Source organism: Psychrobacter maritimus (assembly GCF_904846345.1).
GTDB classification, from domain to species: Bacteria; Pseudomonadota; Gammaproteobacteria; order Pseudomonadales; family Moraxellaceae; genus Psychrobacter; species Psychrobacter maritimus.
In genome coordinates, this window is record NZ_CAJHAJ010000006.1 from 57,672 (window position 1) to 115,342 (window position 57,671).

The following is a 57,671-nucleotide window of genomic DNA, read 5'->3' on the forward strand; positions in this document are numbered from 1 at the left end:
GCGTCACTCAGCATGTATTGCCAGCGCACGTTTTTTATAAATACGTGCCAGAACTACATCATGATGCCAAAACCGCATCCGGTACGCCGATTCATATTCAGCTACTCGGTAGCGAAGCGCAATTGATGGCAGAAAACGCCGCCTATGCGTGTGAGCTTGGTGCGCCGGCGATTGATATCAACTTTGGTTGTCCGGCTAAAACGGTCAACAGCCATCGCGGTGGTTCAGTGCTACTTGATGAGCCCGAAGTGATGTATGAGATTATCAGCGCCGTACGCCAAGCGGTTCCTGCTCATCTTCCCGTATCCGCAAAGATTCGCTTGGGCTATACCGATACCAGTCGCATGGATGATATCAAAGCTGCCATTGCTGCGAGCGGCGCCGATTGGCTAACCATTCACGCACGTACCAAAACCCAAGGTTATAAGCCGCCGGCTTATTGGGATAAAATTCAGAATTTTAATACCTTAGATATTCCAGTGATTGCCAATGGCGAGATTTGGAAGAGTGAGCATGCGCAAAACTGTATGGCGCAGTCTGGTACGACGCATCTGATGCTTGGTCGCGGAGCCGTTACCCGTCCCGACTTGGTTGCCCAGCTCAATACTGACAGTTCTAAAAACCTAGAAAATACGGCGACATTATTGTGGCAAGATTTAATTACCCATCAGATTAAGTTTTTAGAAGGTGCGGCGAAAAGCGATGTGGTTTTAGTCGGTCGTTATAAGCAGTGGTTAGCGATGCTGACCAAAGGCTATAGCGAGGCGAAAACAGTATGGGACGATATCAAACGAGAAAAAAATAAAGCAGTGATTATCAAGGCGCTACAAGCAAGCGTTGCTTAAGGAATCACTACCTTATTGATAACATACTCTATTGCTAAAACAGCGCATTTTAAAATAGCCCGTTTTACAACAGCGCGCTCAGGCTAATCGGCTTACATACTGACCCGAATCGCTAAATAAAATAACATCAATGAGCAGGCCATCGATAGTGTCCAAAGAATAGAGCGAAAGGTGGCCAAATTGGTAATATAGGCCACGCAAAAACCAATACGAATCAGCACATAAAGCCAAGCGATGGTATTAATAATTAATTGCGGTACAAAAAACAGCATCGCAATCAACACTGCCGCCAAAAATATAGGCAAGGTCTCATAGCTGTTTTGCTGGGCGGCATTAGCCCGCGCGGCAGCTCCCGTCGTCCCTTGTAAAAAATCACGCGGATGGGCATTATCAGCCAAATTAAAGCCACCAATTGCTTTTGCCGTCAGCGCCATCACTAGGGGCAGCAAACTTGCCACTACCATTGCCCAAATACCTGACGCTGCGCTATCGGGAATCAACCCAAAGAATAGACTCATTAGTATAATCTTCCCTATCCTGCAATGACTTCAAAATCATGAGTCACATTGACGCCGCCCTGTACTAGCATCCGACTGGCTGAGCAGTATTTTTCTGCAGACAGTTTGATTGCCTTTTCTACCTGGCTTTCTTTGACATCTTGTCCGGTCACCACAAAATGCATATGAATGTCAGTATAAACGGCTGGCACGGTTTCGGCACGCTGCGCAGTCAGCTCACAGCGTACGTCTGTCACTTCTTGGCGCGACTTTTGTAAAATTGCAACCACGTCATAGCTTGCACAGCCACCAAGCCCTAATAAAATCAGCTCCATTGGGCTGGCGCCTTTTTCTTTATCGGCATCGATTTGGACGTTATGCCCTGATGGTGACACACCCATAAAGGCTTTATTTTCTTGCCACGTAACGCTTGCTTTTGACTCTGACATTTTCAATATTCCTTGTTTTAATTGCTACGATTTTGAATGCGCATGCTTCTTAATTCACATGGTTTTTAATTTGAATAGTAACGGTTTCTTATTTTTTGAAGAACAATGTCTTTTGGAAAAATAATGTCTTTTAGAAAAATAATGTCTTTTGCTAGTGTAGCATAAGCCAAAACGAGATTTATAAAGCCATATCCTTGTTTACCTTTTATAAACCGTTTCAGCGCATGTCTTTTAGAAATCACCATTTCACCCTGAATCTGATTGTTAAGTATTTATCACGATAATATTATTCAAACTTATTACTCGTATAAGATCCATCATAAAAAACTTACAAAAGTCTAATTATAACCCACTGATTTTAAAGTATTAATCTTGTGAAACATTTTATAGCAAAATACTGTTACACATTTGGGTTGTTTCTTGGTTTAATAACGGTAATGAATCTTATTTTGCCATGGTATCGATAACAGTCACCCTATAATAATTATGATTGCTGTCACTGTACCTTGTTGAAATAAGCTATTTTTAAACAATTTAAAAGGGTTTAGTCATGATAGATGCAGACGGCTTTCGTGCCAATGTCGGCATCATCTTGGCAAATACACAAGGGCAAGTTCTGTGGGCAAAACGTATTGGTCACAACGCTTGGCAGTTCCCTCAAGGCGGCATCGACCGCGGGGAGACGCCGATGGATGCGATGTATCGCGAGCTCTGGGAGGAGGTCGGCTTACATCCGCGTCACGTGGATTTACTGGCGGTCACGCAAGATTGGTTGCGCTACCGCCTGCCGAAACGTTATGTGCGTCATGGGCAGTATCCTTTGTGTATTGGGCAAAAACAAAAATGGTTTTTGCTGCGCTTAGATGAGCCGAATACTCAACATATCCGCTTTGATGAGGGTAAACCAGAATTTGACCATTGGCAATGGGTCAGCTACTGGTATCCACTCGGACAAGTGATTCATTTTAAACGTGGGGTATATCGTCGCGCCTTGCAAGAATTGGTGCGCGAACTACCGCTTAAACAAGAACTGATTATTCCAGAACAAAACAACCATTTGTTGGTGGAATAAATAGTTAAATTTATTGTTTTAGTAGTAAATACGAAAAAGCCTGTATCACTCGATACAGGCTTTTTCGTATTTATAATTGCTAAAATTATGGTTTGATAGCAACTTTTAAGACCCCATCACGCTGATGCATAAATAAATCATATGCTTCTACAATATCGTCTAGCGCATAAGTATGTGTCACCATCTCTGATAAATCCACACGACCTGACTCAATGACATTCAGCAAACGACGCATGCGTTCCTTACCACCTGGACAAAGTGCCGTACGAATCGTGTGATCGCCAAGACCAGCAGCGAAATTCGCTATTGGAATGACTAAATCCTCAGAATAAACGCCAAGACTTGAAAAAGTTCCACCCGGTTTTAATATCTTGATGCATTGATTAAAGGTAGCTTGCAAACCTAATGCTTCGATACTACTATCGACACCACGCCCACCAGTGATTTTCATAATTTCATCAACCACATCAACTTCTGTGAAATTAAGCGTAATGTCCGCTCCTAATTTCTTCGCCATCGCTAGACGCTGATTGTTACCATCAACAGCGATAATCAGTGACGCACCTTTGAGCCTTGCCCCAGCAGTAGCACATAAGCCAATAGGCCCCTGTGCAAAGATAGCGACAACATCACCGATCTGAATATTAGCGTTTTCTGCCCCCTTGAAGCCTGTTGACATAATGTCAGGACACATCAGCACTTGCTCATCCGTCAATCCATCTGGCACTGGACATAGATTGGCCTGTGCATCAGGCACTAGCACATACTCTGCTTGCGTACCATCAATGTGATTACCAAAGCGCCAACCGCCGGTCGCTTTATAACCATGACAAGAGCATTTGCCATCGGCATCAAGATAGCCACCATCTTGTGAGGGGAAGCCATCTTGGCTAGCATAAGAGGTAAATGTTGGACAAATCGCGCCAGCGATGACTCGTTGCCCTTCTTTATAACCCATCACTGCACTACCTAGCTTTTCAATAATCCCTACCGGTTCATGCCCAATTGTCAATCCTTTTGCAACAGCATACTCACCTTTAAAAATATGAATATCGGTACCACAAATCGTCGTAGTGGTAATTTTTAATAAAGCATCGTTCGGGCCGACATCAGGAATTTTCTTATCAACAATTTCAATTTTACCTGGCTCAACGAATATTAATGATTTCATCATAGTCATATCGTACTCCTTGTTAAACTAACCTCTGATTAGAGGATAGTAGGCATTATTAATGGCGCTTAAATGACCTATATATCCAGTTTATGTCATCAGAGTCACTATTAACAGGTAAATCCCTAAATATATTGGGGATTTATAATTACCTCTGCAATAAGGCTTAAATAATAACTAGAAAAGCCTAGCCATCAGTCATAGTAAAATGACAATATATAAATTACTCATATTCTCGACTCTGTAGTTGAGCACGTAAGATAGGTTCGGCATCGATAGGACTTGGAGATTGATTTAAAGTCAGAATACTTTGGGTGCGAGTACCGTATGTCGGGACGGTAGCATCCATGCTAAACAAAGCAATGGGCTCAATATAAATAGAAGATAGTGCTTGCTCAATCTGCTTAGCAACACCCGTTTCGGGTAATTTATTTTCTGGCGCTGGCGTTTTATCGGACATCACTGCAAACGCCGCTTCTTGCCAATACTCAGGAGCGCTATTTTCAGCAATCAACGGTATGACTTCTTGGCGTAAGCGACCGCGGAGGCGTTCGGTTTTAAACCAAGCTTCTTCTGGTTGACCATTGGATAGCACATGCAATCCAGCGTATAGCGGCGTCGGTGCATGACCACGATTATTGACAATCACCGCTTGCGCCGCATCACCAATAATAAGGTTAAAGCCTGCGTAATCCTGCAGACTAATTTGCCGAGCAAAATCCATCGGGCTTAGCGTACTGGTCAAGAAATCGGTGACCAACTCACCGCGCGAGCGTTCGTCATTACTTGCTTGCACACCATCTCGAAAGTTTAATACCGCCGCCCAGCGACCATTTTGCTCGTAAAAATTGCCATATGGCTCTTGATGTATACCAAGCCATGTGCCGCCACTTTGCTTATCACGCCCTGCATAAACAGGCTTATCCGCCCACTGATGGAGCGGCTCTGTCGGACGCTGCAAAAACTCATCACGATTGGACAGTAAGACCAAAGGTAGCTCATCAAATAACTGCCAAGCAATGGCGACAATACACATAGTTTTCCTTTTATAAGATTATTAGGTGGTGTTTCAACATAAAAGAGGGTCGTTCAAAATAGCGTTCTGCTGGGATAAAATTTTCTCGCTTGCTGTGCGCTTCGCACTCCAGAGGCTTCACAAAATTTATCCCAGCAGCACTCCCATCAGCACTGTATTCTTTTTAAATTGAGTCAATTATATGGTTCTGGTTTAACATTAATTCGTGCTTAATTTTTTATCGGCAGGGTAGCTGATTTGATACGTCGATTGCACGACTTGCGCTTGTTTACTTGGTAAATCAAACTCCCAAGCGACCATGCCTTTATTATCATTCCAGTCTTTTTGGCTAATAGCTGGCGTGTGCGCCGCAGTGACTTTAATGCTGTCATCACTACTAACCGGCTCAGCGCTTAACACTTGCAAGCGCACGCTACGATTGTGCTGATTGGTAAACTGATAAGCTTGGGTGATGGTTTTGGTTTGCTGACGGTTAAACACGCCTTTATCGCCTTGTTTATTCTCATCGGTCAGCTGCTTCACCAGTAAACTTGGGTCAATACCAAAACCGATACCCTGCTCTTTTAGGTTTTGATAATTATAGCGCGACTGTCCAACATAGTTATCGTCGCGGTATAACTGCAATGAGCCATCAGCCCAAGCGGGCGTCAAAAACGGCGCGGATGCATACCAATAAGCGGCGGTCTCAGCACTTGGCGTGCTACGTAGCCAAAGCTTACTGGTGCCAGATTGCTCATCAATGACCGTGCGTACGCGTCTGCCGTCACTTGGAATACTCACACGCTGCGGCAGTCTATATTCGGTGATGCCATTTTTATTTTGACTGCTGACGCTAAAGCTCGGTAGCGGTGGCATCTCTGCAGCCCCTGCTCCACCATAATTGTCTCTTGCAGACACGACCACTGGCGCTGCTTCCATCATTGGTTGTGCATAACGGCTTAACTTAGCCTGCTCTTCCTCATATAACGACAAGCGCTCAACTCTTGGCAACTGGCTAGTGGTCGTTTGATTGGGATTAACGGTGCTTAAGATAACCGGCACGTTGTTCCAGTTCTCTCCCGTTTGTTGGGTGATGATGGCAGAAGCGGTGATATTCAGCTGCTTACTATCGGTATTTAAGCGCGCTTGATAAGTCGGCTCCCAACTGGCACCGCGCACTTGATAGTGCAGTTTAACGGTGCTTGGCGTGCGACTGGCAGTACGTACACTGACTTGGGTCACACTATTCTGTTTCGAGGTAGTATTGCCGGCTAGCAGCTGATTGAGCGCATCTTTCGCTTGCGCTTCTCGCTGTTGTAGCTCGACTATCCTTTTATTAATACTTGCCGCTTGCGTTTCTAAATCACGGGCATTATTCGCAAGAGTACCAGCCGTATTAATTTGCGTCACTTTAGTAAGGTTTTGCAAATAGGCTTTGGTTAAACGTGCCGCTTCTAATTCAGCGCTGATATCGGTGAGATTGTTTTTTTGGCTCTGTATTTTAGTATCGCCTTGATATTGGCCATATTGACATTGTGCCGCTTGCTCAGCGCTCAACGTTTCGATACTGAATTCGCCAACATTGACATTGCCCAATGCTTGAACGCTGATACTTTCCGGGTCAATAGTCGGCGATAAGCAAGAAAAAACCAGCGTTTGCTCGCCGCTACCATTAATGGGCAAGGAACGCGTTACGCTGGCTAAGCCTTGATAAATGGTAATGTTATCAATATTGCTCATCGCTGCTTGTGCATTTATAGGAACCCACAGCGCTAGGCCTGATGCTACTACGCCTAGCAAGGATAGTTTCGATAAATATGGCTGCATAAGGGTTCCTTAAAAATTGAGGCGCTTTTTTTCATCTTATCGGTTTTTGCAACGCTTTGCTATCCATTCAATTAACCATTCACTTATCACAGTATTCGCAACGGATGAATTTTGCTATTATGAGCTACATTCCATTATCAATAATATGATGCTCTTATGATGATTCACCCTCAGTATGATCCCGTAGCGCTATCTTTGGGACCAGTAGAAGTGCACTGGTATGGCTTAATGTATCTGTTGGCCTTTGCTGCCGCTTATGGTCTTGCTTGGTATCGCAGCACCAAACGCGACAATTGGACCACCGATATGGTCTCTGATTTGGTCTTTTATGGGGCGCTTGGCGTCATTTTAGGCGGTCGTATCGGCTATGTGCTGTTTTATCAATTCGGCGAGCTTTTACAAAACCCTGCGTATCTGTTACGAGTTTGGGAAGGCGGTATGTCTTTCCACGGTGGTTTTATCGGCGTCATGCTAGGCATGTGGTTCTTTGCTCGTAAGTATAAAAAGACTGCCTTTCAAGTGTTTGATTTTATCGTGCCTTGCGTGCCGACGGGCTTATTATTCGGTCGCATCGGTAACTATATCAATGGTGAGCTATGGGGGCGCGTCTCAGACGGTGGCTACAACTGGCTGACTTATTTCCCGCAAGCCGCTGCCTTTGATATGGAGCAATTACAGAGCAATCCTGAGCTACAAGAATTAATGCTTGAGGTAAATGGACAGTATTTACTACCGCGTCATCCATCGCAGCTATACGAAGCCTTTGCTGAGGGTCTGCTACTATTTATCTTTTTATGGTGGTATTCATCAAAACCGCGCCCACGGATGGCAGCATCCGCGGTCTTCTTATTGGGCTACGGTATCAGCCGCTTTATCATCGAGTTCTTCCGTCAGCCAGACGCTGACCAAGGCTTTATCTTATTAGGCTGGATGACCAAAGGGCAGCTCTTAAGCGCACCGATGATTATCGCAGGCTTAATCATGCTGATTTACGCTTATAAACGCGGTATTTATGATTGGGGTAAACAGTCAGCTTATTAAGCCCTATTTAGCAACAACTACCCTATTAAAGCTATATTAAGCATTATTTTAAAAACTATGTTTTTAAGAACTATATTCTTGAGAACTGAATTAAAGAGACGTTTTCACAGCGTAAAAGAGCAATTTTATGAGCAGTCATTACCATAACAGTAAAAATGAGCAAGCCTATTTAGACTTGCTACAACACGTCCTTACTCATGGCACTGAAAAAGGCGATCGTACTGGCACCGGTACGCTGAGTCACTTTGGTGCGCAGCTACGTTTTGACTTAGCCGATGGATTTCCCTTATTAACCACCAAAAAAGTCCATTTTAAATCCATCGTTTATGAGCTATTTTGGTTTTTAAGTGGCAGCACCCACGTCGATTATTTACAAGAAAATAACGTGCGCATCTGGAACGAATGGGCGACCGCTGAACAAACCGCGCGCTTTAACCGTCCAGCGGGCGACCTCGGCCCTATTTATGGTCATCAATGGCGCAATTATGGCGCGACCAAGCGTGAAGATGGCAGCTATGAGAACGATGGCGTCGATCAAATCACCCAAGTTATTGAGCAAATAAAGAACAACCCCAACTCGCGCCGCTTAATCGTTTCTGGTTGGAACCCCGCTGAAGCGGAGCAAGTTGCGTTGCCACCTTGTCATACTTTATTTCAGTTTTTTGTCGCGGACAATAAACTGTCATGCCAGCTTTATCAACGCTCAGCGGATTTATTCCTAGGTGTGCCATTTAATATCGCTAGCTACGCCTTGCTTACCCATATGGTGGCGCAAGTGTGTGGTTTAGAAGTTGGTGAATTTGTTTGGACGGGTGGCGATTGTCATATTTACCAAAACCATCGCGAGCAAGTTGAGCTGCAACTGACACGTGAGCTTTATAGCTTGCCAACTTTGACCCTGAATCCTGATGTGACCGATATTTTTGCCTTTAACTATGACGATATCAGCGTCGATGGATATGAGTCGCATCCTGCCATTAAAGCCAAAGTTGCCGTCTAAGTTTTTATCGCTTGAATGTTAAAAAACAATAAAAAGGATATGTTATGAGTTATGCCAATACCGAAGTTGCCCAGATTGCGGCTATCAGTAGCAATCGCTGTATCGGCAAAGGGAATGAGCTACCGTGGCATATCTCTGCAGACTTGCAGCATTTTAAAAGCATGACGACCAAGCAAAGCGATGGCGCGATACAAGGTATCGTCATCATGGGTCGTAAGACTTTTGAGTCAATGGGCAGCAGACCATTGCCAAAACGTATCAGCTTTATCATCACCAGCCAATTAGATTATGCCGAGAAAAGTGGCTTGGTCGGTAGTGAAAAAGCTTATGTGATGCATAATTTAGACGATGCACTCACCCAAGCAGCAAGTTTGGCTCATGGTGCGCACCTTGATACCATTTGGGTTATCGGCGGCGAGCGCGTGTTTAAAGAAGCGATGATGTATACCGACCGTGTCGAGCTAACGCATGTCGATACTGACATTACGGATGGCGATGCCTTTTATCCTGAGCTGCCAAATGAGTTTGTAGTCGCAGCAGAATCTGAGCAAATGAACGATGAGAAAAGTGGGCTAGATTTTAAGTTTGTGACTTATAAAAGAGAAGCTACTAAATAATAGCAGTTCATGTATTTGAAAGATTAAGAAAAAGAGGCTGTCCTAGATAATTCTAAGACAGCCTCTTTTTGTTATTGGATTTTATTAGCAGAAACTTAAATTTAGCCCATATCGCCTAAACTATTCATGCAGCACTTTATAAACAGTTTTCGCCAATATCGGACCAATTCCCTGCACGCCAGCCAGCTCTTGCTGTGACGCACCAAGTAATTGCTGCATACCACCAAAGTAATTAAGCAAGTCACGACGACGCTTTTCACCCAGCCCCGGTATGACCTCTAGCACTGATGACGAACGGCGCTTATCACGCTTCTTACGGTGCGCAGTAATGGCAAAACGATGCGCTTCATCGCGAATATGCATTAATAAATGCAGCGCCTTACTATCCATCGGCAAATCAAGCGGCTCGTGGTCAAGGAAATGCAATACCTCAAGCCCAGCCTTACGCCCCTCGCCCTTTGCCACACCGATAAGCAAGGTATCGCCTAAAATGCCCAACTCTACCAGCACCTCTTTTGCCATACTGAGCTGACCTTTACCACCATCAATCAGCAATAAATCAGGCAATGGCTGCTTTTTATAACGACGCGTTAGCACTTGCTTCATCGCCGCATAGTCATCACCGCCGACAATATCATGAATCGCATATTGGCGATAATCACGGCGGCGCGAGCCACCTTGGTCAAAGACCACACAGCTACCGATGGTCGCCTCACCCATGGTATGCGAGATATCAAAACACTCGATACGGTCGATGGTTCGATCAGTAACCTCTGCTAGCACCTCTTTAAGCGCGCCAAAGCGGGCATGCAATTCTAAATAGTCACCAAGTTTAGTTTTTAGCGCATTATTGGTATTAAGTTTTGCCAAATCTAACCACTCAGCGCGGTGCTCACGGACATTGGTTTTAATAACGACCTTGCTACCAAAATGCGTTGCCAGCGCTTCACTCACCGCTATCTGATCGGGTAGCTCATCACTTAAGATAATCTCTGCTGGCAAGTCATCGGTCACCTGAAAATAGAATGAAGTAATAAACGCAGATAAATTATCAGCAAGCGGCTCACTGCTATCAACATCAGGGAAATAGTTCTTACCGCCTAGCACGCGCCCGCCACGCACCGTCAATACATTGACACAGGTCATGCCTGCTTGACTGGCAATAGCTATTACGTCTGCCTCGCCTTGTACGGTATAAACGGCTTGCTTTGCTTGGACTTCGCGCAGCATAGACAGCTGATCGCGATAAAAGACCGCCTTTTCAAAATCTAACACTTCAGCCGCGCCTTCCATTTTTTCAATCAGCGTACTATGGATATCGCTAGAATCGCCTTTTAGGAAACGAATGGTATTATTGACGTCCTCGCTATACTCTTCTGGTGACACCAAACCAACACAGGGCGCACGGCAACGCTTAATCTGATACTCAAGGCATGGGCGCTTACGCTGTTTAAAAAAGGTATTGGTACATTGGCGCATCTGAAACATTTTTTGCATGAGCACCAACGTCTCTTTTGCCGCATGCGCAGAAGGGAAAGGACCAAAAAACCGGCCTTTTTGGTGATTACCTTTGCCGCGCCCATAAGCCAATCTGGGATAAGGTTTATCGGCTGAGATAAACACATAAAGGTAAGATTTATCATCACGCAATAGCACGTTATAAGGCGGACGGTGTTCTTTAATCAGATTTTGCTCGAGCAGCAGCGCTTCGGTTTCACTACGGGTAATAATGGTTTCGATATTATGAATCCGCGCGACTAACGCTCGCGTCTTTGGATGGTCAATAGTCTTAGCAAAGTAGCTGTTGACGCGACTTTTAAGCGACTTGGCTTTACCGACATATAAAATATCGCCATTTTTACCGAGCATTTTATATACCCCTGGCAAATTTGGCAGGCGCTGAATCAAATGCTTAAGACGGGCTTTTTTATCGTCGACGAGACTCGATGCTGAGACATTAACCATAGAATTTACTGCTCTCAAGATACTGATATATAGCTATTTATGGGGCGATAGTGAGTGTTTTACAAGAACCTTTATCAGCTTAGCAACAACCATAAAAAAAGCCAGCACCAAGGCTGACTTTTTGCAGAAAAATAACCCTACAGTGCGACTAGTGACGGAAATTTGGTAATAGTGCTGGGATACCTGGCAACATACCGACGATTGCCATAACCCCTGTTAATATCACAAACGTGACTACAGGAATAATCCAGCGGCTCATTTTAGTCAGATTAGCACTGCGCTCTTTCGAGCCAATTAAGCCTAAATTATCCAGTACTAGGGTAATGGACCAACCAAAGGCTGGATTTACCAAGGCTGAGGCAAAGACAACAATAGCAGCAGACTGAGTGGTTTTACCCTCGCGTGTCATCTCCATCCCTGCTTCAAGCAATGGGATAAAGACACCAACAATCAGCGCCACGCACATTACTGGTTCCCAAATCGCCAAATCCATTGGATAACCCCAAATACCGGCAATAAGACAAAATACGCCCGTTAATACCGCACCGGCTGGAATAGGACGCTTGGCAATTGCCGCAGGTACAATATACGTGCCCCATGACGACGCAAAGTTTGCACCGCCTAATAAAGAGCCTGCGACCTGACGAATAGAAGCACTGGTCATCGTATCATCGATATCCATAAGCACGCGCTCAGTGCGTTTTGGATAGCTGATTTTTTGAAAAACTTGATGACCTAAAAAGTCTGGCGACCACATGGCGACGGCCAACACCGCAAAGGGTAACACCACAACGAAGCTTTCAATGGTTGGCAATCCGAGCATCCAACCGGTATCTTCACCCCACCAATACATAGGGTTCATGTGCGGTAAACCCGGTGCCGTTTCAAAAACAAAGGGTGCGCCCATCGCAAAGGCAACCCCGCCACCTAACAGACAGCTTAACGGCACTGCAAGCCAGCGCTTTTGGAAGTTCTCTAAGACCGCATACAATATAATCGTCAGCAAAATCACTACAAAAGCAATATGCGCCATGCCAATGCCCTCTGCCCATGCAAACAAGTTTTTGACTTGCGAGATGGTACCAATAAAGCCCAGATACAGGAGCAAGCCACCGCACACGCCTTTACTGGTCAAGTTTGCCAGCAGACTGCCCCCTTTACTGATGGCAAGTAACAAGCCAAAAGCACCGATAAGCAGACCAAAGGCCATTGGGTGACCGCCAGCAGCAACGACGATAGGAATGAGCGGAATCAGTGGACCGTGCGTACCGGCAAGGTTAGCAGTTGGTAGTAGGAAACCTGAGAATAAAATGACAAAAAACGCCACGATGAGCAGCTCATAACGCACGTTTTCTAGGACAAAAGCATCGCTCAAACCGAGAGGACCGGCAAAGGTTGCCGCAATAGCACCTACCATCACCACTTTACCAATGGTCGCGGCCATCGCCGGAATCGTATCTTCATACTCAAAACGATAATCACGGAACGGCAGATTGGGCCGCCAGCGTTTCGGCTGCATGATTTGCAGTTCATGATTGAGATAGGCGTTACGATTTTTAAAACTAGAATTGGGCTTATGTAAGTCTACATAGCTGTCTTGCAAATCACTATCAGAAGGGGTTGGTTGCTGCGGGTTGGACCCTGAGGCGGGAAGCTGTGTACCACTCATCACATTTCCTTATGTCGACTGAGGTTTGAGCGGCGCTACTACCCTAAGAGCGGGTAAATATCACGCTGCCCAAAACAAAATTGCGGCTATTGTAAGGCATCGGCAAGGATAATGCGAGGCCTTATAGATGAAAAGATACCATACGTATCGTTATGAAAATTATTTATTATGGCTTAGCAGGTAACACCCATAAAAATGTAATGAATCCACGGAAACGATAAGCGGTATCATGGTCATTTTGCGCTTGTTACGCTTTAAAGCTGGTGAGCTTAGGTGTTTTTCACTATGATAAATATCTTTTTATCGCTCATTGCTTGGTAGCTCGTATTTAAAAGCAGCAAGCATGGCGGTCAAGGTTGACTGCATACAATAAAAATACTCCATACGATAAAAAAATTCATACGATAAGATTAGCAAAACCGGAAAAGCCAATAGGAAATATTGATGAGTTTACTGCCTAAAAATCTTGAAACGCTGAAACGTAATGCCAAAAAAAACATCATGCCATTACTCACCCCTTATTTGCTTAAATTGCGTATCAACACTTATGCGCCCTACATCGGTGCCGGTATCAAGATTGAGCATATCAACCTAGACCAAGGCCTATGCGTGGTCAACATGGGGCTAAATAGCTTAAATAAGAATATCGTTGGCACCCAGTTTGGTGGCAGTCTATATTCGATGGTTGATCCATTTTATATGCTGATGCTGATGCACCAACTCGGTAGCAGCTACGTGGTTTGGGATAAAAGCTCACACATTGAATTTATCGCCCCTGGCAATAGCAAAGTCACCGCGCGCATGAAAATCCCTAGCGCTGAGATTATTACTATTCAGGAATTGGCAAAAGAAGGTGAGCCGGTATTTCGTGAATATAAGGTCGATATCGTTGATGAACAACAGAAAGTCATCGCGACTGTGACTAAGACCCTTTATATTCGACTGCGTAAGTACAGCAAATCTAAAGACCAAACCAACCGTATAGACAACCTCGAAAGCTAACGTTAAGTTTAAAGCGTTCAATTAAAATAAAGCCCCACATACAAAAACCCCAATCTGGCATGCGCACAGATTGGGGTTTTGTCTTTTTTGGTATGGCCCGCTTATTTATAAATAAACCTATGAATAAGGGCTTGTATCTACTTTTACTTCATAATGCAGCCGCACAATAAACGGCCAAATCATATAAGTAATTTTAAGCGCGATGCTTAAAATCAGATACTCGGTACAGTCTAAGCGTCAGTTTTTTTCTGAGCCGCTTTAGGAGCACGAGCAACCAACTTTTCGCGGATACGTGCTGATTTACCAGAGCGCTCACGTAAGTAGTATAGTTTCGCACGGCGAACTGCGCCACGGCGTTTCACTTCAATGCTATCAATGATTGGTGAATGCAATTGGAATGCACGCTCAACACCAACACCGCTTGAAATTTTACGAACGGTAAATGCTGAGTTTAGACCGCGGTTACGCTTAGCAATTACAACGCCTTCAAAAGCCTGTAAACGCTCACGCTCACCTTCACGTACTTTTACTTGAACCACAACGGTATCGCCGGGTGCAAAGCTTGGGCGCTCAATCAATTGAGCATTTTCGATGACCTGAACCAATGGATGCTTGTTGCTCATGAGAGTTATCTCCTCACATTAGATAATAGAGGCTTGACGCATATCACCTGTTTGTAATAATTAATCATAGCTGTTATTAATATCTTGGACTAATAATAGCTACAACGTAAATGGGTTATGACAAACGGCCATTATGCTATGACTCGTTTTATTACTGCTCAAAATTTTATTGCTTAACTGTTTATGTTTTTAACCGCTATTAACGTGGCTTTTTATCTGCTTTAGCCAATGCTTTAAGCCACTTTGCTTGCTCTACCGTTGGGGTAAACGCTTGCCATAAATCGGGACGCCGCGCTTGCGTGCGGCTGACCTGTTGGCTAAAGCGCCACTTAGCGATATTGGCATGATGTCCTGAAAGCAATACTTCAGGAACCGCCATACCAGCAAACTCATGCGGCTTAGTATAATGTGGACAATCAAGCAAGCCATCGACGAACGAGTCTTGCTCAGCTGACTTATCATCACCCATAATATCAGGCAGACGACGTATCACACTATCCATCAGTACCATGGCTGGTAGCTCACCACCCGTTAAGACATAATCACCGAGCGATATCTCCATGTCGACATACTGCGACAGTAAGCGCTCATCAATACCTTCGTAACGACCGCATAATAAAATCATGCCATCGTACTCAGTCATACTGACCACACTACTCTCGCTGAGCGTTTTGCCTTGTGGTGACATATATATCACCGGACAATGCTCACTATCGACACGGCAGCCGTGCTGACTGGCTCGTAGGCGGGCATCCTCAATGGCTTGGGATAATGGCTCAGCCATCATCACCATGCCAGGACCGCCGCCATACGGGCGCTCATCAATACGGCGATAATTATCAGTGGTATAATCACGCGGGTTGATGCATTCAATCGTGACTTGCTCCTGAGTGACTGCCCGTCCCGTGATTCCAAACTCACGAATCGTGGCAAACATTTCAGGGAAAATACTAATCACGGCAAAATACATCTGATGTCTACTTGCACAATGGATAACAGTGGCTAAATAAATCGGTGTGACTATTAACAATTTTTAATGATAAAGCCGAAACTTATCTCACTACAGCTTGTCTTAATAAGACCTTATTAACCATTACTGATTAATAATTGCTTATTATTAATAATCACTTGGCCATGCCACAAGCACGGTTTTTTCAGTCATATTGACTTCAATCACTGTTTGCTTATGCCACGGTATCAGGCGCTCTTCTTTATCCAAACTGTCTGAATTTGCCGTTACGCGCATGATGTCATGGGCTCCGGTTTCAAACATTTCAGTGATATTGCCTAGATACTCATCTTGCTCATTTATCACGCGCAAGCTGACCAAATCCGACCAATAATATTCGTCTTCCGCTGTTTCTGGCAAAACGTTTTGTTCGACCCAAAGGGTTACCCCATTCATGGTCTCAGCAAGGTTACGGTCAGGGATTTGCTCAAATTGAGCGACAATGCCTGTCCCTTGCTCACGCCAAGCCTTTACGGTCAAAGGCTTCATGCCAGTAGCAGTTTTCATCCACCAAGGCTGCATGTCAAATATTGCCGTACGATCATCCGTATCGCTAAATACCCACAGCCAGCCTTTAATGCCATAAGGCTTTTTTAGCTGACCGATTTTCATAAGTGCACTAGCGTTTGGAACAGATGACATAACGGCTAACCTAACAATAATTAAAACAGCAATGCTGAATACAGTTCAATCAAAAGCGATAAACGCAATCAAAAGTAATAAACAGTTAATGGCGCACCCTGGTCAGACCAGTTACGCTATGTTTTCTAAAGTCGACTAATAAACGCAAACATCACGCTATCAGTACTTAGTAGCCAAAACTTAAGCAGTTGCTTCAGTTTGAGCTACAGACTTGTTATAAGCTTTTGCTAATGAAGCAACGCGATCTGAAGGTTGTGCACCTTTAGCGATCCACGCATTGTACGCTTCCATGTTTAGGCGTACTGCTTCTTCAGACTCTTTAGCGAGTGGGTTAAAAAAGCCGATGTTTTCAATGTAGCGACCGTCACGCGCGCGGCGTTGATCAGCAACAACTACTTGATAAAATGGGCGTTTCTTGGCACCGCCCCGTGCTAAACGAATAACAACCATGTGAATTCTCTCTTTCGCAGGTATACCAAAAAGGGCATAATTATATCACAGTCTTGTTTTATTGAAAACATAAACTGTGCTTATTTAATTATTTATTAACAATAGCTTAAATAGCAATGCATGTAAAACATAATTCATAGTTCGTGGTCTATTTATTGGGCTTGACCCTATTAAATTGGCTACTAATTCTATCGGTAAAGCCAACAACCGCATTATTTGATTATGCTATCCTACAAGCAAACGCTAAGACCAAACCCTACTATCAAACCGCACAACTTGGACTCTTATGACCACACCAAAATCGCAACCTCGGCGCAAAGGTCGGCTTGCCCGCTCCTACTCCAACACTTGGCTGACCACCTTAATGGTGGCGTTTATTGTCATCATCAGTGTCGGGGTATCGATTTCGTTTTTTTGGCGTAGTCTGTATTTACCCGAGCTTAAAAACCATGCGCGCTATCTGACCAGCGAATTACGCTTAATGAACAGCGTCAACCAAGACTGGAAACATAACCCTGCCGTGCGGCAATGGATTTATCAGCACTCGCACGTGGTGGTGGTCAATAATCCTAGCGACTTTCCAACGATAGAAGATAAAGCCTTTGTTGGCGTGTTTACCGATGTGCTACAACGCGAAATTGGCGCGCAGTTGGGGCGGCCAGTAGAAGTGTATTTTAAGTTTAAACCAACGCCGCAGCTGTGGGTACAAGACAGCCGTGATACCAGCTTTTGGATTCGCGAACCAGTGGTATATTACTCGCAATATAGCCCTGCGCTACTATGGTTATTCTTAGTAGGCCTGCCTATTTTGACCTTGCTGACTATTATTTTATTGGCACGGCAATTAAATCGTCCGTTACGGTATTTGCAACGCGCAGCAACCAATTATATTCGCTTGGGTCATGCCACTACGTTACCGACCCATAACGGACCGACTGAAATACGCCAAGTTAATATGGCATTTAACCGTTTATTTACCACTCTGAATCAAGCGCAAAAAGAGCGGACGATTATGCTAGCCGGTATCTCGCACGATTTGCGCACACCGCTAACCCGTATGCGCTTGACCGCTGAGATGCTGCCTGATGATTTTTTCCGTGAAGGTTTGATTTACGATATCGAGGATATGGATGCGATTTTAGAGCAGTTTATCTCCTTTATGAAAGATGGTTCCGATGAGCCGGTACGTTTGACCAATTTAGATACCATCTTTAATGAAATCATGGTGCAATTTGCGCCGCTGGAATTTATTTACCAGTCTGAATGTCACAAAGTGGTTCCTATACGGCCGATGTCAATTAAACGCTTGGTTATCAATCTGGTCAATAATGCCAAGCGTTACGGCAAAGCACCGATTTATTTATCAGCGACCGTCGTACCGACCTTTATAGAGACGGCTGAGATAGAAGACAGCGATGTGGTGACTGAAAACGAGGTCAATAAAGAAGCAAAAGAGCAATTGGTGATATGTGTGCGCGACTGTGGCGATGGGGTCGCAGAAGACCAGTTAGAGCGTGTCATGCAACCGTTTGAGCGTGGCGAATCAGCGCGTACCACGCAAGGTAGCGGGCTTGGTCTGGCGATTGTCGACCGTATTGCGCGCTTACATCATGGGACGGTTGAGGCGATTAATCATCCAGATGGCGGGCTACAAGTCTGTGTGCGCATCCCACTCATCTCTAAAGTGGCAGGTGAGCCGCCATTAGATGTTGAAAACGACAAATCATCTATCCCTGATGATAATATAAATAATCTGTAGATAAATGATCTGTAGATAAATGATCTGTAGATAAATGATCTGTAGATAAACAATAATGACATCACAGCCAAAGTTTGGTTAATAGTTATTCATTGTGAATTATTAGTTGTCAGCCAAACGAGCCGTACTACTCTCTAGTACCAATGATAGGCGGAATATACTCCGCACTATTGGTAAAGGCTAAAGGCTGGGTTATTTCATTCTGCGCAGCCTTTAGCGTCTCAGTGCTGGTTGGCTGTTGCAGGAATAAATAATAACCGAGCGCTGCTGCGTTCAATACCACTAAACCACCAAATAAATACGGCATCCTTTGCCCTCCTCTATTTTTAATCTGCTTTAAAAGCTGTCATAAACCATCAGTTGTTAATTAATCATTAAACACGGCTTTTTTAACCAATGATGTATCAGCTTCTACCAGTCACACTACCAAAACAAGTTTAAGCACTTTTAATGCCTAGTAATCATTGCCATTCAAATAGACTTAATTAAGCATCAAAATCGCGGTTGCTTTTTTCTTGGGTAAGCTCATCAGCAGCAAGCACTTGGGTCAATGGTTTGATAGGCCAGGTCATGACAAAGCGGGCGCCGCCAAGCTCACGGCTCTCGCCGACTTTCATATTGCCATTAAACCAAAAGGCGATACGCGACACAATAGACAGACCTAAACCATAGCCACCAGACGCTCGGGTACGGCTATCGTCCAGGCGTGAAAACGGAATAAAGACTTTTTCACGGTCTTCTTCTGGAATACCGTGACCGTCATCTTCCACACTGACAAAAGCATTGCCTTTTTTGACCCCAGCACTAATGATAATGGTCGTCTCTGCATAACGTAGCGCGTTACCGGCTAGATTCTGAATTACCCGATGTAGATAACGTCTATCGGCAACCGCCGTTACTTTAGCATTGGGCAGGTTGGTCACTATTTTGATAGGCTTACCTAAAGCATTGGTTTCACGCTCAATTTGCTCGAGCAACTCTCGCAAATTGACCGGCTCTAAATCTAGTTTCGGTGAGCCCTCTTCAAGCTTGGCGTAAGTTAAAATCTCATCAATCAAGCCGTTAAGCGCTTCGATATCCTCATCAATAAAATCACGCTGCATAAAGCGTGAATCTTCATCATCAGTATCTGCCAGCATATCGACGGCAAAACGAATACGAGCAACGGGTGTACGCAGTTCATGCGATACCGCACGCGTCAGCTCACGCTGCGATTCAATCAGACGCTTAATATGTGCTGTCATCGCATTAAAGGTCGCAGATAAGCGCGCAATCTCATCTTGGCCGATGACCTGCACTTTAATATCAAGATTGCCTTTACTAACCTCGTTGACACCGACTTGAATCAATTGCAATTTGCGTTCGAGCGGGAAAATAAGCGCATATACGCCCAAGCTGATTAAAAACATACTAATCAAAATCATACTAACAATCAGATTGAGCGGGAACCAGTTAAATAACGGCACCGGACCAATTAAAATCGCCATATCATTGATTTCAGACGGTACAACGACTTTGATTGAGGAGTTACTTTTACTGGTATTGGTATCTTGTAATAAAATGACCACCTCATCGCGGCGCAAACGTGCCATCTGATCCGGATCTAAATTGAGCGTAGTGACCGCTTTAAATTCTAAGGGAAAAGCAAACTTTTTCTCTAGCTCAGCCAAGCGCGCCCGCTTATCAGACAAGGTAGCATGGTACGATAAGTCATCGAGCAAAAATACAGCGATGGCACGTACTTGTTGTTCAGTCACTTGCGATATGCGCGCCGTTAAAACATTTAGATTGTCTGGCAAACGATAATAGACATCGGCATAAACAGGCTGGCTGACATAGCGAACGACAGTATTGCCTTTCTCAAAGCGCCGCAGCTCACTGGCATTAAAATCGACCTCATTAATCGGCACAATACTAAATTCTGCGCCAAATAAGCTACTCGCATCAGACAACCAATATTCGCGCTGAGAGTCACTCTCTTGATGCGCAATGCCTTCACTGACAATATGAAAGGCACCCGTCGCCATGTTTTCACGGTAAGACTGCACGCGCTCTTTATTGATGGTGTCCATCAATAATTGGGCGAACAATGCCACACACAAGCAGACTATCAATAGTCCGGCATAGATACGAACAAAAATACTATGTTTAAGAGAAGAAACTAATGACATACGTGCCGTGACCAACCTAATTTAGAAAAAATATTAATCGATAATAAATGATTATGGCATTTTTTACCTGATACTAGATATCTAGCATCGATAATTATCGCTCAATTAAAGCACATAACACAGCATTTAAGTTTAAAAATTAAAATTTAGGCCATAAAAAACCAGCATGACGCTGGTTTTTTATTAAAAGGTGATGCAGACTAAATACTTGTATCAAAGATAAAGTATTAATTGCCTTCTTTAACGAACAAATACCCTTTACTACGGACGGTTTTGATACGTTTAGGATTTTCTGGATCATCGCCGATTTTTGGACGGATACGCGAGATGCGTACGTCAATTGAGCGATCCTGACCGTCATATTCGATACCACGTAGGCGCTCAAAGATATCTTCACGTGACAAGATACGACCGGCATTAGAAGCCAATAACCATAATAGGTCATATTCTGCACTGGTGAAATCAACCAGCTCATCACCTAGATTCACTGAACGACCACCGTTATCGATGACCAATTCACCAAACTCTAAACGCTGTGGCACATCTTCTGATGGCGCGTTTTCTGAGCGACGTAATAATGCACGAATACGCGCGAGCAATACACGTGGCTGCGCAGGTTTGGCAACATAGTCGTCAGCGCCCATCTCAAGACCCAATACCTGATCCATATCTTCTGTGCGCGCGGTCAGCATCAAAATTGGATTCTGATAGTGTGGACGTACCTCACGGCATACGGTTAAACCATCACTACCAGGAAGCATGACATCAAGCACGACCAAATCTGGTTGTTCGTTGACAATACGACGAATGGCGCGATTACCATCAGTTTCAATTGCCACTTCTAAACCGTTTTTGACCAAATAATCTTGGGTCAACATGGCCAGACGCTCGTCATCCTCAACAATCAAGATTCGGGGGGTGTTGTCTTCTTCATTCGTTGTCATTGTTATATCCTCTAATACATCTAATTTAAAAGCAGTAAAAGTAAGAGCGGTAAATTAATAGCACCGTAACTTAATCGATCCGTAACCTGTTGCAATCGATGCCGTTATAACGGTTACAAACTTGGTAGCACAGTATACTATTAAACACACAGCTTCCTATACTATAGCTTATAGTTGTTAACAAAACCTATAAACTACACCCATTAAAACTTTAGTTTGCGTCCAAAAATTATACCCTTTATCCTGATAAAAAGGCATAGAGCATTATTTATATGAAATAAGCGTTTGCTGCTAATCAGCCAAACGTCCTGCCCTACTGAACCTCTCACTCATATAGATATAATTAGGACACTCTTTTAAGAATGCATTTTATAAGAATGCATTTTATAAGAATGCATGTAACGAAAATCTGTGTAAGAAACTTTTATCGTGACCAAATTTTTATCTAACCCCTAATATAACCATATATTGTCATTGTCGCTAGTGACTTCTCATTCATTTACTAAAAATTGGTTGGTTATTAAGAATTCTTGCGTGATATAGCAACCTTCTATGTATAGCCTTTGCACATTAAAATTGATATATAAATAAGCAAAAATACTAGCTATCAGAACAACAGGTATAAAAAAACAGCCCATGATGGACTGTTTTTTTATTATTGTAGAAAAGTTAAAGAAATACTCTAACCTTTGCTACAAAGTATAAAACTAAGCGCGGTTTTTGTATTTACGGATAGTCTGTAGCTGGGCGACTGACTCAGCCAATGAAGCCAAGGCAGCATTGGTCTGTACAGTATCAGTTTGGTTGACCAGCATTTGCTCAGCTTTCTTACGTGCTTCAACGATTTTACTTTCGTCAAGGTTATGTGCACGCATGGCAGTATCAGCAAGTACGGTGACCATTTTTGGCTGTACTTCTAACACGCCGCCTGAGACGTAAATCACTTCTTCTTCACCGTTAGGCGTTTGGACGCGCATTGCACCTGGCTTTAGCAAAGTAATAAGCGGAGTGTGACCTGGCAATATACCAATCTCGCCTTCGGTACCACTAGCTATTAACATGCTAATTTCGCCTGAATACAACTCTTCACGAGCACTTACGACGCGACATTGTAACGTTGCCATACTTAATTCCTTACCATCAAAGCGCGATCAAAAAACAGTAAAAACTGCGATGCGTTACTGAAGAGTAGATACAAGGTTTATATTATACCTAATCGTTAGTCAATACGAGTACAACTTACGCTGCAGAAGACTTCATTTTTTCAGCTTTAGCTACTACTTCGTCGATGCCGCCAGCCATATAGAAAGCTTGCTCTGGTAGGCTATCATACTCACCTGCGATGATTGCTTTAAAGCTTGCAATGGTATCGCGTAGTGGGACATATTTACCAGGTGCACCGGTAAATACTTCAGCGACGTGGAATGGTTGTGATAAGAAGCGCTGAATCTTACGAGCACGATAAACGACTAGTTTATCTTCTTCTGATAACTCATCCATACCCAAGATGGCGATGATGTCTTTAAGCTCTTTATAGCGCTGTAGAACTTCTTGAACACCACGAGCAACGTTGTAATGCTCTTCACCGATAACCAATGGATCAAGCTGACGTGACGTTGAATCTAGTGGATCAACCGCAGGATAGATACCTTGTGAAGCGATATCACGGCTTAGTACCACTGTCGCATCCAAGTGAGCAAACGTCGTTGCTGGTGATGGATCCGTCAAGTCATCCGCAGGTACATATACCGCTTGTACAGAAGTAATAGAACCTGATTGCGTTGAGGTAATACGCTCTTGTAGCATACCCATCTCTTCAGCTAGTGTTGGCTGATAACCAACCGCTGATGGCATACGACCTAGTAGTGCTGATACTTCAGTACCGGCTAGTGTATAACGATAGATGTTATCAACGAATAGCAATACGTCACGACCTTTGCCAGTGGCAGGATCTTTGGTATCACGGAAGTATTCAGCCATTGTCAAACCAGACAGTGCAACACGTAAACGGTTACCCGGTGGCTCATTCATCTGACCGTATACCATCGCAACTTTAGATTTGCTAAAGTCTTCGGTGTTTACAACGCCAGCTTCTTGCATTTCGTGATAGAAGTCATTACCTTCACGCGTACGTTCACCGACGCCTGCAAATACTGACAAACCTTCATGTTTTAGAGCGATGTTGTTGATCAGTTCCATCATGTTGACGGTTTTACCAACACCAGCACCACCAAACAAACCAACTTTACCACCTTTAGCAAACGGGCAAAGTAGATCGATAACTTTAATACCAGTCTCTAGTAGTTCAGTACTGTTTGACTGATCCGCATAGCTTGGCGCTTCACGGTGAATAGACCAACGCTCATCTGCTGCGACCGGACCTTCTTCATCGATAGGACGACCAAGAACATCCATGATGCGACCTAGGGTACCCATACCTACTGGTACAGAAATAGGTGCGCCAGTGTTGGTCACTGGTAGGTTACGCTTTAGGCCTTCGGTTGAACCCATCGCAATAGTACGTACGATACCATCACCTAGCTGTTGCTGTACTTCTAGGGTGGTTTCAGTGCCGTCTACTTGCAAGGCATCAAAAATCTGAGGAACTTCGTTACGGTTAAACTCAACGTCAAGAACCGCGCCAATAATCTGTACAATACGACCGCTACTCATTGCGTTCTCCTTGAACTTCTGTATATAGTTGGTTTTATAAAGGGTTTCAATTATGAAACAGCAGCAGCACCGCCAACGATTTCCGAGATTTCTCGGGTAATCGCCGCTTGACGCAGCTTGTTATAAACCAACTGTAAATCGTTAATTAGGTCACCAGCATTATCTGTCGCCGCTTTCATCGCAACCATACGTGAAGACTGCTCAGAGGCAATATTTTCCATTACCGCTTGATAGACAATCGACTCGATATAGCGACCAAGTAATTGGTCAATCAAGGTTTTGATGTCAGGCTCGTAGATATAATCCCAGCTCAATTCTGTTTGAATACCGCTTTCTTCGTCACCAAATGAGCCCTCTGGTAGAGGCACCAATTGATTGACAATCGGCTTTTGGGTCATGGCGTTTACAAACTGGTTATAGACCACGTAGATACGGTCGATTTTACCGTTACTATAGTCTTCTAACATTGCTTGGACCGGCGCGTTTAATTGCTCAAACGTGGGTTTATCACCATAATCAGTCACGGCTGAGGTGACTTTACCACCAAAGTTTTTGAAGAAGCTGACGCCTTTAGCGCCAATCACTGCAAACTCGGCTTGTACAGACTGGTCTTGATATTGCTGAATACTTTTAGATAGAGCTTTGAATAGGTTAATATTCAAACCACCCGCCAAACCACGGTCAGATGTGATGACAATATAGCCAACTTTATCAACTGGACGCGTTACCATGTACGGATGTTTGTAATCTGATGAGGCATGCACCAAATGCGAAATAACCCGGCGCATACTATCAGCATACGGGCGACCCACTTCCATGCGCTCTTGGGCACGGCGCATTTTACTGGCGGCTACCATTTGCATAGCGCGAGTAATTTTCTGGGTACTTTTAATACTGGTGACTTTGGCACGTATCTCTTTTAAGCTTGCCATAATGATTCCAATATAAGAGGGTTAAAAAGCATGGGCGTATGCAACAATCATTTAATATAAAACACTGAACTTATTGGATAATGTCTTTACATTTTGTGGCATGACGCAATCTTAGACCATTGCTGGTTAAAACAGTGGCGCTGCTATCTTAAAAGAGAACTCCTTAAAAGAAACCTTATCAGATAATGCGCCACTTTTTGCACCCTAAACTAGAGTGCTAACCAACTCAGGCTTAACCCGTTAAATTAATAACTGTGATTTTGTTTAAAGGTCTCTAAAGATGACTTTAAACGACCTGCGATATCATCATTATAATTCGCAGTGTCATCAATCTCACGCATCAATTCACTCTGCTCATCATGCATATAGCGTAAGTAAGCTTCTTCAAAAGAACCGATTTTTTCAACAGGAACGTCCGCTAAGAACCCTTCGTTCGACGCATAAATAACTGCGGCTTGCTCAGAGATAGACATTGGCTGATACTGTTTCTGTTTCATGAGTTCAGTCACGCGCTCACCATGATCAAGCTGTTCACGCGTTGCGTCATCAAGGTCTGATGCAAACTGAGCAAATGCAGCCAATTCACGATACTGAGCTAGAGCGGTACGGATACCACCAGACAGTTTCTTAATAATCTTAGTCTGAGCAGCACCACCAACACGTGATACCGAGATACCAGCGTTAACTGCTGGACGGATACCTGAGTTGAATAGGCTAGATTCTAAGAAGATCTGACCATCAGTGATTGAAATCACGTTGGTTGGTACGAATGCAGAGACGTCACCAGCTTGGGTTTCAATGATAGGTAGCGCGGTTAAAGAACCGGTTTTACCAACCACTTCACCGTTGGTGAATTTTTCTACGTACGCCGCGTTTACGCGTGATGCACGCTCAAGTAAACGTGAGTGTAAATAGAATACGTCACCAGGATAGGCTTCACGGCCTGGCGGACGACGTAGCAATAGTGAAATCTGACGATAAGCAACGGCTTGTTTTGATAAATCATCAAAAACAATCAGTGCATCTTCGCCGCGGTCACGGAAGTATTCGCCCATCGTACAACCTGAGTACGGTGCGATATACTGTAGTGCTGCTGGCTCTGACGCTGAAGCTACAACTACAGTCGTATATTCAAGGGCACCAGTTTGCTCAAGCTTACGTACCACGTTAGCGATGGTAGAACGTTTCTGACCGATTGCTACGTATACACACTTAATGCCAGATGATTTCTGAGCAATGATCGCATCGATAGCCATCGCGGTTTTACCCGTCTGACGGTCACCAATGATAAGCTCACGCTGACCACGACCGATTGGAATCATGGTATCAACAGCTTTATAACCAGTCATTACTGGTTGATCTACTGATTGACGGTCGATAACGCCTGGGGCGATTTTTTCGACTTTATCAGTCATCTTGGCATCGATAGGACCTTTGCCATCAATAGGGTTACCTAAAGCATCAACAACACGGCCTAGCAACTCAGGACCTACGGGTACTTCCAAAATGCGACCAGTACAATAGGCTTTTTGACCTTCTTGTAGTTTTAGGAAGTCGCCTAATACTACCGCACCAACAGAATCACGCTCTAAGTTAAGCGCCATTCCGTAGATTTCACCTTCAAACTCAATCATTTCGCCGTACATGGCATCTTCAAGACCATGAATCTGCACGATACCGTCAGATACTTTGACAATCGTGCCTTCATTCTTTGCAGTTGCACCCGCATCAAGGTCTTGAATACGCTGCTTAATCAGATTACTGATTTCCGCTGGATTCAATTGTTGCATTGCCTTGTTTCCTTTAATTTATGATAACCCGCCACTGACTTAAATGCTCTTATATCACGCAAGCTTTATTAAGCTGCACTGATGATTGGCATTAGGCAGTTAGCTGTGTTTTTAACTGTTGTAACTTGCCACGCATCGAATCATCGATGATTTTGTCACCGACTTTAATCGTAGCGCCCGCCAAAAGACTAGGATCAACCGACTCATGAATCACCACGCTCGCATTGAGCGAAGCAGCAAGACGCGTTTGCAGCGTATCACGCTGGGCATCGGTTAATGGATAAGCAGAGGTCACATAAGCGTCAAGCTGCTTTAAGCTTATTGCCTTGTGACGGCGATAATGCTCATAAACTTCAGGAAGCAGCGCCAGACGCTCTTGTTCTGATAACTGTTTAACGAAGTTACTAAGTGCTACTGATACTTTTGGATAGCTGGCGTTGCTGTCATGACGAGCCCCTTGGGTCTCGACTAATAACTGCTTAAAAGCAGAATCATTCGCGCTAGCTACTTCTGTATCATAAAGATCGACCAAAGCAGCTGACTTATGCTCAGCAGAAACAGCTGGATTGTCTAGCCAAGTACTGAACGACTTGTCATTGACAACGGTGCTGGCAATAAATAAGAAGTTTTCCCACTCATTTACTACCCCGTTTTCATTGGCATAGTCAAACGCGGCTTTAGCGTACGGTCGTGCTAAGGTTGATAAGTCAGCCATGATATCCTCACAATTACAGCTTCGCCGCCAGTTGGTCTAACATACTGGCATGTTTTTGCACATCGACTTTGTCTTGCAAAATCTTCTCTGCACCAAGTACAGCCAGTTCAGCAACTTGGGCACGCAATGATTCGCGCGCTTGATTGATTTCTTGGTCGATAGAGGCTTGCGCTTGTTGACGAATGCGCTCGCCTTCCGCTTGGGCTTGCGATTTTGCATCTTCAACAAGCTGATTGGCGCTCTTGTTCGCTTGCTCAATTAGAGCAGCAGCTTTGGTCTTTGCAAGATTAAGCTCCTGCTGTACATCTTGCTCCGCGGTCGCTAAATCTGCTTTTGCTTTTTCTGCGGCGTTTAAGCCTTCAGCAATTTTACGCTGACGCTCATTAATGGCACCGATAAGTGGTGGCCACACGAATTTCATGCAAAAAATCACAAATATTGCAAAAGCAATGGCTTGACCGATGAGGGTAGAATTGATATTCACGTGATCACCTCTTTGTTAATGAAAAATCAGTTTCATTGATCATATTTGATAGCCAAACTTTGGCTATGTTTAATATACAAACTTTGACCACCAAACATTTACAACTGAGCTTTCTGATTAACCTGCTAGAGGGTTAGCGAACAACAATAGCATAGCAATACCAACACCAATCATCGGTACGGCATCAAGTAGACCTGCCACGATGAACATACGAGTTTGCAGCTGTGAACCAAGTTCTGGTTGACGTGCAACACCTTCTAAGAACTTGCCGCCTAGAATAGCAAAACCAATGCCTGTGCCAAGTGCGCCAAGACCGATAAGCAGTGCTACTGCGATAACTGTGTAACCACCTAATACTGGATCCATTGATGTATCCTCATTTACCTATTGAATGTATAATTAATGTTCAGTTGATGATGCAAGCGACATATAAACTATCGTCAACATCATGAATACGAACGCTTGAAGGGTAATAATTAAGATGTGGAAAATTGCCCACGGTACAGATAACGCCCATTGAATCCAAAACGGCATCAGGGCAATCAATACGAAGATCAGCTCCCCAGCATACATGTTACCGAATAGACGCAAACCTAATGAGATTGGTTTGGCAATCAGAGTAACAAACTCTAAGATAAAGTTGATGGGGATTAAAATAATTTGCATGATTGGGTTTTTGGCGCTAAACGGATGCAGTGTTAACTCACCAACAAAGCCGCCCAACCCTTTTTCTTTAATACTATAGTAGATAATCAACGCAAAGACAGAGAACGACATGCCAAGGGTGATATTAGGATCAGTCGTTGGAACAATCTTGAAGAACACATGATGTGGATCATGACCCATCGCAGCGCCAACTAGGCCTGCAAGACTTGGAATAAAGTCAATAGGTAATAGATCCATCAAGTTCATCAAGAAAATCCACACAAAAATGGTTAACGCCAAAGGCGCAATCAATTTTGAGGTACCACTGTAAGAATCACGAACGTTGTTATCAACAAACTCAACGATCATCTCAACCGCTGCTTGAGTCTTACTTGGTACGCCTGAAGTAACTTTTTTGGCAACCATCCAAAAGATGGCACAAAATAAAATACCCAGACCGATTGACCATAACATAGAGTCAAGGTGGATAGCTTTAAAACCCATTAAACCTGCTTCTTCAGCAGTATAGGCAACTTTCCAACCTTCGCCCGGCAGATAGCCGTACGTCCAATTCGTTAAGTGGTGAGAGATATATTCTGATGATGTTTGCTCGGATGCCATAATGTAAGCTTCTTATTAATCAACGATTTAATCAACTACCAAAAAATATGGTTGTCATCTGATGAGGTGTTAGCGGTTTTAGTGAATCTACTACTCAGTAAATCAATAAATCCTGCGACAGCACTCATGTAACCAATAACATCCAACCCATAACTATCTAATTAATCTGCTATTACTCATTAACCAAACTGAATAACCAATGTACGACTACTGCTCAATTCGATAGCGCCCGATAAATTTTAGCTATCAAAAAAGGGCTTATGATGATTCAGTAATAGCCCTTGCATGTGTACGAAAAAATGTCATATATGTGTCTGCTTATATCGTTTTATCACGATAAACGCTCAATACAGCGCTTGTCAGCAAGATATTTAGCTGCCTATATTAATGCAGCGTGGTATTCGTGTAAAGTCAATTATGACTTTTTTATTTACTGTATGAATACGTTAATCGCTGTTAACGTTAGCTTACATACCTTTGCGTCTATAATAAAATATTGATATTTTAATTATATCTGATAACCCTGTTTAGATAAGGGGTTAGTAATCGCAATTATTTGACGCTTTATGCTGAGATAAGCGCTATATTCATATTCTTATTGTAAAAACGGTTCTGAGTCATTTTCTGATATATCAATGACGTTATAACAGTAATCGTAGAGAAGTTGGACCGCAGGATGACAAACTAACGTTATTTATAATATTGACCATTAAAATGATAATCGTCTATAAATACTAGCGTATATGCCACAACATCCAACTGTGACTAATCTGCATTACCATAAAACCGATGAATAGCGCAGGCGCTGATAGAGGTTGTATGGTAATAAAAATTAGTGCGAAACCGAACACGGTCAGTAGCCATTTGACCATCTGACCACGATATAGCTGGCTGACAATGTGTCTGCGCGCGCGATATCCGGTATACCAAAAGATAAATCCAGCAAACACGGCTTGGGTGGCAAAACTAAGTAGCGCACCAATGGCGTTACTCTTTGCAATAACCAGCGTGTGGTTATCACTACCTAGCCAGGCGACATCTACTATCCAGCCAAGCACAATAAGGATAAATAAAATCCATGCTTGGCGTTTTAGGTAAATACCAATCTTATCTTTTTGGGTGCGTTTGGCAGGCTTGGTCATCGATATTTCTATAGCTCTATAACGTGGGGATAATGTAGCACAGTTGCGACAAAGTTATCCGTGAATGGCTCACTCTACAGACGTTATCTTTTAACCAAATTAAAACGCCACTTATTATAGGGAGCAAGGCAATTTTAAGCAAGTAAAATATGCCTTTTATCAAGCATTTACTTATCCGGCAATAAAGAACGCTCTACAGAGTGAATAAAGTCTCGCGAATACATTAATAACAAGGTGTTTATATCGGCGCATTTGCTAATGATGATTAAGCAAATGCGCCTTATGCCATTTTTACTTACTTGTTTAACGAGTTTCTTAAATCGTTTTTAAATAGCTTATTCACGCTTTAGCTTGCAAGCCATTTATAGAAAAGTATTTATGCGATACATTGGCGAATTTGCTGCGCCATCGTCTGCCAACCGCTGACAAAGTCTTTACTGTTGCTCATATCTTCTGCTTGTACCGTATTTTTAACCGGTTGGAGCTTGGCAAGCAAGCCTTTGGCAGGGCTGCTTGGACTGACCAAACACATTTGCTTGGCTGGGCGCTGCTCATGTAGCCAGCGTAGTTGACTGGCCTTTGGTGCTAAATGATGATCGGTACTTAAGCTGCCAATCAGCTGTAATTTGGCGCTGTCTTCCATATATTGATAAGCATCGTGATAGGCCCAATACGGCAAAGGTTTTTGCGCGTGGTTTGCATTGGCTGCGGCCACTGCCCTATTCATACGCTGGGCAAATTTTTGCGCATTGGCATGATAAAGCGCTTTATATTGCGGATTGGCATGACTGTGAATGACGGCAAGCGCACGGGTAATGGCTTTTGCATTTTCAGGATCGAGCCAAATATGCGGGTCAAGCGTGCCAGCGAGTGGTTTACCTTTAATATCACGGAGCGGATGACGTTTAAAAGCATCAAACTTAAATAAAGCAATCGAGTTGGGCGCGCTATTTAGAGTGCTGGCCAAGTTATTCTCTAAGGGTTCACCAAACCAGACCACAAACTTACTGTCCTGAATCGCTTTGATATCGCCCGGGCTGATACTACCATGATGTCCCACCTCTCCTGCTTGCAATAATTGCTTGGCAGATGGCGCACCTTCTGTGACCGCTTGGCTTAATAAAAACAGAGGATAATTACTCACACTGACCGTTGCTGCTTGCGCGCTCATCATTAACGAGCCAAATATAATGACGCCTGTCGCTAATAAGCGATGTAAGCCCATCGGTAAACGTATAAAACTTTTAAAAAATGAAATCATAATGGCTGCTTTTAAAGGTCAATAAATAATAATAGTGCGAATAATCGTTTTGAGACATTATTTTGATTAAAATAGGCGTATGTACCGATAGGTTCAAACGCGATATCCGCCTTTGCATATTATTATGTTATACTATAACAATATAAAAAACCATCATAAATTGTGCCTTATACTAAAGTGCCTTGTAGATATAAAGGTGATGATTATAAAAGCGCTGGGTCATTTTTAGGAGCTTGCTTCATGTCTAGTCACTCACCCGTTTGCGATCATGTACACGATGTGCAAGATTTTACGCCGTCCGATGTGAATGAGCGCCTTATGGCCGCAAAAGAGCAATGTCGCGCAAGCGGTGCGCGCTTTACGCCGTTGCGCCAACAAATCTATCAGTTGGTGTTAGAAGCCAATAAGCCTGTGGGTGCGTATGATTTGATCACGCAGCTGCAGCAAATGCGCCTGACCGAACCTGAAGCCAAAACTCCTGCTTCAACTAAGCAGAAAAACAGTCAGACGCCAAAAAACGTCGCACCGCCAACTGTTTATCGCAGCTTGGAGTTCTTATTAAGCGAAGGTTTGATTCATCAGCTAACCTCTATCAATGCTTATGTGCCTTGCTGTCATCCACGCGCCCAGCATACGGCAGCATTTTTAATCTGTGCGCAGTGCCAGCGTGTGCAAGAATGCAGCAGTTTACCGGTGCAAGAAATCATGAGCTTTGCGCAACAAGATGTCGGTTTTATGGTGGAGCGCAGTGTCATTGAGCTCAGTGGTCGTTGCCAAGCGTGTCAATAAAATAGTTGATTGCCAATATTTTAGGTTGACGCTTTTGCCCTTAGCGATGCTTTTATCCTAATTATTGTGGTTCCATTACTCACTTATCACCAACATATCAGTACTGCCCTATGAGCCTAGCGACTTCCCCAACCAAGCCATCCTCTGCCATTAATATGAGTGATAAGACGATGAATAATGCCACCAAACTGCTGAGCTTAAGCGATATTAGCTACCATATCGGGCAGCAACGCATCCTCTCGCATATCGACATTGATATTGCCGTCAATGAAACGGTCAGCCTTATCGGTCCTAATGGCGCGGGTAAATCAACCTTGGTTAAGCTGGTTTTGGGCTTAATAGAGCCAACGAGTGGACAGATAACACCGCACCAAAAGTTACAGCTCGGTTATGTGCCGCAGCGCTTTACGGTCGCGCCCATTTTACCGTTACGCGTTTGCGATTTATTGGCTCAAGCAGACAAAAAGCGCCTAACACCTGAGCAGCGTCAATTTATATTTGAAAAATTATCTTTAACGCATCTGCTATCACGGCAAATGCTGCACCTGTCAGGCGGTGAAACCCAGCGCGTATTGCTGGCGCGTGCTTTGTTGGATAAACCCAATTTATTAATTTTAGATGAGCCAATGCAAGGGCTTGACCCTGATACGGAAGTTTGGCTGTATCAGTTTATTGATGAGCTGCCGGAGTTTTTACGCTGCGCCATGTTAGTCGTTTCGCATGATTTGCATTGGGTGATGAAAGGTAGCAGGCGTGTCATTTGTCTTAATAAGCATATCTGCTGTGAGGGGCAACCAAGCGAGCTTGCTATTAGTTCAGAATTTCAAAAGCTCTTTGGACATCATTATGAGCAGCCGTATGTCCATCAGCCACACGCTTGCGAGCATCATGCCCCAAGCGAGATATAATTAACAACCAAGCTTATTTAGGCAACAACCGCCTTATTCCTTTTTATAAAAACGTTACGGATATCTATTATGACCGCTTGGTTAGCCATCATTGCCCCTGCCTGGATTGCTGGCAGCATTTTAGCCTTACTTTCTGCGCCCTTAGGTTGCTTGGTATTATGGCGGCGCATGGCGTTTTTTGCCGATGCACTGGCGCATGGGACATTATTAGGGGTAGCGTTGGCAGTATTATGGCAATTACCCATGGGCATTGGTATTGGCATTGTCAGTGTGATGGTGGTGCTGGGACTGGTGTTAATTGATGACGAGCGTTTGCCTGTCGATGCGGTGTTGGCTGTGGTTGCCGTGTCGCTGCTGTGTTTAGGGTTATTGACGTTAACCCAGCTGACCGATCAGCAAGCCAATGTCTTAGGCTTTTTGTTTGGCAATTTACTTGAGCTTGATTGGGCGGATTTACCCTTAATTGCAACCAGTGTCTTAGTTGGTTTAGGCTTACTTATTTATATATGGCCGGCACAAATCAAACTAGCTACTCATGAGGCTTTGGCACGGATTCAAGGTATTAACCCGACTCGTCAGCGGCTGTTTTTTATGGGCGTATTGGCGGGGTTTTGTGCCATTGCCTTGCAAGCGGTTGGTAGCTTATTAATCAGTGGTTTATTGGTATTGCCCGCGCTGACCGCCCGTCTCTGGTCAGCCTCGCCAAAACAAATGGTCATTATCGCTTTAATCATTGCCCAGCTCGGCGTCACGCTTGGCGTCTGGGGCAGTATCTGGTTTGATATCCAGACCGGACTTGCTATTGTTTTAGTCCTCGCTATTTTATTTTTTATTGCGCTGATTATCTCAAAGCTAATAGGCATAAAATCAGGCACAAAATCCCTGATGGCAAAATTCTGGTCGCCACGCCACTAGTCGCCACGCCCCTAAATATCCAAATATTTGGCAGCGCTTATGGCGGTCGCAGCAATTATTATTACCGTCATAGGACAGCTATTTACTTCGCCTTTATCGAACTTTATTTCATCAATATTGCTAGAGCTTTACTCGTCATGATGTTATAAACTTTCTCTAATATTATCAAGAATATAGTTAACGACTTTTATAATAAAATAAATGCTTTCTACGGTGTTTTGATTTAACGCGATTTTGATTGATAAGGGACTAAATCCAATGCTTAGCTATCCTGCCAGCGCCATCAGCACGCCAGACGGACAGGTAAATATTCTGCAAATCACTGATTTGCACTTATCATCCCATGTGCCTGCGGCGGTTGACGAAACCAGTAGTGAAGTGGCGATTTGCCAGTACAGCTTTGAGGCAATTATCAAACAAGCGTTAAGCGAAGATCGGCGCTGTGACTTAATCATTGTCACAGGCGATTTGGTCAATAAAGTAAAAACTGAGATTTATGACCATATTTTTAAGGTGTTACAGGCGACGGGCATTCCTTTTGCTTGTATTGCGGGCAACCATGATGTCACCGATGAAAATGACAGTGAGCTGCCATTTTTTCAGCGTGAACTGATTGCTAGACCTACCGATGAGCGCCTGCTAAGCCGACATATGATTGAGACGGAGCATTGGCAGCTGCTGTTATTAGACTCATCTATCACTGGCAAGGTAGCAGGAGAGGTGACAGCGACCGACATTGATTGGTTATGTCAGCAGCTAGAGACTTGCACGAAGCCTGCGCTCATCGCCTTACACCATCACGTGATACCGGTCGACTCTGATTGGATTGATCAGCATATGGTAAAAAATGCCGATACTTTTTGGCAACGGATGGCGGCATTTGAGCATCTAAAAGTGATTATCAGCGGGCATACCCATCAGGAGCAAGTCCGTCAGCGCCAAGGAGTGACGGTGTATAGCACGCCGTCTACTTGCTATCAATTTAAGCCTTTTGAAGACGATTTTGCTTATGATAAAAACGCCCTACCCGGATATCGTTGGTTGCAATTAGCCAACAATGGAGAGGTTGCAAGCTGGGTCGAAAGACTAGATACTTGACGACCAGTTTTATTGGCTAAAATTTGGCTAGAATAATATCGCCAGAGCCTGTATCTTATACTGTTAGACAATGTAAGAAAAATAAGCATGGTCTAAGCTTTATTTAGACAAAATTATAATAGCTAGGATGGCTAACTTGACCACAAGCTAAGTTTTCACAGTCAGGGATTTGTCTATTTATTTAGCCGTAAGCATTTAAATAAATAAATTCATGACAATATACCTGACCATTGGTAGGTCGCCCGCGTCCTATCGAGATAACCGTATTATTAGATCAGCTGTGTTACTTGTGTTACTAAGTGGTAAAACGTTTTATAAAGGGACAATTTATAGCGTTTGATAAATTTATAACGTCTTGTCTTTTGATATGTCGTTTTATTGAATTAATTTGAAAAAGTAGGATACCCATATGAGCACCCTGACCACGAATCCGAGTGATGTAAAGTTCACCCCTTATGAACCTGCCAAAGACGAAGAGTATATGTCTGATGAGCAATTGGCGCATTTTAAGGCAATGTTATTAGATTGGAAGCACCAACTGATTGGCGAAGCAGATCGTACCAAGACTTATATTCAAGATGAGTCTAGCGCCATGCCAGATATCAATGACCGCGCCACGCAAGAAGAAGAGTTTGCTTTGACCTTGCGTACGCGTGACCGTGAACGTAAGCTGATTCGCAAAATCGATAAATCTCTCGCCGAAATTGAAAACGATGATTACGGTTTTTGTGAAACTTGTGGCGTAGAGATTGGTCTGCGTCGCCTCGAAGCCCGTCCAACAGCAACTCAGTGCATTGACTGCAAGACTTTATCTGAGATTAAAGAGCGTCAAAACCAAGGTGCTTAAATAAGCTGCTTAAATCCAGATAGTTTAACAGTCATTAATACTCTAATATAAAAACGAGCGACCATTTATTGGTCGCTCGTTGCGTTTTAGGTTCTTGTTTTTTATTTTCCTGCGTTTTATACATTGCCATTTATAGATGGACTTGATGCTTATTGACACGCCACCAACAAAATAGGCATATTTGATAAATATCTTTTTGGCGCTATATTTATTATTCTATGTTTTTATTCTACTGATACTCCCTACTTTGAAAACCATCCATACTCCTATGCCAATTCAAATTTCAACTCCAGCCGCAGCCGCATCGTCATCACAGCCTATCGGGCGTTTTGCCCCATCACCCACTGGTGAGCTGCATCTTGGTTCATTAACGACGGCACTTGCCAGCTTTTGTCATATCAAATCTATCGGTGGCAAGTGGCTCTTACGTATCGAAGACACTGATACTGAACGCTGCGATAGCCAATTTACTGAGCAGATTTTGATTGATTTGGAGGTGCTCGGGCTACACTGGGATGGCGATGTCATCTACCAATCTGAGCGCATTGATATTTATAATGAGTACTTATCTTCAAGTCTCTATGCGCTGACTTACGGCTGTCAGTGCTCACGCAAAAGTCTTGAGCGTTACTGGGAGCGAAAAGCGATAGGAGAAAGTATTGACCCGCAGCAGGCAAACCAGAAACTTCTAAACAGACAACGTTATCCGCGCTGCTGTCTAGATGCAGGTTTTGATAAAGCGCAAAATAAGCTACGGATACAGTTGCCAAATTATCGCATGGGCTTTAAAGATGGCATTCAAGGCATGCAATGGGATAACCCGCAGTACACCTTAGGAGATATGGTGGTACGTCGCCAAGATGGCATGATTAACTATATTTTAGCCGCCAGTCTTGACGATGGCTTGCAAGGTGTCACGCATATCATGCGCGGCTTAGATATTTTACCGATGACCACCGCCCAAATCAGCATTATGCATGCCGCACGCTTGCCGGCTATCGATCATTGGTATCATTTACCGTTGATATGCAGTCTTGACGGTCAAAAGCTGTCGAAACAAAACCTTGCCCAGCCGATTGATACTCGCGACCCAAGCAAGCTCATCGCTGAGGCTTTACAACTATTGCAGCAGCCTGCCGTTGATAGCGATACCCCAACAAATATGCTGAAGCAAGCGATTGCACAATGGGATAATTTGCCGCTACAAAATATGCAGTCTTTAAATATGCCTAGCATTTAATAACATAGTCCTAAGCCCTAATAGAAAAAGCGCCGCTATTAGCGACGCTTTTTTATAGTTAATGATTAGAATGAAAATGTCTTAAACAATCTAAAGATATTTATCACTTTATCATTAAATGACTTAATAATAACGACACTGGCTTTTCTCAATCTCAGGGCTTTCTTTATAAATCTTTAGCAGCACTGCCACCATTACCAAGCTAATCAGCATCGATGAACCGCCATAACTAAAGAATGGCATGGTCAAACCTTTGGTCGGAATCGCCCCCATATTCATCGCCGCATTAATAATCGTCTGGGCAATAAACACCACGGCGATACCAAAGGCGGTATAACTCATGCGCATTTGGCGACGTTTAAGGGCATTATAACTGATGCGCATGGCACTACCGATAATCAGCGCTTCAAGTATCAAGATCATCGTGACGCCAACAAAGCCCAATTCTTCACCGGTAATCGCTAACAGAAAATCCGTATGCGCCTCTGGTAAATGCGACAGTTTTTGTACACTTTCGCCATAACCGACACCGGTAAACTGACCACGACCAAAGGCGATTAAGCTGCGTGCCAACTGATAATCGGTATCTTGCACATCATCAAAAGGATCCAAAAACGACATCACGCGTACGAGTCGATATTGTACAGTCGCCACCATTAATACGGCGCCACCAACGGCGACAGCACCGAGCGCGATAAACTGTTTATAAGGCGCGCCAGCAATATAAAATATCGCAAAGACAGTACCGATAATAACCACAAACGAGCCAAAATCTGGCTGCGCTAGTAACAGAACGGTAATTAGCCCGACCACTATCGCAATGCGCAAAAAGCCATCCCAGCCATTACGTACCTCAAATGAGCGCCGTACCACAAAGTCTGAGACAAATATAATCATCACCAGCTTTGCAAGCTCTGCGACCTGAAAGTTAAAGCCGCCGAGGGTTAGCCAACGCTTCGAGCCGTTAATAGGCGTACTAAATAAGGTGGCAAATAACAAGAGCCCGGTAATCGCTAATAGCATAAACTGGGTTTCAGTTCTATAGAGCCTTTTTAGCGATACCAGTTTATAAGAAAAACCGGCGATAAACAGACCAATACCCATGTAGAGAAGCTGATTATAGAAAAAGTTCAGCTCGCTCATGCCGCGACTGAGCGCAAAAGGAATAGAAGCAGAAGCCACCATCAATAAGCTAAGCACCAACATACAGCCGACGCTCGATAATAAAATTGCGCGCGCTGATGGCATAGACAGAATACCATCTGAGCCGGTAGCTTGTGGCGACTGAGAGTTCGAACGAAAAAGAGAAGAGAGCGCCATAATTTTATATACACTAGCAAACGAAAAAACACGGCGTTTATAAAACGCCACCGTTTAAAAAATATGAAATAGATTTTATTTAAAAAGATAATAGCAGACAGCTAGTTAGTGACAAACCACACTTTTTGGCAGTTTACCATGTCAATACTAAGTACTGACATGGCAAGGTGGCTGGGTTACTGCTTGGTTCGTCACCTGATTCATCACTGAGTTTTCGCAAGCCTTACTGCTTATATTTGACAGTAGCAGCAATTTATAAGCAAAACAATCATTTATCAAAAAACGCCTGCCATTTTTACAACGATAAACGAAACAGTATAAAAGCTGATGGTCATGCTATCTAGCGACAAGCTCTTTTATGGCAACTTATCTGACGACCAACTATCGACACACTATCTTATGAAACATTATCTTAATAAACCCTGCCTTAAGAAATACTGCCTTGTGAGACAGTGTCTAACTGCTTAACAAGCTGACTAAAGTGCTCGCCACGGGCAGCAAAACCACTAAACTGATCAAAGCTGGCGCAAGCTGGTGACAAGAGCACCGCTTGTACTTGCGATAGGCTGCTTTCTGTGACCTGTTTAATCATCGCAAAAGCGCCTTCTAACGTCTGGCACTGATGTAATGAGACATCGTCAGCACGGATGCCTGCTGCTCGTAAATGCTGCTCAATCTGTTGGCTGTCTTCGCCAATAAACAGCACTTGGCTGACATACTGATTGATAAACGGCGTTAATTCACCAAATTGCTGCCCTTTGCCCTGCCCGCCTAAGATTAATAACAGCTTACCGTCTTTAGGTGCGTATACCGCCCCCAAGCCCTCGACAGCTGCCATGGTTGAACCAATATTGGTGCCTTTAGAATCATTAAAATAATCAATCCCATCGACTGTAGCGACATATTCACAGCGATGCTCAAGCCCTGTAAATGCCTGCAAGGTGTTAAGCATACTATCAAGTGGTAAACCTGCAAGCTCGCCCAATGCCAAAGCTGCTTGGGCGTTGAGTAAATTATGACGGCCTTTAATGCGCAGTTTATCCGCCGAGAGCAAACGCTCTGTCCCGCGGGCTAGATACGTCTGCCCTTCTGAGTCGGTAATAAGCCCATACTGACCTTTATCAGGGGCGTGAATGCCCGTGCTCAAACGTGGCAAATTATCTGCCACCAGCGGGCGCGTCAAGGCATCTTCACGGTTGATAACCACCGATTTGGCACCTTGAAAGATACGATGCTTAGCTTGATGATAACCGAGCATATCGCCATGACGGTCTAAGTGGTCAGGTGACATATTAAGTACCGTTGCCACTTGTGCGCCTAAATTGGTTACGGTCTCTAACTGGAAACTCGATAGCTCAAGAACTGCCAGCTCCATCTCGCTATTAGACAGCAGAGTCAGCGCTGGCACGCCAATATTGCCGCCCACGCCAACATTCACCCCTGCATCCGCCGCCATTTGGCCAACCAATGTCGTTACGGTACTTTTAGCGTTAGAGCCAGTAATGGCAATAATCGGTACGCGGCACGCTTCACAAAATAACTGAATGTCGCTGACGACCGGAATATTCGCCTCTTTCGCCGCGGCAACTGCTGCTGTTTTTAATGAGATGCCAGGGCTGATGATAATTCGAGCGGCTTGTTGCAATAACTCTGCATCTATCGCCCCAAATTGGCGAATCTCAACAGCAGCAGGTAATTGGTCTGCTAAAGTGGGGCTCACTTGATTATCAGTCACAGCGACTTGGTAGCCTTGCGCGGTCAAATAATGCGCCACCGACAGTCCCGACTGCCCCAAACCGACCACGACTTGTAAACCACTGCCTTTATGAAGTAAGGCGTCTTTTGCGGTGCTGGCGGTCATATCTATTCCTTCTATCTATTGGACGAACAAAATTGTGTCAAGCATACGGGTTTCATAAGCAGCTTTATAAACAGCTTTTATAAGTAGATTCTATAAACAAACTGCCTATAAGCTTAGCCCTATAAATAGGCGCTATATATAGCCTGCGTAAGGCGCTTTAGATGAACAGCATCATAAAGGTATCACTCGGATTTCGGTACTGGTTTTTTGAGACTTTGTGTTATTATGCGCCTGTTTTTATATTGAGTCGCTAATGCTATAATAGCTGCCCTAATAGGAAGCGCTAGGTTAAATAGCTATTTTGACCAAGTATGCAATCTAGCATTTTAGTTTAGCATGTTGTCACACGTATCGCGCTATTGTCACATCTCTTCAGCAACGATTCATATGGTGATAATGGTATGACAGGCAAGCACTGCCCTATATTGTGGCGTTTTCGTCTGACAGATTATTTATCTTCTTCTACCGCAACAGACCATCGCGGACACTTATTCATCATTTTAAAGACTGTCATCATATTGATTATGGGTGATGGCATTTGCGATACCGTTATAAAGGTCGATAGCTAAGTAGTTAGCTAATACTCAAGCAGATAATTACTCAAGCAGGCAATTACTCAAGCAGGCAATTACTCAAACAAATAATAGTGCCACAGCCATATGGCTGCATGAGTACCTGTTTACAGAACGATTATCAGCATCTATCACGATGACTGATTTTTATAACGTAATTATGGTCGATATCATCTCGACATAGTTAATCACGATGCAATCATTTTATCGCTAAGCGTTAACGCTCAATGATGAACGATTGCTTTTTTTGCCTCTAACCCTATGCAGTTTACTTATGACATCTTTTTTTGGCAGTTTACGTGAAGAATGGTTTTCCAATATTCGCGGTGATACGTTATCAGGTTTGGTCGTCGCACTGGCCTTGATTCCAGAAGCGATTGCCTTTTCCATTATCGCCGGTGTCGACCCAAAAGTCGGTCTGTATGCGTCGTTTTGTATCGCCGTGGTGATCAGTTTCGTCGGTGGTCGTCCCGGTATGATTTCAGCGGCGACCGGTGCCATGGCGCTAGTCATGGTTGATTTAGTTGCCGAGCACGGCTTGCAGTATTTGCTAGCGGCAACCTTATTTTGCGGCGTTATCCAGATAATCATGGGTATCTTTAAGCTTGGTAACTTAATGCGCTTTGTATCGCGCTCGGTGGTCATTGGTTTTGTCAATGCGCTAGCGATTTTGATCTTTGCCGCTCAGTTGCCCGAGCTGAACCCGATGACTGAGCGCGTCGGCATGACGGTTTATATCATGACCGCAGCCGGTTTGGCCATTATCTACTTGTTTCCGCTGATTCCTAAAATCGGACGCGTGATTCCATCGCCGCTGATTTGTATCGTTGGCCTGACCGCGGTCGCCATGTATATGAATCTTGATATCCGTAACGTCGGTAGCATGGGCGATTTGCCAGATTCTTTACCGGTATTTTTATTACCTGACATTCCGCTCAATTTGAATACCTTATTGATTATCGCACCTTATTCTATCGCGCTTGCCGTCGTAGGTTTATTAGAATCTATGATGACCGCAACCATTGTCGATGAATTAACTGACACGCCAAGTGATAAAAACAAAGAATGCCGCGGTCAAGGTATCGCCAACGTAGTGTCGGGATTCTTTGGTGGGATGGCAGGTTGTGCAATGATTGGACAGTCGATGATTAACGTCAAATCTGGCGGTCGTACGCGCTTATCAACGCTCATCGCTGGCGTGGTACTGCTTATTATGGTGGTATTCTTAAGTGATTGGGTCAGCCTGATACCGATGGCCGCACTGGTGGCGGTGATGATTATGGTCTCTATCGGCACCTTTAACTGGCAATCTATCCGTGAATTTAAAACCCATCCGATGTCTTTTAATATCGTTATGCTAGCGACGGTTTTGACCACCGTCTTTACTCATAATCTAGCGTATGGTGTCGGCGTCGGAGTGCTGTTATCTGCCTTAGCATTTGCCAATAAAATCGGGCAATTCCTAACCGTCTTTAGTGAATATGACGACAGCAGCAATACCCGCTATTACTACGTGCAAGGGCAGGTTTTCTTTGCTTCAACGACGCAGTTTTTGCAGAGTTTTGATACCAAAGAAGCCTTAGATAGCGTACATATTGACGTCAGCCAAGCTCACTTTTGGGATGTCAGTGCCGTTGATACCTTGGACAAGCTGGTCATGCGCTTGCAACGTGAAGGCATTGATGTCAAAGTGGTTGGACTCAATAGCGCCAGCCGCACCCTTATCGATCGTTTTTCGATTCATGATCGCCGAGATATTGGGCTCTTGGATTAAGCAAAACTGCATGGGTGTTATCAAGCTGAGATAGACATTTGGTTTATTCATCAGCAATTATATTGGTATATAAAATCAGGCTCGTTGGTTAAAGGATGACTTTAACCAACGGGCCTGTGTTTTCATTATTGAGATATGTGGTGCCTTTATGAGTAATTTGAAGCCAGATAGCGTGATTGCTTGCTTGGATTGTCCTGATCATGTGCAGGCTGTGTTGGATGCCAGTATGTGGGCGTCTATTCGTCTGCAAGCGCCTATTGGCCTGCTGCATTCCGTACCAAGTTTACAACAAAAAGCCGCCGTTGATTATTCCGGCTGCCTAAATATTGATGATGAAAATGTCTTGCTCGACCAATTTACGGCAAAAGAACACTTCAGTAATAGTGAGCTAAAAGCCCAAGGTAAGCTGCTGCTACACCAAGCGACCACTTACTGCGAGCAGCAACCTCATAAGTTTAAAACCTATACCTTGCATCGGCATGAAAACCTGAGTGATAGCATTGATTATGTCGATGACAAGGCACAATTAATCGTCATCGGTCATCATGTCACCTGCAAATCAACCTTAAGCCAGCTTATCCGCTTAAGCCACTGCCCCATTTTGGTGACTCATGCACCATTTTTGCCCCCAACCACGGCATTATTTGCTTTTGACAATAGCCCTACTTCGCATAAATTGCTCAATTGGCTGTGTAAAACGGCTCTTGTACGGGCGCTGACCGTGCATATCGTTATGGTTGCCAAAGAAAACTCAGAAAACTGCGATGCACTGCGGGAAGCGTATGCGCGCCTCAAACAAGCGGGCATCAAATGTAAAAAGGCCTTGCTTGACTGCCGCGATGTGACTGCTGCCTTAAACTATTATCAAAGTAAAAATGATATTGGTCTGCTAATGACCGGTGCTTTTGGGCAACCACGTTTGCTTGAATTGCTAAAAGGTAGCGAGACCAAAAAACTGCTTGGTAGCACCAAGACCCCGTATTTACTATTCCCCAAGGCTTAAGGCCGCTCGTTTATTTGAATACAGAGGCTGAATGTTAAGCGTGATTCATCGCGCTTTACTATCGTATTTAGCTTAAGCCTCTGTAATTTATTCCTATGGCGCCTCCTCGTTTCTTTGCCCTTACCTTTTATCAAATCATCACATGAAATAAAGTGATAGCCTCCCCAAGTGCTTAAAAAGTTGGTTATAATAAAGTTTTCGTTCATGCAACGTTAAAGGTTGATTTCTCTAACTTATACCAATAACTGTGCTATTTATTGTTATGGTATAAGCGCTATTTTTTGTCATACTGATGAGTGTTTTTAAGCCTATGTGTGCAAACCTACCTACCCCCTTGAGTAGGTTTGGCACAGTTCTTGAAGCGCTAACCATAAGCATGACAATAATATGCGGCAGCAAACTGCCTCTATTAACCTGCGACATCACCCATATAAGGATTTTTTTATGAAGCTAATCACTGCGATCTTAAAACCGTTTAAGCTCGATGATGTGCGTGAAGCGCTTTCTGACATCGGTGTGAAAGGTGTCACCGTCACCGAGGTTAAAGGTTTCGGTCGTCAAAAAGGTCATACCGAGCTCTATCGCGGCGCCGAGTACGTGGTGGACTTTTTACCAAAAGTAAAAGTCGAAGTGGCGGTGATGGATGAGATGGTCGAACCTGCTATCGAAGCCATTACGCGTATCGCCAGTACTGGCAAAATCGGTGACGGTAAGATATTCGTGACCAATCTTGAGCAAGTCATTCGTATTCGTACGGGTGAGACAGGTCCTGACGCTATTTAATCATTAAGCGCCAGACCACCTATAAACACTGATTTATAGGTCATCTCGATTTCTATATTGCATATATTCAAGGGGGAATTAACATGCAAAACCAAATCTTTGAGCTCCAGTACGCGCTAGATACGTTTTATTTCTTAATGTGTGGGGCGCTGGTCATGTGGATGGCAGCTGGCTTCACCATGTTAGAAGCAGGATTGATACGCTCAAAAAATACCGTCGAAATCCTCACCAAAAATATCGCCCTCTTTGCCACCGCCTGTACCATGTATATGATATGCGGTTATGCCATTATGTATGATGGCAATCTGTTTTTGAGTGGTATTGCTGGCACTGAAACTTTAGTAGCAGATGCATTAGCGACCTCAGCTGAAAATGGCTTTGCTGGCGATGCCGTATATTCGGCCGCCTCTGATTTTTTCTTCCAAGTGGTTTTTGTCGCCACCTGTATGTCAATCGTTTCAGGTGCTGTAGCTGAACGCATGAAGTTATGGTCTTTTTTGCTGTTTGCCGTTGTCATGACCGGAGTTATTTATCCATTAGAAGGTAGCTGGACTTGGGGCGGTAAAGCCGTGTTTGGCCTATTTAGCCTTGGCGATTTGGGATTTTCTGATTTTGCGGGCTCAGGTATCGTCCATATGGCAGGAGCTGCTGCTGCGCTATCAGGCGTATTACTGTTAGGGGCGCGTAGAGGTAAATACGGTCCCAATGGTGAGATACGTGCTATCCCTGGGGCCAATTTACCCTTGGCTGCACTTGGCACCCTTATTTTATGGATGGGCTGGTTTGGTTTTAACGGCGGCTCAGTGCTCAAGCTTGGCGATATCGCCAGCGCCAATGCGGTTGCGGTGGTGTTTTTAAATACCAATGCCGCTGCTGCGGGTGGAGCCATCGGCGCCCTTATTATCGCGCGCATTATCTTTGGTAAGGCAGATTTAACCATGCTCTTAAATGGTGCATTAGCCGGTCTTGTCGCTATCACTGCCGAACCCTCTACGCCATCGGCGCTTCAGGCCACGCTATTTGGAATGGTGGCAGGCGTCATCGTTGTACTATCCATCTTAGTATTAGATAAAATAAAAATTGATGATCCAGTTGGGGCTATTTCGGTGCATGGCGTGGCAGGCTTATTCGGTCTACTAATTGTCCCTCTGACCAATCCAGCCGCTACTTTGCTCGGTCAAATTGCCGGTGCTGCGACCATCTTTACTTGGGTTTTTATCAGTAGTCTGATGGTATGGAGCATCATTAAATTTGTCATAGGTCTGCGTATCTCTGAAGAAGAAGAATATCAAGGAGCAGATATTGCTGAATGTGGTATGGAAGCCTATCCAGAGTTTATAAGGTAAGCCTACTATCTACGATGGTTTTATTGAGGACTATTTTATCCACAGTAAGACCATCATTAATAAAATTGGCAGTGATAAAATCGGTATTAATAAATTTCACATTAAAAAAAACATCATTGATAAAAGCGCCACCATTAAAAATCCCGCATAACCTTTCGGTCATGCGGGATTGTTTATGCTTTAAAATTTTAACACTTTATCTTTCTATGAAGTCTAGTTTACGTTAACAACCAAACTTCATAAAGCAGAATTATAGCAGTTTATTTCTTTTTCCACGTTTGGCTACGTGAGAATGGACCGATATAACCTTTTAGTTTTAAAGTGCTGCCACTTAGATTAGCAGTCATGCGATAGTCTTTATTTTTTTCAGGGTCAGTAATCGTACCGCCACTGTATTTACCACCACCGTCAGCTTTCAGACCAGAGATAATCGTCATGCCAACATGCTTTTTACCTTTTTCTGAAGTCGTGCTGATAAGCTTACCCGTTAGGACGCCGTTAGACTCAGTGATTTTAACCACGCCTTTTGGCTGGCCTTCATCAAAAGTCTGCCAAGTAGTGTTGTGTAATGGGTCAGCGGCGAATGCCATGCTTGCTAAACTGATACCAGCAACTGCTAAAGTAGTTTTTGCGAATAATTTCATAAATTGACTCCCTTCATTCAATGATTACTAGAAACGTTGTGTTTCTGATGTCCTACGCTTATCCTTTTATCAACAATCTTTTATTGCAAGCTTGCAGCTCTATCCTAAGTTTCAGTTAAAAGCCGATATTAATATCTTATTAATGCTTAGCTTTGCAAAAAAGGTTTGATCGACATAAGCGATGTCTTGACCCATTATAAGCAATTTTTAGATTTTGCCTAGTAATTTTTTTATAGTTTATTATTACTATAAAATCAAAAGCATATCAAACAGTTACAGGAACGGATTGTCTATAATTTTATCCGCTTGGTCATCTTTTTCTTTTGACTTATCATCGTAATTACTATATTGACTGCGGTTTTCAAATGCCAGCATAATTTTACTAGTGAGCTCGTGTAGCTGCTGTGCTTGCTCATATCCCGCCTCATTAAAGACCAGATTAATGTCGCCATAAATAATGATTTTATCTTCTTGATTTTCAATAACCAAATCACCAATCTGCATACTCTGGTGATTATTTGCAAATGGATCAATCATCTCGTCCTCCTTTACCTTAACAGCGCATTACCCAATCTTTCAATGCTGTGGGGATTTAGTTACATTTAAACCACTTATGCCTGTAATTGTGCCATGAGCCAGTCAATGATTGCTAGGACAAATAGCATCCAAACCGGTTCCTCTTGGGGAGTTTCGGGCAAATCGGAGCTGTCACCTGCCTTTAAAGGCAAATCAAACGCTTGGGCTTTGGTTTGGGTATCCAGTACCGGTAACACATCAATGCCAATCTTGGCGGTTAATTCATCGAGACTAATCACCTCTATACGCTCTGATTCATCATTGGGCGCATAATAGACGCCTGCTTGGTTGCTTGCAGGTATGTAAACCGCTTTAAAAAAATGACTGGGTACCAGTACACGATCCGCCAGTTGTTTGGTTTTTTTACTGGTAAAAGCCACTCCCGTAATGGTGTAAACCTCGCCGTATTGCTGGGTTAGATAGCGCGTAGCAGATTCAATATTACGCCAAATATAGCGATTATTACGCGGTGATTGCGGCGCGATGTTAGCAAGGCTAAAACTATCATACTGCTGGCTGCGATTGGCCATATTGCCATTGGGCGCTAAATGCCCGCGATCATAACCGGAGCCTGAATAATCAGACAGTTTGGCGCGCATGGATTTTGGCAGGCGGCTTTCTTCATGAAAGCTGTCTTCACGATCAATCTCTTTGGCTTGCTGCAAGCGCTTGCGGTCAAGATATTCTGCTGACCACAGCGGGGTACGTGATACGCCCGAGTACATAACGGCAAAACCGTCCATACATAGCGCTTGGGTGTTATTACTGAGCTTAGGATTGGTAAATTCAGGATAGACGCCACCATAAAAAGACTGGCTACATTGGCTGAGGTCATCCGCGTGTGCAGACGACATCCCTATTAAGACAGTGAATACTGCCATTATGAGGTTATTTTTAACCCGTGCTTTATCTTTAAAAAAACTTATCATGCCACTTTCAACCATCTATGCCTGCCATTACGTATGCGCTATCCTAGCAGGCAGTTACCAATAAAGAAAGATGCGGCGTAAGTGGTGACATTTTAAATGCTATCCGCTATACTTAGGCAGCCAAAAATCTTGGTCTTGCAAAAAATGGTGAAGTGGGTGAGTGGCTGAAACCGCACGCCTGGAAAGTGTGTATACGTTCATAGCGTATCGAGGGTTCGAATCCCTCCTTCACCGCCAACCTTATAAATTCCTAGTTTTCCCACCTTGCCCCAACTCTACCCATATACCAATCAAACCCTTTATAAATAACGCGCCTAGCGTTTTTTTTATGCCTGCTATTTTCCCAATTCGACCCAATGTGACCCACCTATCCTATGGCTTGTGTTGGTCTATCTGTTGGTCTATGATTTCATTAGACCTCAAAAAGACCAACATTTAAGCTTTATGATTCAGCTTTAGACCAACGTTTTTGTTGTATCGCTTGATTCATATAGCTTGTAGCTATAAGGAATAGACCAACATGTTAAGCGATAGTAAGATCCGCAAGCTCAAACCTAGTGAGAAATGCACGCCTTCCCGTCCTGATAAATACAGTGACCAGCAAGGACTACAGATTTTGGTACGCAGTACAGACACAAAGACATGGATAAGCGCCTATCGCTTTGATGGTAAGCAGACACGCCTCACACTTGGTACTTATCCAATCATGTCGCTCGCGGAAGCCAGACAAGCCAATACTGAGATTAAAACGCTACTAGCAGATGGTATCGATCCAAAAAATAAAAAGCGTCAAGACAAGCTTGCCAATATCCACGCGCAAAAATTCAACGACTACGCATTAGACTGGCTCGCTGAACGTCAGCGTAACGTCAAGCCGCGTACCTATCAGCAAGACTATAATCGTATGCATAAAGACGTGTTGCCACACTTTGATGGCATTGCACTAAAAGATGTGAGCTTTGAGGATTGCCGAGCAATGGCAGATGAGATCGAAAAGCGTGTGAACAAAAACGGTGAGCCGCCGCGTGAGGTTACCAGACGCACTATCGATCTGGTTGCTAATGTTTTAAGGCGTGCCAAACGCGAACGTATCATTGAGCAAAACCCAATCGATGATTTAAAGGCGCTCTATCCTAAAGCCAAAAGCCAGCATATGAAGCATGTAGATATTCATGATCTACCTGCCCTACTCCAAGCTATCGAAGGCTATCATGGTCACGACCAAACCCGATTAGGTATGAAATTCTTAGCCTATTCATTCTGTCGTACCATTGAGCTACGTATGATGAAATGGTCACACATCGATTTTGCTAACCGTTTATGGCGTGTTGATATCGATAATCTTAAAATAGCGCGTAAGCATGTGGTTCCGCTGTCAGATCAAATGCTAGCAATACTAGAAGAAATGAAAGCTATCACGGGTCAATATGAATACGTGTTCTATCATACGGGCATGCATCAGCCGTATAGCGAAGAGTTTATTAATAATGCGCTTGATATCTTAGGATATGCTGGTAAACAGACAGGTCATGGCTTTCGTCACATCGCCTCAACTAACCTAAACGAGCTTGGCTATATGGGCGATGCGATTGAAAAGCAGATGGCACATGACAAAAAAAACGATATCCGAGCGGTCTATAATCATGCTCAGCACTTAGATGAGCGCCGCAAGATCATGCAAGTCTGGGCAGACTTTTTAGACTTGCTCAGAGACACAGGCGAAGTTGTTGACTTTCAGATAGCACGGCAGCAAATTGAGAAGTCGTTAGAAAGCAAACGTCCTGACTCATTACAAAATGCTGATAAGCAAGATCTCATTAAAGCACTGTTAGATCAAGGTATCACAGCAGATGAGCTACAAATATATATTAACGAGCGTTAGTATAAATCCTTACCATTAATATCAACATAATCGAGCTCATAAAATCTATTTATCAATATATCAAGCATGGCTGTCTCTGACAGCCCTTGTACTTGAGACATTTTCGCTAATCTAGCCTTTGTTTTCTTTGTCAGGGGCAAATGGTATGGCTTTTTTGTTTTACCAGCATCTCGGTATTTTTGCTGGCTCCAGGCTCGCTTCATATTCTCTATGAGTTTTTCTTTTCGAGCAGAAGGTATATGATTGTTGTAAATATTGCTTTCTTTATTAGAAACAGGATAATCAATGATATCTAAAGAAGCGAGAACAAAGATTCTCATTTCTTCAATTGATTCTTTATCACTAAATAATAATTTAGCTCTGCTACCTCTCTTTAAATAATCTTGACTCCATTCTATCTGATTTCCATCATCAACCTTTAACCATTTCGAATAGTTGTCTTTTCTATAAACTGCTTGCCACCTCTGATATATATCATTTATCAAAGAAGATTTAAAACCTACACTTTCATCAAAATCCTTTCTGTCAAAAAACAAGTAAATCTCATCCATTAATTTACTACTATTATTTTCTAAGAAATTATAATTATATTCTAATGATAATACGTTCACTATGAATATTTGGCATCTCAAATTATTTACAAGCCATCCAAAATTACTCTCAGGTACTAAACGGTACAGCATCACTTTATAAGACATACTTACAAGTTCTTTAAAATTTTCACGCTTTGCTAGCTGCCTTATAAACTCTTCATGCCTATTGGTTGATCCAGCATGAGTAAATTCCACCCTATTAGAAGATAAATACTCTTGCATCCATCGAACCTGCCTTTGAGACAAAGATCTTATATTTGCATCAAAGTATTTCTTATTATCGTAAATATTTTGACTAATAGGATCTGGAAATACAACACTCATTATAATGCTCTCCATGCGTGGATCACGCGTGATATTTTACTATTCTTTAGATAATAATATTATCATGTTTACGTGGTATTTCGATAGTATTTCCATATTAAAAATATTGACTACACTTATGTATATCAATAACCTATCTATCTGTAAGTAGTATTAACTAGTGAAATTGTAGTATCTCAGGTAACTATCCTATTATGAATTTCTATTTGACTCAGAATATACGGTTTTATTCTTAAGTAAGTCTTACTATTATTTTGAAGATGTAGGGCTCCATCAACAAACTAATAGTTGGTATTACAGTATCAATAGGACAACTACATCAGTATGATAACTACTAAGCTAAGAGCTACCCTCTTAGCGACTGATATTATAAAAATACAGATGAACATAACTCTATGAACCAATAAATTCATAGGAGAATATTATGTCCCATCTAACCTACAACCAATCCAAAATCACCAACGATGTTGATAAGCTCGTTAAAAATGTATTATTCAAAAACCTCAAAGGTAAACGCCTTCAAGATCAGCTGAACGAATTATATCGACCGTTCATGCTGATGTATTATTTACAAGATTCTTTAAATTACTCTCAAGCTATTAACGCATTTATGAACAGCACCATTACTCTAATTGGTGCTGAATATCCTTGCGATATGATTTGGGATTACGAGAGAAGTCAAAAACTTATTACGAAATTATCAGATTATAGAAACAGTATTATAAGAGAGCTTTATGACTGGCGTTATCAGGAATCACAAAATCAAAAAGGCTTAGAATGTTACTTTAAAAAATTGATTGAAAATAAATCAAGGGTACTAGTTGTTTTTATTGAGCTAAAATATTTAAAAGATCAACGTCATCATGTGACTATTTCTGATTTTTATTATCATATCGAAAAGATAAGAAAACTTATTCGTAAGAGAAGATCTTGTTTTAAACACCTCACGGGTTATGCATGGGCACTAGAGCAAGGTTATAAAAACGGAGGTTTTCACTGCCACCTAGTATTAACTTACGATAATTCAAAAAGGTACTCAGACTGGCATATAGCTAAAACGATAGGTGAGAAATGGCAAGAGGCCACAGAAGGTGTCGGTACTTATCATAGCTCTCATGATGCTGAGAATAAACGTCGTCTTGAAAAAGACGGAAAGCTAGGTATCGGTAGAATACATCGCAATAATCCTCAGGAGGTTAAGAACGCTTTTACTGTGGCAACGTATTTAACAAAGTCCGGTAAGTACGATCAAAAACTCAAAGTGTGGTTGCCTAAAATGCAAACATTTGGACATGGTGAATTTAAGGAAAAGTAGAACATAAACACTTGTACTTGCTTAAATATCAAAATAATTACAGATATATAGCATCCCCATGAGATGAGCACCGATGTCATCGTTGCCTCATCAATCTACCCCAAAACGTGTCATCAAGGCCTGCTATAAAGCAGGCCTTTTTATGCGCTACTATCAAGGAGATCCTATGAAACCTATTTGTCCCAACTGTCATTCAGCCCATGTCATCGAAAACATAGACACCAGTACACAAGGGTTAACAGAGCAGGTACTCTCACCAAAGCTGCTAATTGGTCTTGGTATGAGCGTCTGCAAGTACTACAAGATCAATCCCATGATTGGCATGGTCGCAGGCAGCGCCATTGCCACCGTCATTAATCTGGCACAGCAAGGACTGATGCAGCCCCCACTCATTAGAGCGGCTGTCCTGCCGCGCTATTTATGCCGTACCTGTCAGCATACCTTTAACGTCTGACTCTAACATGCTCATTTATTGAAACCTTCAATGATTCATGCATCAAAGCATGCAATCAGTTAAACCACTTATTTTATTCAACAATAAAAGGAAATATTCTTATGGCACATTTAATCGAATCAATCGCATACGTCGGTGACACTCCTTGGCACGGTCTTGGCAACGAGCTATCTCCCAAGCAGCCTATCGAAGTCTGGGCACGTGAGGCGGGAATGGATTGGCGTATTGAATCATCAGACGTCAGTTATATGGCGAACAATGAAAAAGGACAAAGTCTAATCATGCCTTTTGACACCAATAAGGTGCTTTACCGCTCTGATAACTTAGAGCCATTATCAGTGGTCAGTCAGCGCTACCAAGAAGTGCAACCGAGTGAGATCTTAGAGTTTTATCGTGATCTGACTGAACAAGCTGACTTTGAGTTAGAAACAGCAGGGGTTTTAAAAGGCGGTCGTAAGTTCTGGGCACTCGCTCGTACTGGACAATCGGCAACGCTACGAGGCGGTGATGTCAGTCATGGCTACTTGCTGCTAGCAACGGCTTGTGATGGGACGCTAGGGACTACTGCGCAGTTCACCAATATCCGTGTGGTGTGTAATAACACCTTAGCAATCAGTCTGGCTGATGGCAGCGGAGGGGTGGTCAAAGTTCCGCATAGCACCACCTTTGATGCGGATAAGGTCAAACAGCAACTAGGCGTATCTGTTAGTCAGTGGGATGACTTTAATTATGAGATGAAGCAATTAACCAATAGACGAGTGACGCAAGCAGAAGCCGCCAATTATTTAAACCGCGTGTTTAACGATGTCAAAGACGATGGTCTCATTTTATTTAATACCGCTAAGAAGGAGAAAGAGGCGGTTCCTAATGCCCGTGCCATGAATCAGGTGATGACGATGTTTAACGGTCAAGGTCGAGGTGCAGATTTAGACTCTGCTAAAGATACCGCTTATGGCCTGCTGTCAGCCATGACGGAGTTTGTGGATCATGAACGCCGTGCCATGTCGAGGGACCATCGCTTAGACTCAGCTTGGTTTGGTGCCGGGGCGAAGCTTAAAGATAAGAGCTTGGATGAAGCGCTACGCTTAATTGCCTAGTCTCTTAATGACTTTGTTTACTTGATGAATCAACCACGCCTTTGAGCGTGGTTTTTTATGCCGTCAATCAAACAAAGTACCGCATTACTTATTAATAATAAATCTAACGAAGGAATTCATTATGAACATGATCGCATTAAACAATACAACTACTCAGCCAAGAGTTAAGCGTGTAACCGTTAAGAGTAAGGCTTCAATCAAAGCTCGGCACAATAGCGCAGAGTTACCAACAACTAAGATAGAAGGTAAAACCGTTAAATCGTCTGCTATTCAATCAAGTACACCTAAGCGTTTGGTAAATACCAAATCGCTAAGCCGTGAAGAGTGGCTAGCTGTTCGCAAACAAGGTATCGGCAGCTCTGATGCCGCTGCCGCTTGTGGTATTCATCCGTATTTATCGATGCTTGAGCTATGGATGATTAAGACAGGACGCATGGAATCAAGCATTGATGAAAGCTTAGAGGGCTACTCACCGCTGTACTGGGGCAATACGCTAGAGCCGATGGTGGCGAAATACTATCAAGAACACACTGGCAATAAGGTCAGGCGTGTCAATGCCATCTTGCAGCATCCTGATCCTGACAAGCACTTTATGCTGGCTAATTTAGATTACTCGGTGGTGGGGTCAGATAAGATACAGATTTTAGAGTGTAAAACCGCAGGGGAACATGGTGCCAAGCTTTGGAAGCATGGCGTACCGTTATATGTCACTTGCCAAGTACAGCACCAATTAGCGGTCACTGGCAAAACTGCAGCGCATATCTGTGTGCTGCTTTGCGGTCATGAGGCGAAAATTTATAAGGTTGAGCGTGATGAGCGATTGATTGAATCCATCATCGAGCATGAGCGCCTGTTCTGGCAATACGTAGCAACCGACACACCACCAACCCCTGCCCATTCTGAATCGGCAGCTCGGGCATTAAAACAGCTGTATCCAAACCCTAAACCATCAAGCAAGGTTGATCTGCGAGATGACGATGGCGCCAACAAATTATTTGAGCAACTGCTGAGTTATCGTGACTATATGCAAGAGTTAGAGCAGCGTCATGATCAGGTAAAGCACCAGCTGCAAACGCTAATTGCCGACAATGAGGTCGCTGTATTTGAGAAAGGTGCTATTTCATGGAAGCGCTCGAAAGACAGTGTCGGTCTGGATAGTAAAGCTGTCATTAAAGCCTATCCTGAACTATTAGCTAAATTCAGTAAAACCCGTCAAGGTAGCAGACGCTTTGTCATTCTTAATGAATAAGTCACAAACTACTTCATCATCAACCCATTACTCAACTGAACGAAATAAGTTCATAACCGCCCACCTAGCACAGGTGGGCTTTTTTATGGCTTAAACAAATTCATTCAACACAAAAGGAATATCACCATGATTAAGGGTCTAACCATTACTCCACCAGTTTTAGGTCGCATCAGCATTGGACGTATCATTCAAAAGGACGGTAAACGTCTTCCTGCCAAAGACGATCAATTCACCATCACCAGTCAAGTTCAAAATAAAGACGGCTGGGTAAACCACCCACTTGATGAAAAGCTACGCGCAAATAATGAAGGCAAGCTGAGGCAAATACCGGTACGTATGCTGTTCAATGATCCAGAATTAAACCTACGAGCTGAGTACACGCTATTTGATAGACAAACGGGCAGACCGTTATGTGTGGGTGACGGTGAGAGCTGTCAGCGCCGCACAAACAAGGGTGTTGAGCAATTGCCATGTCCATCCCCTGATCGTTGTCCATTAGCGCAAGGCGGAGCCTGTAAGCCATATGGCAGACTCTACGTGAATCTGTCTGAAGAAGATGAGCTGGGCACGTTTATCTTTCGCACTACTGGCTTTAATAGTATTAGAACGCTTGCCGCACGCCTAAGCTACTTTGCCGCCGTGTCAGGCAACAAGCTGTCATGCTTACCACTACAACTCACCTTACGAGGCAAAAGCACCACGCAAAGCTATCGAACGCCGATTTACTTTGTGGATCTGACATTACGTGATGGGGTGACGCTTAAAGATGCGGTACAGCATGCTAGAGCGATTGATCGTGAGCTTAGCGAACATGGCTTTGATCAAGCGGCATTAGAGGCCGCGGCGAAGCTTGGCTATGTGAACTCCTGCTTTGAGGTTGATAGTGATGGCATGCTTGATGTGGCTGAAGAGTTTTATCCAGTAGAGACAGAGGATGTGAGCAGTACTCAGCAAGGGAATTATCAGAATGGGTTAGCCACTCAGAACGTGAGCAGCATTGAGCAAGGCTTACGAAAAAGCGTGACAGCAGTGAGCTAAAACCATCGGGCTAGAGATGCGACATAAGAAGGAGCTGATCATTCAGCTCCTTCTTTTATTGTTTCATACAAGGCCAGTCACTGGACTACATGGGATGCCGTAAAAAAATATGGGACTCCGTAACTGTATGAGAAGAAAGATTCTCATTAATTTACAAAGGAGATAATCATGCAATTATTAAATGCGAACACACAACAAAACGTATCAACAGCTAGCACTTTACAGATACCTCGCATGATACCGCTCAAGCAGGTAATGCATTATACAGCGCTTAGCAGTACTACGATTTATGAGATGGTCAATAAAAAATCTGATCGTTACGACCCAACATTCCCTGTTCAAGTAAAGCTATCAAAGGGACGTGTAGCATGGGTAGAAAGCGAAGTGGCTGATTGGATTGAAAGTAAGATGGCTGCGCGGATTCACTGATCAAGGATAGAAAACAAGGCGCGTAGTGCGGCTTGTTTTTTTGCCTCCTTTTTGATCCAGTAATTTAGTAACATGCTATATGCAATGTAGCTTTAATTAGACATATATAAAGGTTAGATACAGACTATAGCTATGGATTTAAGAAAAGAAATAGCGTTGAATATTTCTGCAGCGCTATCTAGAATCTTGTCAGATAAGATCACTAGACAGACTATCAGATGGATGCAAAACTTTGATACTGCATTAAATATGGGCTATCTCAAAAACTTATGGGATGATGTTTGCTATCAGCGCCAAACAGAAAAGTCTTTTTCATGGAGTTACTACGACGATATGATTTTATCGTTTGTAGCAGCCCAGCTCAAAGAGCTAAGCAACTATGAGGGTAATGGTATTTGGTTGCAAACTGACGCAATCTACGATCAGCTAGATCATATGCAATCCAACGGGATGACTACAGCTAGCGCATACTAAGAAATTAACTTGCTTTGCTATATAAGTGATATAGTAAGATATGTGATAAATGAGTATATTTATAGTCAGGCAGATAGGTGGCAAAACGATAGACTCAAACAGCTACTAGGCTATTTTTGAAACACTTTAGATACCTTAACCTAGCTACATTTAGCTATCCTTAGCTGTTTTTAGCTATCC

At 43.4% G+C, this 57,671-nt stretch carries 56 protein-coding genes and 1 tRNA gene (1 of these 57 only partly in view); 27 read left to right on the plus strand and 30 right to left on the minus strand.

The features are described 5' to 3' along the window. Positions 1–845: the 3' portion of a tRNA dihydrouridine synthase gene (locus JMX50_RS09285; protein ID WP_201629331.1), read on the plus strand. The gene continues 190 nt to the left of window position 1, outside the view; 845 of the gene's 1,035 nt are visible here — the last part of the coding sequence; its start codon lies beyond the left edge, outside the window; it ends in the stop codon at positions 843–845. Between the two features lie 92 nt (positions 846–937). On the opposite strand, the gene JMX50_RS09290 is transcribed toward JMX50_RS09285, so the two are convergent. Continuing rightward, positions 938–1,363: an MAPEG family protein gene (locus JMX50_RS09290; RefSeq protein ID WP_201629332.1), complete on the minus strand. Its 426-nt coding sequence runs from the start codon at positions 1,361–1,363 to the stop codon at positions 938–940. Between the two features lie 14 nt (positions 1,364–1,377). After that, on the minus strand, positions 1,378–1,791 hold the full coding sequence (locus JMX50_RS09295) for an OsmC family protein (protein ID WP_055125345.1): 414 nt from the start codon (positions 1,789–1,791) through the stop codon (positions 1,378–1,380). Between the two features lie 550 nt (positions 1,792–2,341). Between JMX50_RS09295 and JMX50_RS09300 the strand changes: the two genes are divergently transcribed. Continuing rightward, complete coding sequence (locus JMX50_RS09300) at positions 2,342–2,863, plus strand: RNA pyrophosphohydrolase (protein WP_068403735.1); 522 nt, start codon at positions 2,342–2,344, stop codon at positions 2,861–2,863. 85 nt (positions 2,864–2,948) lie between these two features. On the opposite strand, the gene JMX50_RS09305 is transcribed toward JMX50_RS09300, so the two are convergent. The 3 genes from JMX50_RS09305 to JMX50_RS09315 form a co-directional block, all read right to left on the minus strand. Beyond that, positions 2,949–4,043: an NAD(P)-dependent alcohol dehydrogenase gene (locus JMX50_RS09305; protein ID WP_201619615.1), complete on the minus strand. Its 1,095-nt coding sequence runs from the start codon at positions 4,041–4,043 to the stop codon at positions 2,949–2,951. A 214-nt stretch (positions 4,044–4,257) separates the two neighbouring features. Beyond that, positions 4,258–5,070, minus strand: a complete 813-nt coding sequence (locus JMX50_RS09310) for an NRDE family protein (RefSeq protein ID WP_201629333.1) — start codon at positions 5,068–5,070, stop codon at positions 4,258–4,260. Between the two features lie 198 nt (positions 5,071–5,268). Beyond that, positions 5,269–6,876 (minus strand): DUF4139 domain-containing protein, encoded by a 1,608-nt coding sequence (locus tag JMX50_RS09315; RefSeq protein ID WP_201629334.1) that lies wholly within the window; start codon positions 6,874–6,876, stop codon positions 5,269–5,271. A 156-nt stretch (positions 6,877–7,032) separates the two neighbouring features. On the opposite strand from JMX50_RS09315, the gene lgt reads away from it, so the two are divergent. The 3 genes from lgt to JMX50_RS09330 all read left to right on the plus strand — a co-directional run bounded on the left by lgt (position 7,033) and on the right by JMX50_RS09330 (position 9,534). After that, positions 7,033–7,917 (plus strand): prolipoprotein diacylglyceryl transferase, encoded by an 885-nt coding sequence (gene lgt / locus JMX50_RS09320; RefSeq protein ID WP_201563655.1) that lies wholly within the window; start codon positions 7,033–7,035, stop codon positions 7,915–7,917. A gap of 127 nt (positions 7,918–8,044) precedes the next feature. Then, positions 8,045–8,917, plus strand: coding sequence for a thymidylate synthase (locus JMX50_RS09325; protein ID WP_201563657.1), 873 nt, complete (start codon positions 8,045–8,047; stop codon positions 8,915–8,917). 44 nt (positions 8,918–8,961) lie between these two features. Continuing rightward, complete coding sequence (locus tag JMX50_RS09330; RefSeq protein ID WP_201629335.1) at positions 8,962–9,534, plus strand: dihydrofolate reductase; 573 nt, start codon at positions 8,962–8,964, stop codon at positions 9,532–9,534. A gap of 120 nt (positions 9,535–9,654) precedes the next feature. On the opposite strand, the gene uvrC is transcribed toward JMX50_RS09330, so the two are convergent. Next, positions 9,655–11,499: an excinuclease ABC subunit UvrC gene (uvrC, locus tag JMX50_RS09335; RefSeq protein ID WP_201629336.1), complete on the minus strand. Its 1,845-nt coding sequence runs from the start codon at positions 11,497–11,499 to the stop codon at positions 9,655–9,657. Between the two features lie 148 nt (positions 11,500–11,647). Next, on the minus strand, positions 11,648–13,168 hold the full coding sequence (locus JMX50_RS09340; protein WP_201629337.1) for a DUF3360 family protein: 1,521 nt from the start codon (positions 13,166–13,168) through the stop codon (positions 11,648–11,650). A gap of 444 nt (positions 13,169–13,612) precedes the next feature. Here JMX50_RS09340 and JMX50_RS09345 point away from each other — a divergent pair, with 444 nt between their 5' ends. Further along, positions 13,613–14,170: a DUF4442 domain-containing protein gene (locus tag JMX50_RS09345; RefSeq protein ID WP_201629338.1), complete on the plus strand. Its 558-nt coding sequence runs from the start codon at positions 13,613–13,615 to the stop codon at positions 14,168–14,170. Between the two features lie 230 nt (positions 14,171–14,400). Here JMX50_RS09345 and rplS read toward each other — a convergent pair whose 3' ends face one another. The 4 genes from rplS to rpsP all read right to left on the minus strand — a co-directional run bounded on the left by rplS (position 14,401) and on the right by rpsP (position 16,894). Continuing rightward, a complete protein-coding gene (gene rplS / locus JMX50_RS09350) occupies positions 14,401–14,793 on the minus strand; it encodes a 50S ribosomal protein L19 (RefSeq protein WP_191690714.1) in 393 nt (130 codons plus the stop codon). A gap of 199 nt (positions 14,794–14,992) precedes the next feature. Continuing rightward, positions 14,993–15,763, minus strand: a complete 771-nt coding sequence (trmD, locus tag JMX50_RS09355) for a tRNA (guanosine(37)-N1)-methyltransferase TrmD (protein ID WP_201619606.1) — start codon at positions 15,761–15,763, stop codon at positions 14,993–14,995. 147 nt (positions 15,764–15,910) lie between these two features. Then, positions 15,911–16,444 carry a ribosome maturation factor RimM gene (rimM, locus tag JMX50_RS09360; RefSeq protein ID WP_201563669.1) on the minus strand — a complete coding sequence of 178 codons (534 nt, stop codon included), beginning with the start codon at positions 16,442–16,444 and terminating at the stop codon, positions 15,911–15,913. A gap of 180 nt (positions 16,445–16,624) precedes the next feature. After that, positions 16,625–16,894 carry a 30S ribosomal protein S16 gene (gene rpsP, locus JMX50_RS09365; protein WP_010197931.1) on the minus strand — a complete coding sequence of 90 codons (270 nt, stop codon included), beginning with the start codon at positions 16,892–16,894 and terminating at the stop codon, positions 16,625–16,627. Between the two features lie 286 nt (positions 16,895–17,180). Here rpsP and JMX50_RS09370 point away from each other — a divergent pair, with 286 nt between their 5' ends. Continuing rightward, the gene (locus JMX50_RS09370; protein WP_201624962.1) at positions 17,181–18,653 is read left to right on the plus strand and encodes an ATP-binding protein; all 1,473 of its coding nucleotides are present in this window, start codon (positions 17,181–17,183) and stop codon (positions 18,651–18,653) included. 127 nt (positions 18,654–18,780) lie between these two features. Here JMX50_RS09370 and JMX50_RS09375 read toward each other — a convergent pair whose 3' ends face one another. From JMX50_RS09375 to JMX50_RS09435, 13 genes are all read right to left on the minus strand, one after another. Then, a complete protein-coding gene (locus tag JMX50_RS09375; protein ID WP_183621012.1) occupies positions 18,781–18,960 on the minus strand; it encodes a hypothetical protein in 180 nt (59 codons plus the stop codon). 178 nt (positions 18,961–19,138) lie between these two features. Next, entirely contained in the window at positions 19,139–20,824 is a 1,686-nt protein-coding gene (locus JMX50_RS09380; RefSeq protein ID WP_201629339.1) for an ATP-binding protein, read from the minus strand. Between the two features lie 227 nt (positions 20,825–21,051). Further along, the gene (locus JMX50_RS09385; protein ID WP_021812806.1) at positions 21,052–21,768 is read right to left on the minus strand and encodes a response regulator; all 717 of its coding nucleotides are present in this window, start codon (positions 21,766–21,768) and stop codon (positions 21,052–21,054) included. A 707-nt stretch (positions 21,769–22,475) separates the two neighbouring features. After that, complete coding sequence (locus JMX50_RS09390) at positions 22,476–22,892, minus strand: F0F1 ATP synthase subunit epsilon (protein WP_201563675.1); 417 nt, start codon at positions 22,890–22,892, stop codon at positions 22,476–22,478. A gap of 115 nt (positions 22,893–23,007) precedes the next feature. Then, complete coding sequence (gene atpD / locus JMX50_RS09395) at positions 23,008–24,441, minus strand: F0F1 ATP synthase subunit beta (protein ID WP_201563677.1); 1,434 nt, start codon at positions 24,439–24,441, stop codon at positions 23,008–23,010. 50 nt (positions 24,442–24,491) lie between these two features. Then, positions 24,492–25,373, minus strand: a complete 882-nt coding sequence (gene atpG / locus JMX50_RS09400) for a F0F1 ATP synthase subunit gamma (protein WP_201563679.1) — start codon at positions 25,371–25,373, stop codon at positions 24,492–24,494. A 245-nt stretch (positions 25,374–25,618) separates the two neighbouring features. Further along, on the minus strand, positions 25,619–27,163 hold the full coding sequence (gene atpA, locus JMX50_RS09405) for a F0F1 ATP synthase subunit alpha (protein ID WP_149490809.1): 1,545 nt from the start codon (positions 27,161–27,163) through the stop codon (positions 25,619–25,621). 91 nt (positions 27,164–27,254) lie between these two features. Next, on the minus strand, positions 27,255–27,878 hold the full coding sequence (locus JMX50_RS09410) for a F0F1 ATP synthase subunit delta (RefSeq protein ID WP_201629340.1): 624 nt from the start codon (positions 27,876–27,878) through the stop codon (positions 27,255–27,257). A 13-nt stretch (positions 27,879–27,891) separates the two neighbouring features. Continuing rightward, positions 27,892–28,362 (minus strand): F0F1 ATP synthase subunit B, encoded by a 471-nt coding sequence (locus JMX50_RS09415; protein WP_149490807.1) that lies wholly within the window; start codon positions 28,360–28,362, stop codon positions 27,892–27,894. Positions 28,363–28,479: 117 nt separating this feature from the next. Beyond that, positions 28,480–28,728, minus strand: a complete 249-nt coding sequence (gene atpE, locus JMX50_RS09420; RefSeq protein ID WP_025651437.1) for a F0F1 ATP synthase subunit C — start codon at positions 28,726–28,728, stop codon at positions 28,480–28,482. Between the two features lie 33 nt (positions 28,729–28,761). Continuing rightward, positions 28,762–29,628, minus strand: coding sequence for a F0F1 ATP synthase subunit A (gene atpB, locus JMX50_RS09425; RefSeq protein ID WP_149490806.1), 867 nt, complete (start codon positions 29,626–29,628; stop codon positions 28,762–28,764). A gap of 734 nt (positions 29,629–30,362) precedes the next feature. Continuing rightward, positions 30,363–30,770, minus strand: coding sequence for an ATP synthase subunit I (locus tag JMX50_RS09430; protein WP_201629341.1), 408 nt, complete (start codon positions 30,768–30,770; stop codon positions 30,363–30,365). A 376-nt stretch (positions 30,771–31,146) separates the two neighbouring features. Further along, positions 31,147–31,995 (minus strand): metal ABC transporter solute-binding protein, Zn/Mn family, encoded by an 849-nt coding sequence (locus JMX50_RS09435; protein WP_413786833.1) that lies wholly within the window; start codon positions 31,993–31,995, stop codon positions 31,147–31,149. 276 nt (positions 31,996–32,271) lie between these two features. Between JMX50_RS09435 and JMX50_RS09440 the strand changes: the two genes are divergently transcribed. The 6 genes from JMX50_RS09440 to gluQRS all read left to right on the plus strand — a co-directional run bounded on the left by JMX50_RS09440 (position 32,272) and on the right by gluQRS (position 37,828). Then, positions 32,272–32,820, plus strand: a complete 549-nt coding sequence (locus tag JMX50_RS09440; protein WP_201611555.1) for a transcriptional repressor — start codon at positions 32,272–32,274, stop codon at positions 32,818–32,820. Positions 32,821–32,975: 155 nt separating this feature from the next. Beyond that, complete coding sequence (locus JMX50_RS09445; RefSeq protein WP_372829602.1) at positions 32,976–33,728, plus strand: metal ABC transporter ATP-binding protein; 753 nt, start codon at positions 32,976–32,978, stop codon at positions 33,726–33,728. Positions 33,729–33,797: 69 nt separating this feature from the next. Then, complete coding sequence (locus JMX50_RS09450) at positions 33,798–34,643, plus strand: metal ABC transporter permease (RefSeq protein WP_201611553.1); 846 nt, start codon at positions 33,798–33,800, stop codon at positions 34,641–34,643. Between the two features lie 258 nt (positions 34,644–34,901). Continuing rightward, positions 34,902–35,741: a metallophosphoesterase gene (locus JMX50_RS09455; RefSeq protein WP_201629343.1), complete on the plus strand. Its 840-nt coding sequence runs from the start codon at positions 34,902–34,904 to the stop codon at positions 35,739–35,741. Between the two features lie 409 nt (positions 35,742–36,150). Continuing rightward, positions 36,151–36,588 carry an RNA polymerase-binding protein DksA gene (dksA, locus tag JMX50_RS09460; protein WP_201563693.1) on the plus strand — a complete coding sequence of 146 codons (438 nt, stop codon included), beginning with the start codon at positions 36,151–36,153 and terminating at the stop codon, positions 36,586–36,588. 268 nt (positions 36,589–36,856) lie between these two features. Next, positions 36,857–37,828: a tRNA glutamyl-Q(34) synthetase GluQRS gene (gluQRS, locus tag JMX50_RS09465; RefSeq protein WP_201629344.1), complete on the plus strand. Its 972-nt coding sequence runs from the start codon at positions 36,857–36,859 to the stop codon at positions 37,826–37,828. Between the two features lie 123 nt (positions 37,829–37,951). Here gluQRS and JMX50_RS09470 read toward each other — a convergent pair whose 3' ends face one another. Both JMX50_RS09470 and murD read right to left on the minus strand, forming a co-directional pair. Continuing rightward, positions 37,952–39,148, minus strand: coding sequence for an FtsW/RodA/SpoVE family cell cycle protein (locus JMX50_RS09470; RefSeq protein ID WP_227670463.1), 1,197 nt, complete (start codon positions 39,146–39,148; stop codon positions 37,952–37,954). Positions 39,149–39,575: 427 nt separating this feature from the next. Next, a complete protein-coding gene (murD, locus tag JMX50_RS09475; RefSeq protein WP_201629345.1) occupies positions 39,576–41,009 on the minus strand; it encodes a UDP-N-acetylmuramoyl-L-alanine--D-glutamate ligase in 1,434 nt (477 codons plus the stop codon). 401 nt (positions 41,010–41,410) lie between these two features. On the opposite strand from murD, the gene JMX50_RS09480 reads away from it, so the two are divergent. From JMX50_RS09480 to JMX50_RS09500, 5 genes are all read left to right on the plus strand, one after another. Continuing rightward, the gene (locus JMX50_RS09480; RefSeq protein WP_201624953.1) at positions 41,411–41,578 is read left to right on the plus strand and encodes a hypothetical protein; all 168 of its coding nucleotides are present in this window, start codon (positions 41,411–41,413) and stop codon (positions 41,576–41,578) included. A 277-nt stretch (positions 41,579–41,855) separates the two neighbouring features. Beyond that, complete coding sequence (locus tag JMX50_RS09485) at positions 41,856–43,355, plus strand: SulP family inorganic anion transporter (RefSeq protein ID WP_201629346.1); 1,500 nt, start codon at positions 41,856–41,858, stop codon at positions 43,353–43,355. Between the two features lie 148 nt (positions 43,356–43,503). Next, positions 43,504–44,358 carry a universal stress protein gene (locus JMX50_RS09490; RefSeq protein ID WP_201563701.1) on the plus strand — a complete coding sequence of 285 codons (855 nt, stop codon included), beginning with the start codon at positions 43,504–43,506 and terminating at the stop codon, positions 44,356–44,358. Between the two features lie 444 nt (positions 44,359–44,802). Next, a complete protein-coding gene (locus tag JMX50_RS09495; RefSeq protein ID WP_011514651.1) occupies positions 44,803–45,141 on the plus strand; it encodes a P-II family nitrogen regulator in 339 nt (112 codons plus the stop codon). Between the two features lie 83 nt (positions 45,142–45,224). Continuing rightward, on the plus strand, positions 45,225–46,487 hold the full coding sequence (locus JMX50_RS09500) for an ammonium transporter (protein ID WP_201624952.1): 1,263 nt from the start codon (positions 45,225–45,227) through the stop codon (positions 46,485–46,487). Between the two features lie 260 nt (positions 46,488–46,747). On the opposite strand, the gene JMX50_RS09505 is transcribed toward JMX50_RS09500, so the two are convergent. The 3 genes from JMX50_RS09505 to JMX50_RS09515 form a co-directional block, all read right to left on the minus strand. Further along, positions 46,748–47,131, minus strand: coding sequence for a DUF2147 domain-containing protein (locus JMX50_RS09505; RefSeq protein ID WP_201545882.1), 384 nt, complete (start codon positions 47,129–47,131; stop codon positions 46,748–46,750). Positions 47,132–47,404: 273 nt separating this feature from the next. Next, positions 47,405–47,668 (minus strand): hypothetical protein, encoded by a 264-nt coding sequence (locus tag JMX50_RS09510; protein ID WP_201563705.1) that lies wholly within the window; start codon positions 47,666–47,668, stop codon positions 47,405–47,407. A 74-nt stretch (positions 47,669–47,742) separates the two neighbouring features. Beyond that, positions 47,743–48,636 (minus strand): DNA/RNA non-specific endonuclease, encoded by an 894-nt coding sequence (locus tag JMX50_RS09515; RefSeq protein ID WP_227671003.1) that lies wholly within the window; start codon positions 48,634–48,636, stop codon positions 47,743–47,745. A 146-nt stretch (positions 48,637–48,782) separates the two neighbouring features. Here JMX50_RS09515 and JMX50_RS09520 point away from each other — a divergent pair. Together JMX50_RS09520 and JMX50_RS09525 are read left to right on the plus strand one after the other, a co-directional pair. Then, positions 48,783–48,873, plus strand: a tRNA-Ser gene (locus tag JMX50_RS09520). Positions 48,874–49,156: 283 nt separating this feature from the next. Next, complete coding sequence (locus JMX50_RS09525) at positions 49,157–50,518, plus strand: tyrosine-type recombinase/integrase (protein ID WP_201629348.1); 1,362 nt, start codon at positions 49,157–49,159, stop codon at positions 50,516–50,518. Here JMX50_RS09525 and JMX50_RS09530 read toward each other — a convergent pair. Then, complete coding sequence (locus tag JMX50_RS09530) at positions 50,515–51,435, minus strand: hypothetical protein (RefSeq protein ID WP_201629349.1); 921 nt, start codon at positions 51,433–51,435, stop codon at positions 50,515–50,517. The genes JMX50_RS09525 and JMX50_RS09530 overlap by 4 nt on opposite strands. 424 nt (positions 51,436–51,859) lie before the next feature. Here JMX50_RS09530 and JMX50_RS09535 point away from each other — a divergent pair, with 424 nt between their 5' ends. The 7 genes from JMX50_RS09535 (at position 51,860) to JMX50_RS09565 (ending at position 57,491) form a co-directional block, all read left to right on the plus strand. Continuing rightward, positions 51,860–52,750, plus strand: coding sequence for an inovirus-type Gp2 protein (locus JMX50_RS09535; RefSeq protein ID WP_201629350.1), 891 nt, complete (start codon positions 51,860–51,862; stop codon positions 52,748–52,750). 166 nt (positions 52,751–52,916) lie between these two features. Continuing rightward, positions 52,917–53,204 carry a hypothetical protein gene (locus tag JMX50_RS09540; RefSeq protein ID WP_201629351.1) on the plus strand — a complete coding sequence of 96 codons (288 nt, stop codon included), beginning with the start codon at positions 52,917–52,919 and terminating at the stop codon, positions 53,202–53,204. A gap of 101 nt (positions 53,205–53,305) precedes the next feature. Continuing rightward, positions 53,306–54,301 (plus strand): DUF932 domain-containing protein, encoded by a 996-nt coding sequence (locus JMX50_RS09545; RefSeq protein WP_201629352.1) that lies wholly within the window; start codon positions 53,306–53,308, stop codon positions 54,299–54,301. Between the two features lie 121 nt (positions 54,302–54,422). After that, positions 54,423–55,550 (plus strand): YqaJ viral recombinase family protein, encoded by a 1,128-nt coding sequence (locus tag JMX50_RS09550; protein WP_201629353.1) that lies wholly within the window; start codon positions 54,423–54,425, stop codon positions 55,548–55,550. A gap of 126 nt (positions 55,551–55,676) precedes the next feature. Beyond that, the gene (locus tag JMX50_RS09555) at positions 55,677–56,588 is read left to right on the plus strand and encodes a hydrolase or metal-binding protein (protein WP_201629354.1); all 912 of its coding nucleotides are present in this window, start codon (positions 55,677–55,679) and stop codon (positions 56,586–56,588) included. 168 nt (positions 56,589–56,756) lie between these two features. Then, positions 56,757–57,017 carry a helix-turn-helix transcriptional regulator gene (locus JMX50_RS09560; protein WP_201629355.1) on the plus strand — a complete coding sequence of 87 codons (261 nt, stop codon included), beginning with the start codon at positions 56,757–56,759 and terminating at the stop codon, positions 57,015–57,017. A 132-nt stretch (positions 57,018–57,149) separates the two neighbouring features. After that, positions 57,150–57,491 carry a hypothetical protein gene (locus JMX50_RS09565; protein ID WP_201629356.1) on the plus strand — a complete coding sequence of 114 codons (342 nt, stop codon included), beginning with the start codon at positions 57,150–57,152 and terminating at the stop codon, positions 57,489–57,491. Positions 57,492–57,671: the final 180 nt, after the last annotated feature.

What these genes read in the sequence shown, in the direction of transcription:
- JMX50_RS09430 (WP_201629341.1), bottom strand. Translation starts at nt 30,770, where the DNA reads ATGACCAAGCCTGCCAAACGCACCCAAAAAGATAAGATTGGTATTTAC.
- atpG (WP_201563679.1), bottom strand. Translation starts at nt 25,373, where the DNA reads ATGGCAAGCTTAAAAGAGATACGTGCCAAAGTCACCAGTATTAAAAGT.
- JMX50_RS09380 (WP_201629339.1), bottom strand. Translation starts at nt 20,824, where the DNA reads ATGTCATTAGTTTCTTCTCTTAAACATAGTATTTTTGTTCGTATCTAT.
- rimM (WP_201563669.1), bottom strand. Translation starts at nt 16,444, where the DNA reads ATGTCATCTGTTCCAAACGCTAGTGCACTTATGAAAATCGGTCAGCTA.
- JMX50_RS09340 (WP_201629337.1), bottom strand. Translation starts at nt 13,168, where the DNA reads ATGAGTGGTACACAGCTTCCCGCCTCAGGGTCCAACCCGCAGCAACCA.
- gluQRS (WP_201629344.1), top strand. Translation starts at nt 36,857, where the DNA reads ATGCCAATTCAAATTTCAACTCCAGCCGCAGCCGCATCGTCATCACAG.
- JMX50_RS09530 (WP_201629349.1), bottom strand. Translation starts at nt 51,435, where the DNA reads ATGAGTGTTGTATTTCCAGATCCTATTAGTCAAAATATTTACGATAAT.
- JMX50_RS09290 (WP_201629332.1), bottom strand. Translation starts at nt 1,363, where the DNA reads ATGAGTCTATTCTTTGGGTTGATTCCCGATAGCGCAGCGTCAGGTATT.
- JMX50_RS09315 (WP_201629334.1), bottom strand. Translation starts at nt 6,876, where the DNA reads ATGCAGCCATATTTATCGAAACTATCCTTGCTAGGCGTAGTAGCATCA.
- JMX50_RS09390 (WP_201563675.1), bottom strand. Translation starts at nt 22,892, where the DNA reads ATGGCAACGTTACAATGTCGCGTCGTAAGTGCTCGTGAAGAGTTGTAT.
- JMX50_RS09525 (WP_201629348.1), top strand. Translation starts at nt 49,157, where the DNA reads ATGTTAAGCGATAGTAAGATCCGCAAGCTCAAACCTAGTGAGAAATGC.
- JMX50_RS09555 (WP_201629354.1), top strand. Translation starts at nt 55,677, where the DNA reads ATGATTAAGGGTCTAACCATTACTCCACCAGTTTTAGGTCGCATCAGC.
- atpB (WP_149490806.1), bottom strand. Translation starts at nt 29,628, where the DNA reads ATGGCATCCGAGCAAACATCATCAGAATATATCTCTCACCACTTAACG.
- JMX50_RS09560 (WP_201629355.1), top strand. Translation starts at nt 56,757, where the DNA reads ATGCAATTATTAAATGCGAACACACAACAAAACGTATCAACAGCTAGC.
- JMX50_RS09385 (WP_021812806.1), bottom strand. Translation starts at nt 21,768, where the DNA reads ATGACAACGAATGAAGAAGACAACACCCCCCGAATCTTGATTGTTGAG.
- JMX50_RS09375 (WP_183621012.1), bottom strand. Translation starts at nt 18,960, where the DNA reads ATGCCGTATTTATTTGGTGGTTTAGTGGTATTGAACGCAGCAGCGCTC.
- JMX50_RS09300 (WP_068403735.1), top strand. Translation starts at nt 2,342, where the DNA reads ATGATAGATGCAGACGGCTTTCGTGCCAATGTCGGCATCATCTTGGCA.
- trmD (WP_201619606.1), bottom strand. Translation starts at nt 15,763, where the DNA reads ATGTATTTTGCCGTGATTAGTATTTTCCCTGAAATGTTTGCCACGATT.
- uvrC (WP_201629336.1), bottom strand. Translation starts at nt 11,499, where the DNA reads ATGGTTAATGTCTCAGCATCGAGTCTCGTCGACGATAAAAAAGCCCGT.
- atpA (WP_149490809.1), bottom strand. Translation starts at nt 27,163, where the DNA reads ATGCAACAATTGAATCCAGCGGAAATCAGTAATCTGATTAAGCAGCGT.
- dksA (WP_201563693.1), top strand. Translation starts at nt 36,151, where the DNA reads ATGAGCACCCTGACCACGAATCCGAGTGATGTAAAGTTCACCCCTTAT.
- JMX50_RS09495 (WP_011514651.1), top strand. Translation starts at nt 44,803, where the DNA reads ATGAAGCTAATCACTGCGATCTTAAAACCGTTTAAGCTCGATGATGTG.
- JMX50_RS09410 (WP_201629340.1), bottom strand. Translation starts at nt 27,878, where the DNA reads ATGGCTGACTTATCAACCTTAGCACGACCGTACGCTAAAGCCGCGTTT.
- JMX50_RS09545 (WP_201629352.1), top strand. Translation starts at nt 53,306, where the DNA reads ATGGCACATTTAATCGAATCAATCGCATACGTCGGTGACACTCCTTGG.
- JMX50_RS09565 (WP_201629356.1), top strand. Translation starts at nt 57,150, where the DNA reads ATGGATTTAAGAAAAGAAATAGCGTTGAATATTTCTGCAGCGCTATCT.
- rplS (WP_191690714.1), bottom strand. Translation starts at nt 14,793, where the DNA reads ATGAGCAACAAGCATCCATTGGTTCAGGTCATCGAAAATGCTCAATTG.
- JMX50_RS09305 (WP_201619615.1), bottom strand. Translation starts at nt 4,043, where the DNA reads ATGACTATGATGAAATCATTAATATTCGTTGAGCCAGGTAAAATTGAA.
- JMX50_RS09445 (WP_372829602.1), top strand. Translation starts at nt 32,976, where the DNA reads ATGAGTGATAAGACGATGAATAATGCCACCAAACTGCTGAGCTTAAGC.
- JMX50_RS09325 (WP_201563657.1), top strand. Translation starts at nt 8,045, where the DNA reads ATGAGCAGTCATTACCATAACAGTAAAAATGAGCAAGCCTATTTAGAC.
- JMX50_RS09345 (WP_201629338.1), top strand. Translation starts at nt 13,613, where the DNA reads ATGAGTTTACTGCCTAAAAATCTTGAAACGCTGAAACGTAATGCCAAA.
- JMX50_RS09435 (WP_413786833.1), bottom strand. Translation starts at nt 31,995, where the DNA reads ATGGGCTTACATCGCTTATTAGCGACAGGCGTCATTATATTTGGCTCG.
- JMX50_RS09535 (WP_201629350.1), top strand. Translation starts at nt 51,860, where the DNA reads ATGTCCCATCTAACCTACAACCAATCCAAAATCACCAACGATGTTGAT.
- JMX50_RS09310 (WP_201629333.1), bottom strand. Translation starts at nt 5,070, where the DNA reads ATGTGTATTGTCGCCATTGCTTGGCAGTTATTTGATGAGCTACCTTTG.
- JMX50_RS09510 (WP_201563705.1), bottom strand. Translation starts at nt 47,668, where the DNA reads ATGATTGATCCATTTGCAAATAATCACCAGAGTATGCAGATTGGTGAT.
- JMX50_RS09540 (WP_201629351.1), top strand. Translation starts at nt 52,917, where the DNA reads ATGAAACCTATTTGTCCCAACTGTCATTCAGCCCATGTCATCGAAAAC.
- JMX50_RS09440 (WP_201611555.1), top strand. Translation starts at nt 32,272, where the DNA reads ATGTCTAGTCACTCACCCGTTTGCGATCATGTACACGATGTGCAAGAT.
- JMX50_RS09295 (WP_055125345.1), bottom strand. Translation starts at nt 1,791, where the DNA reads ATGTCAGAGTCAAAAGCAAGCGTTACGTGGCAAGAAAATAAAGCCTTT.
- JMX50_RS09505 (WP_201545882.1), bottom strand. Translation starts at nt 47,131, where the DNA reads ATGAAATTATTCGCAAAAACTACTTTAGCAGTTGCTGGTATCAGTTTA.
- rpsP (WP_010197931.1), bottom strand. Translation starts at nt 16,894, where the DNA reads ATGGTTGTTATTCGTTTAGCACGGGGCGGTGCCAAGAAACGCCCATTT.
- JMX50_RS09470 (WP_227670463.1), bottom strand. Translation starts at nt 39,148, where the DNA reads ATGGCGCTCTCTTCTCTTTTTCGTTCGAACTCTCAGTCGCCACAAGCT.
- JMX50_RS09370 (WP_201624962.1), top strand. Translation starts at nt 17,181, where the DNA reads ATGACCACACCAAAATCGCAACCTCGGCGCAAAGGTCGGCTTGCCCGC.
- JMX50_RS09490 (WP_201563701.1), top strand. Translation starts at nt 43,504, where the DNA reads ATGAGTAATTTGAAGCCAGATAGCGTGATTGCTTGCTTGGATTGTCCT.
- JMX50_RS09500 (WP_201624952.1), top strand. Translation starts at nt 45,225, where the DNA reads ATGCAAAACCAAATCTTTGAGCTCCAGTACGCGCTAGATACGTTTTAT.
- lgt (WP_201563655.1), top strand. Translation starts at nt 7,033, where the DNA reads ATGATGATTCACCCTCAGTATGATCCCGTAGCGCTATCTTTGGGACCA.
- JMX50_RS09330 (WP_201629335.1), top strand. Translation starts at nt 8,962, where the DNA reads ATGAGTTATGCCAATACCGAAGTTGCCCAGATTGCGGCTATCAGTAGC.
- JMX50_RS09550 (WP_201629353.1), top strand. Translation starts at nt 54,423, where the DNA reads ATGAACATGATCGCATTAAACAATACAACTACTCAGCCAAGAGTTAAG.
- atpD (WP_201563677.1), bottom strand. Translation starts at nt 24,441, where the DNA reads ATGAGTAGCGGTCGTATTGTACAGATTATTGGCGCGGTTCTTGACGTT.
- JMX50_RS09450 (WP_201611553.1), top strand. Translation starts at nt 33,798, where the DNA reads ATGACCGCTTGGTTAGCCATCATTGCCCCTGCCTGGATTGCTGGCAGC.
- JMX50_RS09480 (WP_201624953.1), top strand. Translation starts at nt 41,411, where the DNA reads ATGACAGGCAAGCACTGCCCTATATTGTGGCGTTTTCGTCTGACAGAT.
- murD (WP_201629345.1), bottom strand. Translation starts at nt 41,009, where the DNA reads ATGACCGCCAGCACCGCAAAAGACGCCTTACTTCATAAAGGCAGTGGT.
- JMX50_RS09485 (WP_201629346.1), top strand. Translation starts at nt 41,856, where the DNA reads ATGACATCTTTTTTTGGCAGTTTACGTGAAGAATGGTTTTCCAATATT.
- JMX50_RS09455 (WP_201629343.1), top strand. Translation starts at nt 34,902, where the DNA reads ATGCTTAGCTATCCTGCCAGCGCCATCAGCACGCCAGACGGACAGGTA.
- JMX50_RS09515 (WP_227671003.1), bottom strand. Translation starts at nt 48,636, where the DNA reads ATGATAAGTTTTTTTAAAGATAAAGCACGGGTTAAAAATAACCTCATA.
- atpE (WP_025651437.1), bottom strand. Translation starts at nt 28,728, where the DNA reads ATGGATCCAGTATTAGGTGGTTACACAGTTATCGCAGTAGCACTGCTT.